This is a genomic window from Bacillus sp. LNXM12-1, assembly GCF_003004375.1.
Taxonomy (GTDB): Bacteria; Bacillota; Bacilli; order Bacillales; family Bacillaceae; genus Bacillus.
The window spans coordinates 1-54,791 of sequence record NZ_PVWX01000006.1 but is presented as its reverse complement, the minus strand read 5'-3'; the positions used below and the strand labels follow the sequence as shown (position 1 = coordinate 54,791).

Sequence of the window (54,791 nt, the reverse complement as noted above, 5' to 3'; positions counted from 1 at the left end):
TCATCGGCAAATGGTGCACAGGCTATGTGGTTAATTGGGTGAAATGGATCGAGGATTCTCTATTAAAGGCGCCTCTTCCTGATCTTATATCTGGAAGTTTCGGATTAGTATTTGGACTTATTCTAGCATATCTTATTGTAAACGTGATCCCGCTAAACAATATCCCATATCATATTTTTGGTACCATTATTCCGATTTTCCTGGCTTTCTTTTTAGGATACCTTGGATTTCAGGTAGGGTTTAAGAAGAAGGATGAAATGATGGGGCTGTTCTCCCGATCTGCAAAGGTCACCAAGAAAAAAGGAGCAGCTGATGATGAACCTGAAATAGAAGATAAAAAGCTGAAAATTTTAGACACAAGTGTTATCATTGATGGAAGAATCGCAGATATTTGTCAAACTGGATTCTTAGAAGGTGTCATGGTCATTCCTCAATTTGTGCTCGAGGAATTACAGCATATTGCAGACTCTTCTGATGTATTAAAGAGAAATAGAGGCCGAAGAGGTCTTGATATTTTAAATCGTATTCAAAAAGAATTAGATATCAAAGTTGAAATTTACGAAGGTGACTTTGAAGACATTCAAGAGGTTGATAGCAAGCTTGTGAAGCTCGCTAAATTAACTTCAGGTGTTGTTGTGACAAATGATTTTAATTTAAATAAAGTATGCGAACTTCAAAAAGTAGCAGTGTTAAACATCAATGATCTAGCCAATGCGGTGAAACCGGTTGTGCTACCTGGGGAAGAAATGAAGGTACAGGTCATTAAAGATGGGAAAGAGCATAACCAAGGTGTTGCTTACTTAGATGACGGTACGATGATTGTGGTCGAAGAAGGACGCAATTACATTGGAAAAGACATCGATGTGCTCGTCACAAGTGTGCTGCAGACTGCTGCTGGAAGAATGATTTTTGCGAAGCCAAAACTTCTGGAGAAGGCGCTCTAAAGGGAGAACGAACATGTATTATGAAGTAGTTATTCCGGCTGCGGGGCAGGGGAAACGAATGAAGGCCGGCCGCAATAAGCTTTTTATTGAGCTGAAAAGAATGCCGGTCATTATTCATACACTAAAGGTGTTTGACGCTCATTCGCAATGCAAACGCATGATCCTAGCGATCAATGAAGAGGAGCGTCAAGACTTTGAAAGGCTACTCAAGGTACACGCTTTTCAAACGCCTGTTTCACTTGTCACTGGCGGTGAAGAACGTCAGCAAAGTGTATACGAAGGATTAAAGGCTGTGAAAGATGCAGACATCGTGCTTGTTCATGATGGGGCAAGGCCTTTTATTAAGCATACACAGATTGACTTGCTCGTTAAAGCGGCGATTGAAAAAGGCTCCGCAGTTGTAGCGGTACCAGTGAAAGACACAATCAAGCGCGTTCAAGAAGGCAAAGTGGAACAAACCATTGAACGTCAGAGCTTGTGGGCAGTCCAGACCCCACAAGCTTTTCGTCATTCTATTTTAAAAGAGGCGCATGAATATGCGGAGCGGACCGGCTTTCTTGGAACAGACGACGCCAGTCTTGTGGAACAATTACATGGTGAAAACGTGTATATTGTCCAAGGAGATTACACCAATATTAAGCTGACGACACCGGATGATTTATTGGTTGCCAAGGCAATTATGGATGCGGAAAGAGGGTACTAGATCATGTTGAGAATAGGACAAGGCTTTGATGTACATCAATTAACAGAGGGAAGACCTTTGATTATCGGCGGGGTCACCATCCCATATGAAAAGGGGCTGCTTGGGCATTCAGACGCTGATGTACTGCTTCACACAGTGGCAGATGCCTGCCTAGGTGCGATTGCTGAAGGAGATATCGGCAGGCATTTCCCAGACACAGATCCTGAGTTTAAGGATGCGGATTCTTTTAAATTACTGCAGCATGTGTGGGCACTAGTAAAGGAAAAAGGCTACACACTTGTGAATATTGATTGCACCATCATGGCGCAAAAGCCCAAAATGGCACCTTACATTCAACCAATGTGTGAGAAGATTGCAGAAGCGCTTGAGGCAGATGTCACACAGGTGAATGTGAAAGCAACAACGACAGAGAAACTTGGATTTACAGGAAGAGGCGAAGGAATTGCCTCTCAGGCAACAGTGCTTCTTCAGAAAAAGTGAAATCCATTTTGATGAGAATGGGATTTGATGATAAAATACGTTTATAAAAAATTGGTGTCAGACAACATGATGCAGATGAAAGGAAGTTAAACTCATGGGAAATGAAGTGCGTGTTCGTTATGCACCGAGTCCAACTGGTCATTTACATATTGGGAATGCTAGAACGGCTCTTTTCAACTATTTGTTCGCACGCAGTCAAGGCGGCAAATTTATTATTCGAATCGAAGATACGGATCAAAAGCGTAATGTAGAAGGCGGAGAAGAAAGCCAGCTTCGCCACCTGCAATGGCTCGGTATTGATTGGGATGAGAGCATTGATAAAGATGGCGGCTATGGTCCTTACAGACAATCAGAGCGTAATGAGATTTACAAAAAATATTATGATGAGCTGCTAGAGAAAGACTTGGCGTATAAGTGCTATTGTACGGCTGAAGAGCTAGAGGAAGAGCGTGAAGCACAAATCGCCCGCAGTGAAATGCCTCGATATTCTGGTAAATGCAGCCATTTATCAAAAGAAGAAGAGGACAAGCTGATCGCTGAAGGAAGAGAGCCAAGTATCCGCTTCCGAGTGCCAAAAGGAGAAATCATCAAATTTGACGACATGGTCAAAGGCGATATTTCATTTGAGACAGACGGCATCGGTGATTTTGTCATTGTGAAGAAAGACGGCACGCCAACTTATAACTTCGCTGTAGCAGTGGATGATCATTTGATGAAAATGACTCACATTCTCCGCGGAGAGGATCACATTTCGAATACGCCTAAACAAATCATGATCTTCAACGCATTTGGCTGGGATGTTCCGCTATTCGGACATATGACGCTGATTGTGAACGAGAACCGCAAAAAATTAAGTAAGCGTGATGAATCCATTATTCAATTCATCGAGCAATATAAAAACTTGGGCTATTTACCAGAAGCCCTGTTCAACTTCATTGCACTACTTGGATGGTCTCCGGTGGGCGAAGAAGAACTGTTTACAAAAGAGCAATTCATCGACATTTTCGATGTAAACCGACTTTCTAAGTCACCAGCTCTATTCGATATGCATAAACTAAAATGGGTAAATAACCAATACGTGAAGGCACTTGATCTTGATCAGGTTGTTGCGTTAACACTTCCGCATCTTCAAAAGGCAGGCAAGGTAAGCGAGCAGCTGACAGAAGAAGAAAACACGTGGGTGCGCAAGCTTATTTCTCTGTATCACGAACAATTAAGCTATGGAGCAGAAATTGTTGAGTTAACAGAGTTGTTCTTTAAGGAGCAAATTGAGTATAATCAAGAGGCAAAGGAAGTTTTAGCAGAGGAGCAAGTACCAGAAGTCATGGCATCTTTTGCTGGTCAGCTTGAACGGCTTGAGTCTTTCACACCTGATGAAATCAAGGCTGCTATTAAAGCGGTACAAAAAGAAACAGGGCATAAAGGCAAGAAACTATTCATGCCAATTCGTGTGGCTGTCACAGGACAAACGCATGGCCCAGAACTTCCGCAAAGTATTGAACTACTAGGTAAAGAAACGGTATTAAACCGCATTAAACAAATATAAGGAAATCGTTGCGAGGGAGAAGTACAATGTTTTCGTCCATCACAGAAAGAGTCTTCACCGGCTGAAAGAGACTTATGGGCAGACGTTGGAAATGCACCCTCAAGACCCTTGAGGAACACGAGTACGTTAGTATGCAAGGGCGGTACCCTCCGTTATGGGATTAAGTTGAGAAGGCTGCAAAATGAGGGCTTTCTAAACAGAGTGGAACCGCGTTTTCAAAACGTCTCTGTCATTTGGCAGAGGCGTTTTTTATTTGTCCAAAAAAGAGAGCAAGTCCTAAGAGAGATTGATGGGGAAGAACGGGGGGAGCATGTGTTTTTCAAAATGCTGAAAGAAGATATTGATACTGTGTTTGATCAAGATCCTGCTGCTAGAAGCTATATTGAAGTAGTGCTAACCTATTCAGGGCTTCATGCGATTTGGGCTCATCGTATCGCGCACGCATTTTATAAGCGTAAGCTGTACTTTCTTGCGCGGATCATTTCTCAGGTCAGCCGGTTTTTCACAGGGGTGGAAATTCACCCTGCGGCAACCATTGGCAGGCGCTTCTTCATTGACCACGGCATGGGAGTGGTGATTGGGGAAACATGTGAAATTGGAGACAACGTCACTGTTTTCCAAGGCGTGACACTAGGGGGAACAGGGAAAGAAAAGGGAAAGCGGCACCCGACCATTTTAGACGATGCCCTCATTGCGACAGGTGCAAAGGTGCTTGGTTCCATTACAGTCGGAAAAGGGGCCAAGATTGGTGCGGGGTCAGTCGTGTTAAAGGACGTACCAGACCATTCCACCGTTGTCGGTATACCTGGGCGAGTCGTCGTTCAAAATGGAAAGAAAATCAATCGTGATCTCAATCATCAAGATTTGCCAGATCCAATTTCCGATCGTTTCAAAGAATTGGAACGAGAAATGGAAAAGCTAAAAGGTGAGCTGGCTTCATTGAGCAGAAAGGAAGAACAATCATGACAATCAATATTTATAATACATTGACACGTAAGAAAGAAGAATTTGTCCCGCTTGAACCAGGAAAGGTCAAGATGTATGTGTGCGGACCAACCGTTTATAACTACATTCATATCGGGAATGCCAGACCTGCTATTGTTTATGACACTGTACGTAAGTATTTAGAATACAGCGGCTATGATGTGAACTTTGTATCAAACTTTACAGATGTGGATGATAAACTCATCAAAGCAGCCAATGAACTCGGAGAAGATGTTCCGACGATTGCTGACCGCTTTATCCAAGCCTACTTTGAAGACGTCAGTGCACTAGGCTGCAAAAAAGCTGACCTTCACCCGCGAGTGACGGAAAATATGGATGATATCATTGCATTTATTGCGACATTGATTGAAAAAGGCTACGCCTATGAAGCGGATGGCGACGTGTATTACAGCACACGCTCATTTGAAGGCTACGGAAAGCTTTCTCACCAGTCGATTGATGAACTGAAGACAGGTGCTCGTATTCGTGTAGGTGAGAAGAAACGAGATGCACTGGACTTTGCTTTATGGAAGGCTGCAAAGGATCAAGAAATCTCATGGGATAGCCCGTGGGGCGAAGGACGCCCAGGCTGGCACATCGAATGCTCGGCCATGGTTAAAAAATATTTAGGTGATACGATCGACATTCATGCTGGCGGACAGGATTTAACCTTCCCTCACCATGAAAATGAAATCGCTCAATCCGAGGCTTTGACAGGGAAACCTTTTGCGAAGTATTGGATGCATAACGGATATATTAATATTGAGAATGAAAAAATGTCAAAATCACTTGGCAACTTTGTGCTCGTGCATGACATTGTGAAAGAACAAGATCCTGATGTGCTACGCTTCTTTATGTTGTCGGTTCACTACCGTCATCCAATTAACTACTCAATGGATTTACTAGAGAGTACAAAGAGTGCGTTTAACCGACTCAAAACGTCGTATGCTAATTTACATCATCGCCTTGAGAGCAGCACGAATATCACAGAAGACAATACTGAATGGCTGGCGAAGATTGAAGAGCAGCGTGCGACATTTATTTCTGAAATGAATGATGACTTTAATACGGCAAATGCAATTTCTGTTTTATTCGAACTTGCGAAACAGGCGAATTATTATATGGAAAATGATCATACTTCGGAGGAAGTGATCAAGGCATTTATCGGCTTATTCCAAGAAATCACGTCTGTTCTTGGCTTCTCATTAGAAGAAAAGCACACGCTTGACGAAGAAGTAGAAGCGTTAATTGAAAAACGCAATGAGGCTAGAAGAAATCGTGACTTTGCGCTATCTGATCAAATTCGTGACCAGTTAAAGAGCATGAATATTGTATTGGAGGACACTCCTCAAGGTACTCGCTGGAAAAGAGGAGAATAGGTCATGTTGAATTTTGAAAAGCTGAAAGACGGTAAACAGTTGAACGGACTTGCGCTTGCTTATATGGGTGATGCCATTTTTGAAGTCTATGTGAGGCATCACCTCCTCCAAACGGGGGCGACAAAACCAAATGAGCTGCACAAACGAGCAAGCAAGATTGTTTCAGCTAAATCTCAGGCAGCTATTTTATTTACGCTTCAGCAGCAAGGCTTTTTCACTGAAGCAGAAGAAGCGGTGCTGAAAAGAGGAAGAAATGCAAAATCAGGCACAGTGCCTAAAAACACAGACGTTCAAACGTATCGTTATAGTACGGCGCTTGAAGCGCTCATGGGTTATTTATTTATTGAAAAGCAGGACGAACGCTTAGAAGAGCTGATTAGTCAGGCGATTGAAATCGGAACGTCAGGGAGGAAGACAAATGAGTCAGCAACATGATTATGTGATTGGGAAAAATGCAGTGATTGAAACACTGAAGTCAGATCGGGAGTTATACAAGCTCTGGATGGCAGAAAACACTGTAAAAGGACAAGCCCAGCAGGTCATTGAACTCGCTAAAAAACAAAATATCACCATTCAGTATGTTCCGAGGAAAAAGCTTGATCAAATGGTAACAGGTCAGCACCAGGGAATCGTTGCACAAGTAGCAGCATATGAATATGCGGAATTGGACGACCTGTATCAAATCGCCGAAAAGCGGAATGAACAGCCGTTTTTTCTTATTTTAGATGAAATTGAAGATCCTCATAATTTAGGATCCATTATGCGTACAGCAGATGCTGTAGGTGCACACGGGATTGTCATTCCGAAAAGGAGAGCGGTCGGCTTAACGACAACCGTTGCCAAAGCATCTACTGGGGCAATTGAACATATTCCTGTTGCCAAGGTCACCAATCTTTCAAGAGCTCTTGATGAGATGAAAGAAAGAGGAATCTGGGTCGCGGGAACAGATGCGTCTGCCAAACAGGATTACAGACAATTTGATGGTACGATGCCGCTTGCTCTTGTGATTGGCAGTGAAGGAAAAGGGATTGGCCGATTGATCAAGGAAAAGTGTGATTTTCTGATTAAGTTGCCTATGGCCGGGAAGGTCACTTCGTTAAACGCATCAGTTGCCGCTAGTCTATTGATGTATGAAGTGTATCGAAAACGTTATCCGTTAGGAGAATAGAGATGGACATCCTCTTAGTCGATGGATACAACATGATAGGTGCATGGCCTCGGCTGCAGCACTTAAAGGAAAACAGCTTTGAAGAAGCCAGAGACGTGCTGATTCAAAATTTAGCAGAATATCAAGCATACACAGGGTATCGAGTCATTGTCGTATTCGATGCCCATATGGTCAAAGGAATCGAAAAAAAGCGGATCAACCACCGAGTAGAGGTCATCTTTACGAGAGAGAATGAAACAGCTGATGAGCGGATTGAAAAGCTGGCCCAGGATTTGAATAATGTTCGGACGCAAATTCATGTGGCGACCTCAGACTTCACAGAACAATGGGCAATTTTTGGACAAGGAGCTCTTCGGAAGTCGGCTCGAGAGCTTTTGAGAGAGATTGAAGTGATCGAACGAAAGATAGAGACGAGAGTCAAAAAGATTACTTCTGATAAACCAGTATCCAAGATTGAATTGTCAGAAGATGTATTGAAAACGTTTGAAAAATGGCGGCGTGGGAATCTGGAATAGCTTGACGATATTTCAACCATTAATGTATAATATTTCTATCTAGGTGCGGTCGGGGGGATCGAAGTGAATCTAAACAACAGCAAGGATAAATCCATCAGAGAGCAATTTTGCCAGTTGGAAGATGAACAAGTCATTGAAAGGGTTCATGTCGGAGATAGTGATGCGCTAGATTACTTAATAACGAAATACCGCAATTTTGTACGTGCAAAAGCAAGATCTTATTTCTTGATTGGAGCGGATCGAGAGGACATTGTCCAAGAGGGGATGATCGGACTTTATAAGTCTATCCGCGATTTCAGAGAGGACAAGCTTACTTCATTTAAGGCTTTTGCAGAATTATGTATTACCCGCCAAATTATCACCGCAATTAAAACAGCTACTCGCCAAAAACATATCCCGTTAAATTCCTATGTATCATTAGACAAGCCAATATATGATGAAGAATCAGACAGAACATTGTTGGACGTCATTTCCGGTGCTAAAGCGCTTAACCCAGAAGATTTAATCATTAGCAAAGAAGAATTTGATGATATTGAAATGAAAATGGGGGAACTACTAAGTGAGCTGGAAAGAAAGGTACTTGTGCTTTACCTTGATGGCAGATCCTATCAAGAGATTTCTGAAGATTTAAACCGTCATGTGAAATCAATTGATAACGCACTCCAAAGAGTAAAGAGAAAATTAGAGAAATATTTAGAGCTTCGCGAGATTAGTCTCTAATCAAACCTATATTGACAGCTTTTTCGACACTGTGATAAGGTACTAAGGAAATGATGTCGAGAAAATAGGTGTAAATATGAGGAAAAAGATTACTCTAGCCTGTAAAGACTGCGGAAGCCGCAATTATACGACAATGAAAAGTGATGCTTCAGCAGCTGAAAGATTAGAAGTTAAGAAATATTGCAAGACTTGTAATTCACATAAAACACATTTAGAAACGAAGTAAGATTTGCGTTCTTTAATCTGTGGAGGTCTTTTACATGCGTATTATCAGTTTCTTAAAAAGTGTCGGGAAAGAAATGAAAAAGGTCAGCTGGCCAAAGAAAAACGAAATGATTCGCTACACAATCACGGTTATTTTAACAGTCGTATTCTTTGCAATCTTTTTCTCTTTTCTTGATATAGGAATCTCACAATTAATCGAATTAATTCATTAATACTTGAATAATGGTCTGCTGAACGTGCTATAATAGATCATAATATGACTTGCCAAAAAACCCGTTTTACGGGTTTTTTCAATTGCTTGAAAATATTTACCGGTACTCGAGATTCGTCAAATAGACATTACGAAATGTGGGGAGGGAAGGACTGAATAGTCCTGAACGAAATGGAAAAGAATTGGTATGTTGTGCATACGTACTCTGGCTATGAAAACAAAGTAAAAGCGAATTTGGAAAAGCGTGTTGAATCAATGGGCATGCAGGATAAAATCTTCCGCGTTGTCGTACCAGAAGAAGAAGAAACAGATATTAAAAATGGTAAGAAAAAAGTCGTCAAAAAGAAAGTATTCCCTGGCTATGTCCTAGTGGAAATCGTGATGACTGACGACTCTTGGTATGTTGTTCGTAATACACCAGGTGTCACAGGATTCGTTGGATCAGCTGGATCAGGCTCAAAGCCGACAGCGCTGCTGCCAGGCGAAGCCGAAACCATTCTGAAGAGAATGGGTCTTGAAGAACGCAAAACAGAAATCGACTTTGAATTAAAAGAAACAGTCAAGGTAATCGACGGACCATTTGCTAACTTCACAGGCTCTATCGAAGAGATTGATTACGATAAAAGCAAAGTCAAAGTATTCGTTAATATGTTTGGTAGAGAAACACCCGTGGAACTTGAGTTCACGCAGATCGATAAATTGTAATTCAAAAGAGCTTGAAATGAGTGTATAGAAGTGGTAATATAGCAAAGGTACGTCTTGAGTTCGCTCAAGATCGCTAGCTAGTTATTTCGTCATTCATATAAAGAATGAAGTTGTTGAGTGGGAGGGGGATTCCCCTATTACCACATCACGGACTTTAAGGAGGTGTGTCTCGTGGCTAAAAAAGTAGTTAAAGTTGTTAAATTGCAAATTCCTGCTGGAAAAGCTAACCCAGCTCCACCAGTTGGACCTGCACTAGGTCAAGCCGGTGTTAATATCATGGGATTCTGTAAGGAGTTTAATGCTCGTACAGCTGACCAAGCTGGTCTTATCATTCCTGTTGAAATTTCGGTTTTTGAAGACCGTTCATTTACATTTATTACTAAAACTCCACCTGCTGCAGTTTTACTTAAAAAAGCAGCTGGTATTGAGTCTGGTTCTGGTGAACCTAACCGTAATAAAGTGGCAACTGTTAAGCGTGATAAAGTACGCGAAATCGCGGAAACAAAAATGCCTGACTTAAACGCTGCTAGCGTTGAATCAGCTATGCGCATGGTTGAAGGTACTGCACGCAGTATGGGTATTGTCATCGAAGATTAATTTATTGTCTTGTTGGGTTGCGAGTTTGGTTTTGACAAGTTCGCAACCCTTATTCGTGGGAGGTTATTCCGCTAAAACCACATAAGGAGGATTTTTATAATGGCTAAAAAAGGTAAAAAGTATGTAGAAGCTGCTAAGCTGATCGAACGTACTAAAGCGTATGATGTAGCTGAAGCTGTTTCTCTTACAAAAAAAGCAAATACAGCGAAATTTGATGCGACTGTAGAAGTTGCTTTTCGTTTGGGCGTAGACCCTCGTAAAAACGATCAACAAATCCGCGGTGCAGTTGTACTTCCTAACGGAACTGGTAAAACTCAACGCGTTCTTGTGTTCGCTAAAGGCGAAAAAGCAAAAGAAGCAGAAGCTGCTGGAGCAGACTACGTTGGAGATTCTGATTACATCACTAAAATCCAACAAGGCTGGTTCGAATTCGATGTAATCGTTGCAACACCTGACATGATGGGTGAAGTTGGTAAGATCGGTCGTGTACTTGGACCAAAAGGTCTTATGCCAAACCCTAAAACAGGAACTGTTACATTCGAAGTAGAAAAAGCAATCAATGAAATCAAAGCTGGTAAAGTAGAATACCGCGTTGATAAAGCTGGTAACATCCACGCGCCAATCGGAAAGGTTTCTTTCGAGGACGAAAAGCTTGTTGAGAACTTTGCAACAATCTATGATACAATCCTTAAAGCAAAACCTGCAGCGGCTAAAGGTGTATACGTGAAAAACGTTTCTGTTACAACTACTATGGGCCCTGGCGTGAAAGTGGATCCATCTTCTTTCTCTGCAAAATAAATCTTGACTTATCACAATCGTTTTGATAATATCAAAATGTTGTAAAATAGAATATGTCCATTTATACCGTAGACAGCAGGGGCCTTATGGCTTAATTAACCCGCCGAGGTGTATATGTCACAGTCTTACGTTAACGTATGCTTGTATATACAGCCTCCATGTCTTAATGGAGGCTTTTTATATGGAGAACCGTTCGTTAGGAACGTGATGGCCTGATCGGTATAAGTGTTACACAAAGAATGTACAGGAGGTGTAACCATGAGCAATGCAATCGATACTAAAAAAGTTGTCGTTGATGAAATTACTTCTAAATTTAAAGACAGTATGTCTACTGTAATTGTAGATTACCGTGGTCTTTCAGTTTCTGAAGTGACTGAACTTCGTAAACAGCTTCGTGATGCTGGCGTAGAATTCAAAGTTTACAAAAATACTTTGACTCGCCGTGCAGTTGAACAAGTTGAACTAACGGGTTTAAACGATTTCTTAACAGGTCCAAACGCTATCGCATTCAGTAACGAAGATGTTATCGCACCTGCGAAAATCATCAACGAATTTGCGAAAAGCCACGAAGCTTTAGAAATCAAAGCTGGTGTCATCGAAGGAAACGTAGCGACTGTAGAAGAAGTGAAGGCTCTTGCGGAACTTCCGTCTCGCGAAGGCTTACTTTCTATGTTGCTTAGCGTTCTTCAAGCTCCAGTTCGTAACCTTGCTCTTGCTACTAAAGCAGTTGCAGAACAAAAAGAAGAACAAGGCGCTTAATGCGTACTTAACGTAAAAAACTTAAAATGGAGGAATTACAAATGGCTTTAAATATCGAAGAAATCATTGCTTCAGTTAAAGAAGCAACTGTACTTGAGTTAAACGACTTAGTAAAAGCAATCGAAGAAGAATTTGGCGTAACTGCTGCTGCTCCTGTAGCTGTAGCTGCAGCTGGTGGTGCCGCTGCTGAAGAGAAAACTGATTTTGATCTAGTACTTGCTGGTGCTGGAGACCAAAAAATCAAAGTTATCAAAGTGGTTCGTGAAATCACTGGTCTTGGCTTGAAAGAAGCTAAAGAACTTGTTGACAACACTCCAAAACCACTTAAAGAAGGTATTGCTAAAGAAGAAGCTGAAGAACTTAAAGCTAAGCTTGAAGAAGTTGGCGCTTCTGTAGAAGTTAAGTAATCTTCGCCTAATCTTTTGGGAAAGCTCGCTTTTACTGGCGGGCTTTTTCTTTTCTATTCTCCTGAAACGATTGAATCCAGAGGAGGTCCATTCATCATGAGTGACCACTATTATACGGAAAAGCCATCAGTGAAAAGCAATAAACAGACATGGGACTTCACCTTGAGAAACCGTACCTTTACTTTTACAAGTGACAGTGGAGTGTTTTCTAAGAAAGAAGTCGACTTTGGTTCAAGGCTTTTAATTGAAGCTTTTGAAGAACCTGACGTGGATGGCGATGTCTTAGATGTCGGTTGCGGTTATGGACCGATTGGCTTATCGTTAGCAAACGAAATGACGAGCCGCACCATTCATATGATTGATGTGAACGAAAGAGCAGTCGAACTTTCAAAGGAAAACGCTAAACATAATCGCATTGATAATGTCCGCATCTATCAAAGTGATTTGTTCTCGAATGTTCATTCATCAGCTGCTTTTGCCTCTATACTGACCAATCCCCCAATACGGGCAGGGAAGAAAGTTGTACATGCGATCTTTGAAAAAAGTGCTGATCATTTATTGCCGGAAGGTGAGTTGTGGGTGGTTATTCAGAAAAAGCAGGGCGGACCATCTGCGATTGAAAAATTAGAACAGCTCTTTGGAGAAGTCGAGGTTGTATTGAAAAAAAAGGGCTACTATATTATCAAAGCTAAAAAAGTTTGACGCAGTTTCCTAGCTGTGTTAACATTATAAAATGCCAATGTGTATATTTTGCTTGATAGGCTTAAAAAACAACTATTTTGTATAAATTATGCATACTTGGGAAAACTAATAAAATCGGTATTTGTTTTTGGATGTGGTTTTCTTATTTTAGAAACCCTTTTTTCTTTTGTCTTGTAAAAGTATTTCTTTACTGACATTTGAAAGGCTGAAATACTTTTTACACATATAATACGCATGATTTGAGGGGTGAATCAGTTGACAGGTCAACTAGTTCAGTATGGACGACACCGCCAGCGCAGAAGCTACGCACGCATAAGCGAAGTGTTAGAATTACCAAATCTCATTGAAATTCAAACCTCTTCTTATCAGTGGTTTCTTGATGAGGGTCTTAGAGAGATGTTTCAAGATATATCCCCAATTGAGGATTTTACTGGTAACCTTTCTCTTGAATTCATTGATTACAGCCTAGGGGATCCTAAGTATCCTGTAGCAGAATCAAAAGAACGTGATGTAACTTACTCTGCTCCACTAAGAGTAAAAGTTCGTTTAATTAACAAAGAAACTGGAGAAGTAAAAGACCAAGATGTGTTCATGGGTGATTTCCCAATCATGACAGACACAGGTACTTTTATCATTAACGGTGCGGAACGTGTAATCGTTTCTCAGTTAGTGCGTTCTCCAAGTGTATATTTCAGTGGTAAAGTAGACAAAAACGGTAAAAAAGGTTTTACTGCGACTGTCATTCCAAACCGTGGCGCATGGTTAGAATACGAAACTGATGCGAAGGATGTAGTCTATGTACGCATCGATCGCACACGTAAGTTGCCGGTTACGGTTCTTTTGCGTGCTCTCGGCTTCAGCTCTGATCAAGAGATTCTTGACCTCATTGGCGAGAATGAATACTTACGCAACACGCTGGAAAAAGACAATACAGAGAATGCGGATAAAGCACTTCTCGAAATCTACGAGCGCCTCCGTCCTGGAGAGCCGCCAACTGTTGAAAATGCGAAAAGCCTGCTAGACTCTCGCTTCTTCGATCCGAAGAGATATGACCTAGCTAATGTTGGACGCTACAAGATTAATAAAAAGCTTCATATTAAAAATAGACTGTTCAATCAAAAATTGGCTGAAACGTTAGTTGACCCTGAAACAGGTGAAATTCTAGCAGAAAAAGGTCAAATTTTAGACAGAAGAGTTCTTGATAAAGTTCTTCCATACTTAGAAAACGGCATCGGATTTAGAAAGCTTTATCCAAATGGTGGCGTAGTAGAAGATGAAGTAGAACTTCAATCTATTAAGATTTATGCACCGTCTGATCAAGAAGGCGAGCAAGTGATCAACGTGATCGGGAATGCATACGTAGAGGAAGCTGTGAAAAACATCACGCCTTCTGACATCATTGCATCGATCAGTTACTTCTTCAACCTTCTTCATGGTGTAGGTGACACAGATGATATCGATCACCTTGGTAACCGTCGCCTGCGTTCTGTAGGTGAGCTTCTGCAAAACCAATTCCGTATTGGTTTAAGCAGAATGGAGCGTGTTGTTCGTGAAAGAATGTCGATCCAAGACACAAACACGATCACACCTCAGCAATTGATCAACATCCGTCCTGTGATCGCTTCTATCAAAGAGTTCTTTGGTAGCTCTCAGCTTTCTCAGTTCATGGATCAAACAAACCCGCTTGCTGAATTGACGCACAAACGTCGTCTGTCGGCGCTTGGACCGGGTGGTTTGACACGTGAGCGTGCAGGAATGGAAGTTCGTGACGTTCACTACTCTCACTATGGCCGTATGTGTCCGATTGAAACACCAGAGGGTCCAAACATCGGTTTGATCAACTCTCTATCTTCATTTGCAAAAGTGAATCGCTTCGGCTTTATTGAAACACCTTACCGCCGGGTTGACCCTGAAACAGGTAAAGTGACACCGAGAATCGATTACTTAACTGCTGATGAAGAGGATAACTACGTTGTAGCACAAGCGAATGCTATATTAGGTGAAGATGGTTCGTTTATCGATGATAATATCATTGCTCGTTTCAGAGGGGAAAACACAGTTGTTCCTCGAAACCGCGTTGACTACATGGACGTTTCGCCAAAGCAGGTTGTTTCTGCAGCGACAGCATGTATCCCATTCTTAGAAAACGATGACTCTAACCGTGCTCTAATGGGAGCGAACATGCAACGTCAGGCTGTGCCTTTGATGCAGCCGGAATCACCGATTGTTGGTACAGGTATGGAGTATGTATCAGGGAAAGACTCTGGTGCTGCTGTTATCTGCCGCTACCCTGGTGTTGTAGAACGTGTTGAAGCGAAAAATATTTGGGTTCGTCGCTATGAAGACGTTGATGGACAACAAGTCAAAGGGAATCTAGACAAATACAGCTTGCTGAAATTTGTCCGCTCTAACCAAGGGACTTGCTACAACCAGCGTCCAATCGTAAGTGTTGGAGATGAAGTCGTAAAAGGAGAAATCCTTGCAGACGGTCCTTCAATGGAAAAAGGTGAATTGGCTCTAGGACGTAACGTCATGGTCGGCTTCATGACTTGGGACGGTTATAACTACGAGGATGCGATCATCATGAGTGAGCGCCTTGTAAAAGATGACGTCTACACGTCTATTCATATTGAAGAATATGAATCAGAAGCTCGTGATACAAAGCTTGGACCGGAAGAAATCACTCGTGATATTCCAAACGTTGGGGAAGATGCTTTACGCAACCTTGACGAGCGCGGAATCATCCGTATTGGTGCAGAAGTAAAAGACGGAGACCTTCTTGTAGGGAAAGTAACGCCTAAAGGTGTAACAGAACTAACAGCTGAAGAACGTCTATTACATGCAATCTTCGGTGAAAAGGCTCGTGAAGTGCGTGATACGTCTCTACGTGTTCCACACGGCGGCGGCGGAATTATCCACGACGTCAAAGTCTTTAACCGTGAAGATGGAGATGAATTACCTCCAGGTGTAAACCAGTTAGTCCGCGTATACATCGTTCAGAAGCGTAAAATTTCTGAAGGTGACAAAATGGCCGGACGACATGGTAATAAAGGGGTTATCTCTAAAATCCTTCCAGAAGAAGATATGCCGTATCTTCCAGATGGAACACCGATTGATATCATGTTAAACCCTCTAGGGGTACCATCTCGTATGAACATCGGTCAGGTACTTGAGCTTCATATGGGTATGGCTGCACGTTACCTTGGCATCCACATTGCGTCACCAGTATTTGATGGTGCGCGCGAGGAAGATGTTTGGGAAACGCTTGAAGAAGCAGGTATGTCCCGTGATGCGAAAACAGTCCTTTATGACGGACGAACTGGTGAACCATTCGATAACCGTGTATCAGTCGGAATCATGTACATGATCAAACTGGCTCACATGGTTGACGATAAACTTCACGCTCGTTCAACTGGACCATACTCACTTGTTACGCAGCAGCCACTTGGCGGTAAAGCCCAGTTTGGTGGTCAGCGTTTCGGAGAGATGGAAGTATGGGCGCTTGAAGCTTACGGTGCAGCATACACACTTCAAGAGATCTTAACAGTTAAATCGGATGACGTTGTAGGTCGTGTGAAAACATACGAGGCCATCGTCAAAGGGGATAACGTCCCTGAACCAGGTGTCCCTGAATCATTCAAAGTGTTAATTAAAGAACTTCAAAGTTTAGGTATGGATGTCAAAATCCTATCTGGCGATGAAGAAGAGATAGAAATGAGAGATTTAGAAGACGATGAGGAAACGAAGAAAGCAGACGGATTAGCGTTATCTAATGACGAAGATGCTGCAGACCTCGCACCTGTCGATCTTGAACGTGACGCAGTCACAAAAGAATAGCAGAAACGATTAGAGCAAGTGACTAGGGTATAACCCGAAGATTAAAAGGGAGGTAGGCCCCTTGCTAGATGTGAACAATTTTGAGTATATGAACATCGGTCTCGCATCACCTGATAAAATCCGTTCTTGGTCTTTTGGTGAAGTGAAAAAGCCTGAAACGATTAACTATCGTACACTGAAACCTGAAAAAGATGGTCTCTTTTGTGAACGTATCTTCGGACCGCAAAAAGACTGGGAATGTCATTGTGGAAAGTATAAACGCGTTCGTTATAAGGGTGTTGTATGTGACCGTTGTGGTGTAGAAGTAACACGGGCAAAAGTCCGTCGTGAGAGAATGGGGCATATCGAACTGGCTGCCCCAGTTTCCCACATTTGGTATTTCAAAGGTATCCCAAGCCGTATGGGTCTTGTTCTTGATATGTCACCACGTGCGTTAGAAGAAGTGATTTACTTCGCTTCTTACGTTGTGACAGATCCGGGCAACACACCGCTTGAGAAGAAACAACTTCTTTCTGAGAAGGAATTCCGTGCTTATTTAGATAAATACGGTAATACGTTCCAAGCAGCTATGGGTGCAGAAGCAATCAATAAACTTCTTCAAGATATCGATCTTGTAAAAGAAGTAGATACACTGAAAGAAGAGCTGAAAACTGCTCAAGGACAGCGTCGTACACGTGCGATTAAACGCCTTGAAGTGCTAGAAGCCTTCCGTAACTCAGGAAACAAACCATCATGGATGATTCTTGATGTACTTCCGGTTATTCCGCCAGAATTACGTCCAATGGTCCAGCTTGATGGTGGACGTTTTGCTACTTCTGACTTAAACGACCTTTATCGTCGTGTCATCAACCGTAACAATCGTCTGAAACGTTTATTAGATCTTGGCGCGCCAAGCATCATCGTTCAGAACGAGAAGCGTATGCTTCAAGAAGCTGTCGATGCGTTGATTGATAATGGACGTAGAGGCCGACCGGTAACAGGACCAGGAAATAGACCATTGAAATCTCTTTCTCATATGCTGAAAGGGAAACAAGGACGTTTCCGTCAAAACTTGCTCGGTAAACGTGTTGACTATTCTGGACGTTCCGTTATCGTCGTAGGACCACATTTGAAAATGTATCAGTGTGGACTTCCAAAAGAAATGGCTCTTGAATTATTCAAACCATTCGTGATGAAGGAGCTTGTTGAAAAAGGTTTAGCTCACAACATCAAGAGTGCGAAGCGTAAAATTGAGCGCGTGCAGCCGGAAGTATGGGATGTTTTAGAATCAGTTATTCGTGAGCACCCAGTCTTACTAAACCGTGCACCGACTCTTCACAGACTTGGTATTCAAGCGTTTGAACCTACACTTGTGGAAGGACGCGCAATTCGTCTGCATCCACTTGTATGTACAGCCTACAACGCTGACTTTGACGGTGACCAAATGGCGGTTCACGTACCATTATCTGCTGAGGCTCAAGCTGAAGCTCGTATCTTAATGCTTGCTGCTCAAAACATTTTGAACCCGAAAGATGGAAAACCTGTTGTTACGCCATCTCAGGATATGGTGCTTGGTAACTACTACCTTACACTTGAGCGTAAAGGTGCTATCGGAGAAGGTATGGTCTTCAAAGATACTGACGAAGCCCTTCTAGCTTATCAAAATGGGTATGTGCATCTTCATACACGTGTAGCTGTTGCAGCTAGCTCGTTGAAGAATGTGACATTCACTGATGAACAGCGTTCTAAATTGTTGATTACAACAGTTGGAAAACTGATCTTTAACGAAATCTTACCGGAATCATTCCCTTACATGAATGAGCCGACAAAGAGCAATATTGAAGAAAAAACGCCTGACCGCTTCTTCCTTGAAAAAGGTGAGGATGTCAAAGCTGCGATCGAGAAACAAGAAATCAATGCGCCGTTCAAAAAAGGTATTTTAGGTAAAATCATTGCGGAAATCTTTAAGAGATTCCATATCACTGAGACATCTAAAATGCTTGACCGCATGAAAAATCTTGGTTTCAAATACTCTACTAAAGCGGGTATTACGGTTGGTGTGTCTGACATCGTCGTATTAGATGATAAGCAGAAGATCCTCGAAGAAGCACAAGCAAAAGTAGATAACGTCTTGAAGCAATTCAGACGTGGTTTGATTACTGAAGAAGAGCGTTACGAGAGAGTCATTTCGATCTGGAGTTCTTCTAAAGATGTCATCCAAGGTAAACTGATGAAGTCCCTTGATGAAGTCAACCCAATCTACATGATGAGTGACTCTGGAGCGCGTGGTAACGCATCTAACTTCACTCAGCTGGCTGGTATGCGTGGTCTGATGGCCAACCCGGCTGGACGTATCATTGAACTTCCGATTAAATCTAGTTTCCGTGAAGGTTTAACCGTATTGGAATACTTTATTTCCACTCACGGAGCGCGTAAAGGTCTTGCCGATACAGCCCTTAAAACAGCTGACTCAGGTTACCTTACGCGTCGTCTCGTCGATGTTGCACAGGATGTTATCATCCGTGAAACAGATTGCGGTACAGACCGTGGTATCTTGGCGAAGTCCATTAGAGAAGGAAATGAAATTATTGAGAAGCTTGAAGAACGTCTGATCGGACGTTTTGCAAGAAAACCAATTGTTCATCCTGAAACGGGCGAAGTCATTGTGGACGAAAACGAACTAATTGATGAAGATAAAGCACTTGAAGTAGTTGAAGCAGGAATTGAGGAAGTATGGATCCGTTCTGCATTTACATGTAACACGCCTCATGGTGTATGTAAACGATGCTACGGCCGTAACCTTGCAACTGGTACTGACGTTGAAGTCGGTGAAGCAGTTGGAATCATTGCTGCTCAATCAATCGGTGAGCCAGGAACACAGCTTACAATGCGTACGTTCCACACCGGCGGGGTAGCAGGAGACGATATCACACAAGGTTTACCTCGTATCCAAGAGCTATTTGAAGCGCGTAATCCGAAAGGGCAAGCGACCATTTCTGAAATTGATGGTGTCGTTGCTGAAATTAACGATGTTCGTGACAAGCAGCAGGAAATTGTGGTTCAAGGCGACGTTGAAACTCGTTCTTACACAGCTCCTTACAATGCGCGTCTGAAAGTTGTTGAAGGTGACAAAGTCACTCGTGGTCAAGTACTGACAGAAGGTTCGATCGATCCGAAAGAACTTCTTAAAGTGACTGACATGACAGCTGTTCAAGAATATCTGCTTCATGAAGTACAAAAAGTATACCGTATGCAAGGGGTAGAAATCGGAGATAAGCACGTTGAGGTAATGGTTCGCCAAATGCTTCGTAAAGTGCGTGTCGCTGATGCAGGGGATACAGATGTATTACCAGGCACACTTCTTGATGTACATCAATTCACTGAAGCGAACAAAAAAGTACTATTCGAAGGCAAACGTCCTGCAACAGGCCGTCCAGTTCTTCTTGGTATTACAAAAGCATCGCTTGAAACAGACTCATTCTTGTCTGCGGCATCCTTCCAAGAAACGACTCGTGTCCTAACAGATGCGGCGATCAAAGGAAAACGTGATGAACTGCTTGGCTTGAAAGAGAATGTTATCATCGGTAAACTTGTTCCAGCTGGAACAGGAATGCCAAACTACCGTAAGGTTAAGCCGGTTTCACAAGTGCAGCCGTCTGACGATATGGTTCCTGTAGAGTAATCTTTCTCGTGAGATTCCTATAAAATCATCAAAAAATGGTGAAGGATGTCAAGATAATCTGTCATATGATATTGACATCCTTCTGCCATGATGATAATATAACCAAGGTGCTCAAAATAAAACCTGTTACTTTGGAGGATATTCGATGTCTTATGATAAAGTATCACAGGCTCAATCCATTATTATTGGTACGAAGCAAACAGTAAAAGCTCTGAAACGAGATTCAGTAAAGGAAATCGTCGTAGCGAAAGATGCTGATCCTGCTTTAACAGCTAGTGTAATAAAACTAGCGCAAGAGAAGGGTGTAGACATTTTAGTGGTAGATTCCATGAAAAAGCTCGGCAAAGCCTGCGGAATTGAAGTTGGGGCAGCAGCTGTTGCCATTATGTTATAGCGTACTTGTTTTGTTTTTGCATGTGTAAATGCAAAAGCATTGTTTTTTGCCTTTTGATGAACCACCTGGGTATGTGGGTTATAAAAAAAGCAACGAAGGGAGGAATAACAACATGCCTACAATTAATCAGCTAATACGCAAAGGACGCGTGAGTAAAGTTGAAAACTCAAAGTCTCCTGCACTTAACAAAGGATACAACAGTTTCAAAAAAGAGCACACTAACGTAACATCTCCACAGAAGCGCGGGGTTTGTACTCGTGTCGGTACAATGACACCGAAAAAACCAAACTCAGCACTACGTAAATATGCTCGTGTACGTTTGTCTAACCTGATTGAGGTAACAGCTTACATTCCTGGTATCGGACATAATCTACAAGAGCACAGTGTAGTACTTATCCGTGGCGGACGTGTAAAAGACTTACCGGGTGTACGTTACCACATCGTTCGTGGTGCGCTTGATACTGCCGGAGTTGACGGTCGTATGCAAGGACGTTCTAAATACGGAACAAAACGCCCTAAACAAAGCAAATAATACAAACAAACATAAGGGTTTTTAGAAGTTGATATCAGATCAGTGGAGTCAGGCAACTGACAATGATATTGAGATGAGAGACAGATAGAAATCCTTTTAAATGAGAAGGGAGGCTATCAGATGCCACGTAAAGGTCCTGTAGCAAAAAGAGACGTATTGCCAGATCCAATTTACAATTCTAAACTTGTATCTCGTTTGATCAACAAAATGATGATCGACGGTAAAAGAGGAAAGTCACAAACAATTCTCTACAAGTCATTTGATATCATCAAAGAACGTACTGGTAATGAAGCGATGGAGGTTTTCGAACAAGCCTTGAAAAACATCATGCCAGTTCTTGAAGTTAAAGCACGTCGTGTAGGTGGAGCCAACTACCAAGTTCCTGTAGAAGTTCGCCCAGACCGTCGTACTACTTTAGGTCTTCGCTGGTTAGTAAACTACGCTCGTCTTCGTGGAGAAAAAACGATGGAAGAGCGTCTTGCTAACGAAATCCTTGACGCAGCTAACAACACTGGTGCTGCTGTTAAGAAACGTGAAGATACACACAAAATGGCAGAAGCGAACAAAGCATTCGCTCACTACCGCTGGTAGGATTTATACCAAACTAAAAAAACTATTCCCTAATAAGGAAGGAGAAATTACCCAATGGCAAGAGAGTTCTCCTTAGACAAAACTCGTAATATTGGTATCATGGCTCACATCGATGCCGGTAAAACGACAACGACTGAGCGTATCTTATACTACACTGGTCGTATCCATAAAATTGGCGAAACTCACGAAGGAGCTTCCCAAATGGACTGGATGGAGCAGGAGCAAGAACGTGGTATTACAATCACTTCTGCTGCTACTACAGCACAATGGAAAGGTTACCGTGTAAACATCATCGATACACCAGGACACGTAGACTTCACAGTTGAAGTTGAACGTTCTTTACGTGTACTTGATGGTGCGGTTACTGTTCTAGATGCACAATCAGGTGTAGAGCCACAAACTGAAACAGTTTGGCGCCAAGCAACAACTTACGGAGTACCTCGTATCGTATTCATTAACAAAATGGATAAAACAGGTGCGGACTTCCTTTACTCTGTAGGCACATTAAGAGATCGTCTTCAAGCGAACGCTCATGCAATTCAATTGCCGATCGGCGCTGAAGATCAATTCGAAGGAATCATCGACCTTGTAGAAAACGTAGCATACTTCTACGAAGATGACCTTGGAACTCGCTCTGATGCACAAGAAATCCCTGCTGAGTATAAAGACAAAGCTGAAGAGCTTCGCAACAGCCTAATTGAAGCTGTCGCTGAGCTTGACGAAGAGCTTATGGAAAAATACCTTGAGGGTGAAGAAATTACAATTCCTGAATTGAAAGCTGCAATCCGTAAAGGAACGTTGAATGTTGAATTCTATCCAGTTCTTGTTGGATCTGCTTTCAAAAACAAAGGTGTTCAGCTTGTACTTGACGCTGTGCTTGATTACCTTCCTGCACCAACTGATGTTGCTGCAATCAAAGGTACCTTGCCAGATTCAAATGAAGAGGTTGTGCGTGAGTCTACTGATGACGCACCATTCGCAGCCCTTGCTTTTAAAGTAATGACTGACCCTTATGTTGGGAAACTAACTTTCTTCCGTGTATACTCTGGAACACTTGATTCTGGTTCTTACGTGAAGAACTCTTCTAAGAACAAGCGTGAACGTGTTGGACGTATCCTTCAAATGCACGCAAACAGCCGTGAAGAAATCTCTACTGTATATGCAGGGGATATCGCAGCAGCTGTAGGTCTTAAAGATACATCAACTGGTGACACTCTTTGTGACGAGAAAAGTCTTGTTATCCTTGAGTCTATGGAATTCCCAGAGCCAGTTATCGATGTAGCAATCGAGCCTAAGTCTAAGGCTGACCAAGATAAAATGGGTATCGCTTTAGCTAAACTAGCTGAAGAGGATCCAACATTCCGTACACAAACAAACACTGAAACTGGTCAAACGATCATCTCTGGTATGGGTGAGCTTCACCTTGATATCATTGTTGACCGTATGAAGCGTGAGTTCAAGGTTGAAGCTAACGTAGGAGCTCCTCAAGTTGCGTACCGTGAAACATTCCGTTCTGGTGCAAAAGTTGAAGGTAAATTCGTACGTCAGTCTGGTGGACGTGGTCAGTTCGGACACGTTTGGATCGAATTCGAACCAAACGAAGAAGGCGCAGGCTTCGAATTCCAAAATGCAATCGTCGGTGGGGTTGTTCCTCGTGAATACATTCCAGCTATTCAAGCAGGTCTTGAAGATTCACTTGAAAATGGTGTATTAGCTGGATTCCCATTAATCGACATCAAAGCAAAATTATTTGATGGATCTTACCACGATGTTGACTCTAACGAAATGGCGTTTAAAATTGCTGCATCTATGGCATTGAAAAATGCTGTCAGCAAATGTAACCCAGTTCTACTTGAGCCAATGATGAAAGTGGAAGTCGTTATCCCTGAAGAATACATGGGAGACATCATGGGTGATATCACATCTCGTCGTGGACGTGTAGAAGGTATGGAAGCTCGCGGTAACGCTCAAGTTGTTCGCGCAATGGTTCCACTTTCTGAAATGTTCGGATATGCAACTGCACTCCGTTCTAATACACAAGGACGCGGTACTTTCACTATGCACATGGATCACTACGAAGAAGTGCCTAAGAGCATCAGTGAAGAAATCATCAAAAAAAATAAAGGTGAATAATTGATTTTGCCTTTAAACTAAAGTATAACTACTATTGAAGATCAGAAAGTGAGAGGTAACTCTTCACTTTCTATCACTCTATACCAAATACAATGAACCTTTAAGGAGGATTTTTAGAATGGCTAAAGAAAAATTCGACCGTTCCAAATCGCATGCTAACATTGGTACAATTGGACACGTTGACCATGGTAAAACAACTCTAACTGCTGCTATCTCAACAGTTCTTCATAAGAAATCTGGTAAAGGTACGGCTATGGCTTATGACCAAATCGATGGTGCTCCAGAAGAGCGCGAGCGTGGAATCACAATCTCAACAGCACACGTTGAGTATGAAACTGAAACTCGTCACTATGCACACGTAGACTGCCCAGGACACGCTGACTATGTTAAAAACATGATCACTGGTGCTGCTCAAATGGACGGCGCGATCTTAGTAGTATCTGCTGCTGATGGTCCAATGCCACAAACACGTGAGCACATCCTACTTTCTCGTAACGTAGGTGTACCATACATCGTAGTATTCCTTAACAAATGTGACATGGTTGACGATGAAGAGTTACTTGAACTTGTTGAAATGGAAGTTCGTGACCTTCTTTCTGACTATGACTTCCCTGGTGACGATGTACCTGTTATCAAAGGTTCTGCTCTTAAAGCTCTTGAAGGTGATGCTGATTACGAAGCAAAAATCTTCGAACTTATGGATGCGGTTGATGAGTACATCCCAACTCCAGAGCGTGACACTGAGAAGCCATTCATGATGCCAGTTGAGGACGTATTCTCAATCACTGGTCGTGGAACAGTTGCTACTGGTCGTGTTGAGCGTGGACAAGTTAAAGTCGGTGACGAAGTTGAAATCATCGGTCTTCAAGAAGAAAACGGTAAAACAACTGTTACAGGTGTTGAAATGTTCCGTAAGCTTCTTGACTATGCTGAAGCTGGTGACAACATCGGTGCACTACTTCGTGGTGTATCTCGTGAAGATATCCAACGTGGTCAAGTACTTGCTAAACCAGGTACAATCACTCCACATAGCCGTTTCAAAGCTGAAGTTTATGTACTTTCTAAAGAAGAGGGTGGACGTCATACTCCATTCTTCGCTAACTACCGTCCGCAGTTCTACTTCCGTACAACTGACGTAACTGGTATCGTACATCTTCCAGAAGGTACTGAAATGGTAATGCCTGGCGATAACACTGAGATGGAAGTTGAACTTATCTCTACTATCGCTATCGAAGAAGGAACTCGTTTCTCTATCCGTGAGGGTGGACGTACTGTAGGTTCTGGCGTCGTTTCAACTATCATTAAGTAATAAAACATATAAAAGAGACTCCTTGCAAAAGGGTCTCTTTTTTTGCTTTTCCAGATCAGAACGGCTACTATAAGCTATAGAATCTAATTGGAACCGAGAGGATCACTGGAATGGCGAAGATATATTTGAAGAAATGGTTAATCGGCGGGGTTGACCAATGGATTATGATCAAAGAAGATCACACAAATGAAGCGAAACCTGTTCTTTTATTTTTACACGGTGGGCCCGGCTCCGCTCAAATCAGCTATATCGACTCGTTTCATGAGGAACTTAATCAAGATTTTACAGTAGTTCATTGGGATCAGCGAGGCGCGGGACTTTCCTATCAAAAGAATCTCCCCGATACTTCCATGACCATTCAGCAATTTATTGAAGATACGATTGAACTGACAGAGAAAGTCCTTTCATATCTAGGTCAATCAAAATTGTACATCGCAGGATATTCATGGGGATCACTAATCGCCATACAAGCAGTACATAAGCGTCCAGATCTATATCATGCTTATTATGGAATTAGTCAGGTAGTAGATGTATTAAAAGAAGATATTATGTCGTACGAGCTCCTTTTGGAGAAATACCATCGGAATCGGTTGTTTACTTGGTGCCTGCGATTACTGACGCCTCCTCCGTGGAAACGAATATCAGCTCATGCTCTGTTCTCTCTCTATAAAGAGCTCGGCAGCGTAGGTCTCACACATAGGTGGAGGCCGCTTATTCAAATGCTGCGCGGATTTCTTTTTAGTAAGGAATATCAGCTGAAAGATAAGTGGAAGTTCCTTAAAGGACAGAAGTTTAGTCAGGACATGCTATGGGATGAATTGATGAATGAGAGCATTGAATACCGAGTTTCTACTATATTAATACCTTGCTACTTTATCATTGGCGCATATGACATGATTACACCAGCTGCTGTATCAAAACCATATGTTGACCAATTAACAGCACCAATCAAAGAATGGTTCACCTTTAAAGAATCTGCACATTCCCCGCATCTAGAAGAACCAGAAGAATTTATCCGTACCATAAAAAAGACTGCTGTACATCATCTTCAGGGAAAGCTTGATTTATAGGCTGAACCCCTGTATAATATGAAAAGTGTGCAAATCATAAATTTATCCGATTTATTATTGCAACACGCAGGCCAATTTGGTACAATAGTGCATGTTGGTCTTTGACTGCGATGAAGTGAGAGGTTGCTGACACACCCGGCCGCTTTGCCATGGCAAGGTGATCAGGTTTTTCTCACGGAGAACTGTCTAACGTAAGTAGGCGAAAAGGAGGGAAAATAATGGCAAAACAAAAAATTCGTATTCGTTTAAAAGCATATGATCATAGAATTCTTGATCAATCTGCTGAGAAGATTGTTGAAACGGCTAAGCGTTCTGGTGCTAGTGTATCTGGTCCAATCCCGCTTCCAACTGAAAAATCAGTTTACACAATCCTTCGTGCGGTGCATAAGTACAAAGATTCTCGTGAGCAATTTGAGATGCGTACTCACAAACGTCTAATCGACATCGTGAATCCAACTCCACAAACAGTTGATGCACTTATGCGTTTAGATTTACCATCTGGTGTAGATATCGAAATCAAACTTTAATTCAAATAGAAAACACATATTATAGGAGGTGTGACTAATGACCAAAGGAATCTTAGGTAGAAAAATTGGTATGACGCAAGTATTCGCAGAAAACGGTGATCTTATCCCTGTAACTGTTGTTGAGGCTGCTGCTAACGTTGTTCTTCAAAAGAAGACTACTGACACGGATGGCTATGAAGCAATCCAAATCGGTTTTGACGACAAACGTGAAAAGCTTTCTAACAAACCAGAGAAGGGCCACGTTGCTAAAGCGGAAACTGCTCCTAAGCGCTTCGTAAAAGAATTACGCGGTGCGGAGTTAGATGCGTATGAAGTTGGTCAGGAAGTCAAAGTTGATATTTTCGCAAATGGAGATATCGTAGATGTAACAGGAACATCAAAAGGTAAAGGATTCCAAGGGGCTATCAAGCGCCACGGACAATCACGCGGACCAATGACTCACGGTTCACGTTACCACCGTCGTCCTGGTTCAATGGGACCTGTTGATCCAAACCGAGTATTCAAAGGTAAACTTCTTCCAGGTCGTATGGGCGGAGAGCAAATCACTGTCCAAAACCTTGAGATCGTTAAAGTTGATGCAGAACGCAATCTACTATTGATCAAAGGAAATGTACCAGGAGCTAAAAAATCTCTAGTAACTGTAAAGAGTGCAGTTAAATCTAAATAACTCTCTTAGGAAAGGAGGAAACAAGTCATGCCAAAAGTAGCATTATTTAACCAAAACGGTTCTACTAACGGTGAAATCGAATTAAACGCTTCTGTGTTTGGAATCGAGCCAAACGAAAGCGTAGTATTCGATGCTATTCTTATGCAAAGAGCTTCCTTACGTCAAGGAACTCATAAAGTAAAAACTCGTTCTGAAGTACGTGGCGGAGGTCGTAAGCCTTGGAGACAGAAGGGTACAGGTCGTGCTCGTCAAGGTTCTATTCGTTCACCACAATGGCGCGGAGGCGGTATCGTATTCGGTCCAACACCACGCAGTTATTCATATAAATTACCTAAAAAAGTTCGCCGCTTGGCTATCAAGTCAGTATTGTCTTCTAAAGTAATCGACAACAACATCATCGTTCTTGAAGATTTGACTCTTGATGCAGTGAAAACGAAAGAATTCGCAGGCATCCTTAAAGGATTATCTGTTGAGAAGAAAGCGTTGATCGTCACTGCGGATGCAAACGAAACAGTTGCTTTATCTGCTCGTAACATCCCTGGAGTAACAGTTGTTGAAGCTAACGGTATCAACGTTCTTGACGTTGTCAACCACGACAAACTTCTGATCACTAAAGCAGCGGTTGAAAAAGTAGAGGAGGGACTTGCATAATGAAAGATCCTCGTGATGTTCTAAAGCGCCCTATCATTACTGAACGTTCTGCTGATCTAATGACAGAGAAGAAGTACACGTTCGAAGTTGATGTCAGAGCTAACAAAACAGAAGTGAAAGACGCTGTTGAAGAAATCTTTGGAGTGAAAGTTGAGAAAGTCAACGTTCAAAACTACAAAGGAAAATCTAAACGCGTTGGACGCTACACTGGTATGACTAGCCGTCGCAGAAAAGCGATCGTGAAATTAACTGCTGACAGCAAAGAAATCGAAATTTTTGAAGCGTAAATCTTAAAAAGAAGGAGGGAAATTCAAAATGGCGATTAAAAAGTATAAACCAACCAGTAATGGTCGTCGTGGCATGACTACTTCAGATTTTGCTGAAATCACGACTGACAAACCAGAAAAATCGTTGCTTGCACCGCTTCACAGAAAAGGCGGACGTAACAACCAAGGTAGATTGACTGTTCGTCATCAAGGTGGCGGTCATAAACGTCAATACCGTATCATCGACTTTAAGCGTGATAAAGACGGTATACCTGGACGCGTTGCTACAATCGAGTATGATCCAAACCGTTCAGCGAACATCGCTCTTGTAAACTATGCAGATGGTGAGAAACGTTACATTCTTGCTCCGAAAGGAATCCAAGTTGGTACTGAAGTTACTTCTGGACCAGAAGCTGACATCAAACCAGGTAATGCTCTTCCACTTATCAACATCCCAGTTGGTACAGTTGTGCATAACATTGAATTAAAACCAGGTAAAGGTGGACAATTAGTTCGTTCTGCTGGTACTTCTGCTCAAGTTCTTGGTAAAGAAGGTAAATACGTTCTTGTACGTTTGAACTCAGGAGAAGTTCGCATGATTCTTTCTGCTTGCCGTGCGACTATCGGTCAAGTTGGAAACGAGCAACACGAATTAATTAACATCGGTAAAGCTGGACGTTCTCGCTGGAAAGGCGTACGCCCAACAGTTCGTGGTTCTGTAATGAACCCTAACGATCACCCACACGGTGGTGGTGAAGGACGCGCTCCAATCGGACGTAAATCACCAATGTCTCCATGGGGTAAACCGACTCTTGGATTCAAGACTCGTAAGAAAACCAACAAGTCTGATAAATTCATTGTACGTCGTCGTAAAAACAAGTAACGGGGTTGTCTACGGTTCATTTAGGACCGTAGTTCAATCACGAAGGGAGGTTCCACAATGGCTCGCAGCTTAAAAAAAGGACCATTTGTTGATGATCATTTGATGGCTAAAGTCGAGAAATTGAATGAAACTGACAAAAAGCAAGTCGTAAAAACTTGGTCTCGTCGTTCTACAATTTTCCCACAATTCATCGGTCACACAATCGCTGTCTATGACGGACGCAAACATGTACCTGTTTTCATTTCTGAAGATATGGTAGGTCACAAATTGGGCGAATTCGCACCAAGCCGTACTTACAAAGGTCATGCTAGTGACGATAAAAAAACAAGACGCTAATGAGAGGAGGCTTTTAAATGCAAGCTAAAGCTGTCGCAAGAACAGTCCGTATTGCTCCTCGTAAAGCACGTCTAGTAATGGACCTGATCCGAGGTAAGCAAGTAGGAGAAGCAGTTTCTATCTTAAACCTTACACCTAAGGCTGCTTCACCAATTATTGAAAAAGTATTAAAATCTGCTATCGCAAACGCTGAGCACAACTACGAGTTGGACGCTAACAGCCTAGTGATTACTCAAGCATTCGTTGACGAAGGTCCAACACTTAAGAGATTCCGTCCACGTGCTATGGGTCGTGCGAGCGCAATTAACAAACGTACTAGCCACATTACAATCGTTGTATCAGAAAAGAAGGAGGGATAATCCGTGGGTCAAAAGGTAAATCCAGTAGGTCTTCGTATTGGCGTCATTCGTGATTGGGAATCTAAATGGTTCGCAGGAAAAGATTACGCTGACTTCTTACATGAAGACTTGAAAATCCGTGAATTCATCAGCAAGCGTTTGTCTGACGCGTCTGTTTCTAAAGTAGAAATCGAACGTGCTGCAAACCGCGTAAATATCACAATCCACACGGCTAAACCAGGTATGGTAATTGGTAAAGGCGGATCTGAAGTTGAAGCACTTCGTAAAGCTCTTAACAGCCTAACTGGCAAACGTGTACACATCAACATTCTTGAAATCAAGAGAGCAGATCTTGATGCTCAGCTAGTTGCTGAAAACATCGCTCGTCAACTTGAAAATCGTATTTCATTCCGTCGTGCACAAAAACAAACAATCCAACGCACAATGCGTGCTGGAGCACAAGGAATCAAAACAATGGTTTCTGGTCGTCTTGGCGGTGCAGATATTGCTCGTTCTGAATATTACAGTGAAGGTACTGTTCCGTTGCACACACTTCGTGCTGACATCGACTATGCTACTGCTGAAGCTGACACTACTTATGGTAAGCTTGGCGTAAAAGTATGGATCTATCGTGGAGAAGTCCTTCCAACTAAGAAGAATACTGCGGAAGGAGGAAAATAATATGTTATTGCCAAAACGCGTGAAGTATCGCAGAGAACATCGTGGGAAAATGCGTGGTCGTGCAAAAGGTGGCACTGAAGTACATTTCGGTGAGTACGGTATCCAAGCTCTTGAAGCTTCTTGGATCACGAACCGTCAAATCGAAGCTGCTCGTATTGCTATGACTCGTTACATGAAACGTGGCGGTAAAGTTTGGATTAAAATTTTCCCTTCTAAGCCATACACAGCTAAACCTCTAGAAGTCCGCATGGGTTCCGGTAAAGGTGCTCCAGAAGGATGGGTAGCTGTAGTAAAACCGGGCAAAGTTTTATTTGAAATTTCTGGTGTGTCTGAAGAAGTTGCTCGTGAAGCTCTTCGTCTTGCATCTCACAAATTGCCAATTAAAACGAAGTTCGTAAAACGTGAAGAAATTGGTGGTGAATCAAATGAAAGCTAATGAAATTCGTGACCTTACCACTGCTGAAATTGAACAAAAAGTAAAGTCTCTTAAAGAAGAACTTTTCAATCTTCGTTTCCAATTAGCGACTGGGCAGCTTGAAAACACTGCTCGCATTCGTGAAGTGCGTAAATCAATCGCACGCATGAAAACTGTGATTCGTCAAAGAGAAATCGCTGCTAATAAATAATAATTAGAGGGGAGGCCCCGCAAACATGAGCGAACGTAACCAACGTAAAGTGTATCAAGGTCGTGTTGTTTCTGACAAAATGGATAAAACCATCACTGTTGTAGTTGAAACATACAAAAAGCATTCACTTTATGGCAAACGTGTAAGATACTCTAAGAAGTTCAAAGCACATGATGAAAACAACCAAGCAAAAATCGGAGACATCGTAAAGGTCATGGAAACTCGTCCTTTATCTGCGACTAAACGCTTTCGTCTAGTTGAAGTTGTCGAAGAAGCCGTTATTATCTAATAAAGTTCGGATTTCTTTTTCCGAAAGGAGGTAACATTAATGATTCAACAGGAGACTCGTTTAAAAGTAGCTGACAACTCTGGCGCACGCGAAGTACTAACGATTAAAGTTCTTGGTGGCTCTGGACGTAAGACGGCTAACATCGGTGATGTCATTGTTTGTACGGTTAAACAAGCAACACCAGGAGGCGTTGTCAAAAAAGGTGAAGTTGTGAAAGCAGTTATCGTTCGTACAAAGAGCGGAGCTCGCAGAAACGATGGATCTTACATCAGTTTCGATGAAAATGCATGTGTCATTATCCGTGACGACAAGAGCCCGCGTGGAACTCGTATCTTCGGACCAGTAGCACGTGAACTTCGTGAAAACAACTATATGAAAATTGTTTCTCTAGCACCAGAAGTACTTTAATGAATACAATCCGCGACTCAAGGAGGTGCGATTAAATGCATGTTAAAAAGGGCGATAAAGTAGTGGTTATCTCTGGTAAAGATAAAGGTAAACAAGGAGTCATCCTTGCTGCTTTCCCTAAGAATGACCGTGTTTTAGTAGAAGGTATTAACCTTGTGAAAAAACACTCTAAACCAACCCAAGCTAACCCTCAGGGCGGAATTTCTGAACAAGAAGCGCCGATCCACGTATCAAACGTAATGCCGCTTGATCCTAAAACGGGTGAAGTGACACGTGTTGGGTATAAAGTTGAGGACGGAAAGAAAGTCCGTGTAGCGAAAAAATCTGGGCAAGTTCTAGATAAATAGTAAATAAGGAAGGGAGGTCTTTCTCATGAACCGCCTTAAAGAAAAGTATGTAAAAGAAATTACACCTGCATTAGTTTCTAAGTTTGAATACAAATCAGTAATGCAAGTGCCAAAAATCGAAAAAATCGTGATCAACATGGGTGTTGGTGACGCTGTTCAAAACGCTAAAGCAATCGATACTGCTGTTGAAGAATTAACGTTTATCGCTGGTCAAAAACCTGTCGTTACTCGTGCGAAGAAGTCTATTGCTGGATTCCGTCTACGTGAAGGAATGCCAATCGGTGCGAAAGTAACACTTCGCGGAGAGCGCATGTACGATTTCCTTGATAAACTTATTTCTGTATCTTTACCACGTGTACGTGACTTCCGCGGGATTTCTAAGAAATCTTTCGACGGTCGTGGAAACTACACGCTTGGTATTAAAGAACAGTTAATCTTCCCAGAAATTGATTACGATAAAGTAACAAAAGTCCGCGGTATGGATATCGTTATCGTTACGACTGCCAATACGGACGAAGAAGCACGTGAGTTATTAACTCAAGTAGGTATGCCGTTCCAGAAATAATCAATGAAAGGGAGGCGAAATCGTGGCTAAAAAGTCTATGATTGCGAAACAACAACGCAAACAAAAGTTTAAAGTTCAAGAGTATACGCGCTGCGAACGTTGTGGACGTCCACATTCAGTAATTCGCAAGTTTAAACTTTGCCGTATTTGTTTCCGCGAACTTGCATATAAAGGACAAATTCCTGGCGTTAAAAAAGCCAGCTGGTAATCCCCATAAATGGGAAGGAGGTTATTAAATAATGGTTATGACAGATCCGATTGCAGATTTGCTGACTCGTATTCGCAATGCGAACATGGTACGTCATGAGAAGCTAGAAGTACCGGCTTCAAAAATCAAAAGAGAAATTGCTGAAATCTTAAAGCGTGAAGGTTTTATCCGTGACGTTGAATATGTTGAAGACAGCAAACAAGGAATTATCCGTATGTTCCTTAAATATGGCCAAAACAACGAGCGTGTTATCACTGGTCTAAAAAGAATCAGTAAACCTGGTTTACGTGTATATGCGAAATCAAATGAAGTACCACGTGTACTTAACGGACTTGGAATCGCAATTATTTCTACATCACAAGGTGTTTTATCGGACAAAGAAGCCCGTGCTAAACAAGCTGGTGGAGAAGTACTTGCTTACGTATGGTAAAAAAAGTTTAAGATGAATGGAGGTGCTTGGTATGTCTCGTATAGGTAAAAAATTAATCGAGATCCCTTCAGGAGTTACTGTGACAAACAACGATAACACAGTGACAGTAAAGGGACCAAAAGGTGAACTAACTCGTACATTTCACCCTGATATGGAAATTAAAATTGAGGACAGCGTCTTAACTGTAAGCCGTCCGTCTGATCATAAAGAACACCGTGCTTTACATGGTACAACACGTAGCTTAATTGCAAACATGGTTGAAGGTGTATCTAAAGGTTTCGAAAGAGGTTTAGAACTTATCGGTGTCGGTTACCGTGCAGCTAAATCTGGAAACAAACTTGTTCTTAACGTTGGATACTCTCATCCAGTTGAAATCGTTCCTGAGGCTGGAGTTGAAGTCGAAGTTCCATCTCAAACGAAAGTAGTCATTAAAGGTATCGATAAAGAGCGTGTGGGAGCTCTAGCTTCTAACATCCGCGCTGTCCGTTCTCCAGAGCCTTACAAAGGTAAAGGAATTCGTTACGAAGGTGAATTCGTTCGCCGTAAAGAAGGAAAAACTGGTAAGTAAGATCGCTTAATGTGAAGAAAGGAGTGACTCGGATGATTACGAAAACTAGCAAAAACGCTACTCGTCTTAAAAGACACGCTCGTGTTCGTGCGAAACTTTCAGGTACTGCTGAAAGACCTCGCCTTAACGTTTTCCGTTCTAACAAGAACATCTACGCTCAAGTAATTGATGATGTTAACGGTGTAACACTTGTAAGTGCTTCTACTCTTGATAAAGAGTTAAAGATCGAGAATAGTTCTGACGCTGCAGCTGCTACTAAAGTTGGCGAACTTGTTGCAAAACGTGCTGTTGAAAAAGGAATCTCTAACGTGGTATTTGACCGCGGAGGATACTTATATCATGGACGTGTAAAAGCTCTAGCTGAAGCTGCTCGTGAGGCTGGACTTAAATTTTAATAAAAGAAGGAGGGACACATCCGAATGAGTCGTATTGACCAAAGCAAATTAGAGTTAGAAGAACGCTTAGTTACGGTTAACCGCGTAGCGAAAGTTGTTAAAGGTGGACGTCGTTTCCGTTTTGCAGCTTTAGTTGTTGTCGGTGACAAAAACGGTCATGTAGGTTTCGGTACTGGTAAAGCACAAGAAGTACCAGAAGCGATCCGCAAAGCTGTTGAAGATGCGAAAAAGAATTTAATTGAAGTACCAATGGTTGGAACTACAATTCCACATGAAATCATCGGTCGATTCGGTGCAGGAAACGTTCTATTGAAGCCTGCTTCAGAAGGTACAGGAGTTATCGCTGGAGGCCCAGTGCGTGCGGTTCTTGAGCTTGCTGGTCTAGCTGATATCCTTTCTAAATCTCTAGGTTCTAATACACCGATCAACATGATCCGCGCAACACTTCAGGGTTTAAGTGAACTTAAACGTGCTGAAGACGTTGCGAAGCTTCGTGGAAAATCTGTAGAAGACCTGTTAGGATAAGGAGGGAACATTAATGGCAAATAAATTAGAAATTACCCTCAAACGCAGTGTAATCGGTCGCCCAGAAGATCAGCGTGTCACTGTTCGTACTCTTGGTCTTAAGAAAACAAACCAAACAGTCGTACATGAAGACAATGCAGCGATCCGCGGCATGATTAACAAGGTGTCTCATTTAGTTTCTGTTAAAGAACAATAAAACATTTTTAATCGATAAGGAGGTGCCCAAATGAAACTTCATGAATTGAAGCCTTCAGAAGGTTCACGTAAAGTACGCAACCGTGTTGGTCGTGGTATTGGATCAGGTAACGGTAAAACTTCTGGTAAAGGTCATAAAGGTCAAAACGCTCGTTCTGGCGGCGGTGTACGCCCTGGTTTCGAAGGTGGTCAAATGCCTTTATTCCAACGTCTTCCAAAACGTGGTTTTACAAACATCAACCGTAAAGATTACGCGGTTATCAACTTAGACAGATTAAACAGTTTTGACGAAGGAACGGAAGTAACTCCTGAACTTCTTCTAGAGACTGGTGCAATAAGCAAGTTAAAAGCAGGAGTAAAAATTCTTGGCAACGGTAAATTAGAAAAAAAATTAACTGTAAAAGCCAATAAATTCTCTGCTTCTGCGAAAGAAGCTATTGAAGCTGCTGGCGGTACAGCCGAGGTGATCTAACTTGTTTAAGACAATCTCCAATTTTATGCGCGTGAAAGATATACGGAATAAGATTATATTCACTCTTTTAATGTTAATCGTCTTTCGTATAGGTGCTTTCATCCCTGTGCCTAATGTGAACGCCGAAGTTCTCCAGGCACAGGATCAAATGAGTGTTTTCGGGATCCTCAACACGTTTGGGGGCGGTGCACTTTTCCAATTCTCCATTCTTGCAATGGGGATTATGCCGTATATCACTGCTTCGATCATCATTCAGCTCTTGCAGATGGATGTTGTTCCGAAGTTCACTGAGTGGTCAAAGCAAGGAGAGGTTGGCCGCCGAAAATTAGCACAATTCACAAGGTATTTTACAATTGTTCTAGGTTTTATCCAGGCGTTAGGAATGTCATATGGATTCAACAATATGGCAGGAGGCATGCTGATTGAAAACCCAGGTGTTTCAACGTACCTCTTAATTGCGGTCGTACTCACTGCGGGAACAGCATTTTTAATGTGGCTAGGAGAGCAGATTACTGCTCACGGTGTTGGTAACGGTATTTCGATTATTATCTTTGCTGGTATCATCGCAGGTATCCCTCAAACATTAAAACAAGTGTACGCTCAACAATTTGTAGGTGGAGATGGACAGTTGTTCATGCAAATCCTGAAAATTGCCCTTATTGTTATTGCTATTCTTGTCATTGTTATTGGTGTTATTTACATTCAAATGGCAGTGAGAAAGATTGCGATTCAATATTCAAAAGGAACTGGCCGTGCACAAATGTCTGCTAGTCAAGCAACGCACCTTCCATTGAAAGTGAATCCAGCAGGGGTGATTCCAGTCATCTTTGCCGTTTCTTTCATTATTACTCCGCAGACGGTCGCATCGTTCTTCGGAACCAATAATGTGACAACTTGGATAACCAACAACTTTGACTATACTAAGCCAATCGGTATGACGATTTATGTAGCACTGATTGTTGCTTTCACATATTTTTATGCCTTTGTCCAAGTGAATCCTGAACAAATGGCTGAAAATCTGCAAAAGCAGGGTGGCTATATCCCGGGAGTTCGTCCAGGGAAAATGACTCAAGATAGAATTACGAGCATTTTGTACCGACTCACGTTTGTGGGCGCCATTTTCTTAGCCGTGATTTCAATACTTCCTATCTTTTTCATTCAATTCGCTGGATTACCTTCCGCTGCACAAATTGGCGGCACAAGTCTTCTCATTGTTGTAGGTGTTGCACTTGAAACAATGAAACAACTTGAAAGCCAATTAGTGAAACGAAACTACCGTGGATTTATGAAATAAAATAGAGGGCTGGGCTCCTGCCCAACCTCTCTAAGTAAGGAAGGGGAAATCCGAAATGAACTTAGTCTTAATGGGGCTTCCGGGTGCCGGTAAAGGCACTCAGGCAGAACGAATTGTTGATGATTATGGGATACCTCATATATCAACAGGAGATATGTTCCGCGCTGCTATGAAAGAGGAGACACAACTTGGGCTCGAAGCAAAATCCTTTATCGATAAAGGAGAGCTTGTTCCTGATGAGGTCACAATCGGTATTGTTAGAGAAAGACTTGGCAAAAATGATTGTGAACAAGGTTTTCTTCTGGACGGATTTCCGCGAACAGTCGCTCAGGCTGAAGCTTTAGAAGACATTCTAAAGGATCTTGGCAGAACGATTGATTATGTCATTAATATTAAAGTCGATAAAGATGCTTTGATGGAGCGTCTGACTGGCCGAAGAATTTGCAAAAATTGCGGAGCAACATATCATTTAGTATTCAATCCACCTGCGAAAGAAAATGTTTGCGATAAGTGTGGAGGCGAGCTTTATCAACGTGCAGATGATAATGCAGAAACCGTTTCGACTAGACTTGAAGTAAACTTAAAGCAGACTGAACCTTTACTGAACTTCTATTCAGAAAAAGGATATCTTGCAAATATTGATGGTGCAAAACACATTAACGATGTATATGCAGATATCAAGGACCTGCTTGGGGGATTAAATAAATGATTATCTGTAAAACTCCTCGCGAGCTTGAGATTATGAGAGAAGCTGGACGCATTGTCGCACTGACTCATGAAGAGCTGAAGAAACATATAAAACCAGGTATTTCGACAAAAGAATTGGATCAAATTGCCGAACGTTTTATTACAAAGCAGGGTGCAATCCCATCTTTTAAAGGGTATAATGGTTTTCGCGGGAGCATTTGCGTTTCGGTGAATGAAGAACTCGTTCACGGTATTCCTGGTAAACGGGTTTTACGTGATGGTGACATCATTAGTATCGATATTGGCGCAAAGTTAAATGGCTATCATGGTGACTCTGCTTGGACTTATCCAGTTGGGGTAATCAGTGATGAAGACCGCAAACTACTGGAAGTCACAGAGGAATCTCTATATAAAGGCTTACAGGAAGCAAAGCCAGGCGAACGTCTGTCGAACATTTCCCATGCTATACAAACGTATGTAGAAAACGAGAATTTCTCAGTTGTTAGAGAATATGTTGGACATGGGGTCGGACAGGATCTTCATGAGGACCCTCAAATTCCTCATTATGGTCCGCCCAACAAAGGCCCGCGGCTAAAACCTGGAATGGTGTTGGCCATCGAACCGATGGTGAACGCAGGCAGCCGATATGTGAAAACATTGGCTGATAACTGGACGGTTGTAACGGTTGATGGGAAAAAGTGTGCTCACTTTGAGCATACGATTGCGATTACAGATACAGGTTTTGATATACTGACTAAGATTTAGGTCTTCACTGAAGCCTTTCAGGCCCAAATCGGGCAGGTTGTCTGTATAGTCCAAAGGAAAGAACAAGATCAGTATACAGGTGTCATCGGCATGTTCGGTGGCTGCCATCTACTAATCGCAGACGGAGAAAAGCGTAAATTTCATTCTCCTAAGAAAAAATATCAATCATATAACCTTTTATGGTTGCGTATCTCCGGAAGTTCAGAACAGTATATTCAAAACAGGTCGGGTGATGGATGGACAATTGAGATGAACTCATTTGGACATTTGTCAGAGAGCAAGTTACTGATTTGAAGAAGGGAGAACACTTGAATGGCGAAAGACGATGTAATTGAAGTGGAAGGTACTGTAGCAGAAACTTTGCCAAATGCAATGTTCAAAGTTGAACTAGAGAATGGTCATACAGTTTTGGCTCATGTATCAGGAAAAATCCGTATGCACTTCATTCGCATTTTACCTGGAGACAAAGTTACGGTAGAATTATCTCCATATGACTTAACTCGTGGTAGAATTACGTACCGTTACAAATAAAGCAACTCCGGAAGAAGGAGGTTGGAAACACATGAAAGTGAGACCATCTGTTAAACCTATCTGTGAAAAATGTAAAGTTATTCGCAGAAAAGGAAAAGTAATGGTGATCTGTGAAAACCCAAAACATAAACAAAAACAAGGCTAATAACAAGGAGGTGCCCAAATCATGGCTCGTATTGCTGGTGTAGATATTCCACGTGATAAACGTGTTGTCATTTCTTTAACATATGTTTTTGGAATTGGTCGTACGACTGCGCAACAAGTCCTTAAAGAAGCAGGTGTTTCTGAAGACACTCGCGTTCGCGATCTAACTGAAGACGAACTTGGTAAAATCCGTGATATCATTGACAAACTTAAAGTAGAAGGTGACCTTCGTCGTGAAGTTTCACTTAACATTAAGCGTCTAATTGAAATCGGAAGCTACCGCGGAATCCGTCATCGTAGAGGACTTCCTGTTCGTGGACAAAACACAAAAAACAACGCGCGTACTCGTAAAGGTCCGCGTCGTACTGTAGCTAACAAGAAAAAATAAGTAAAGGAGGTAGTTAAAGAATGGCTGCTGCTCGTAAACAAAATACGCGTAAACGTCGCGTGAAAAAGAATATTGAAGCTGGAATCGCTCATATCCGTTCCACTTTCAACAACACGATTGTAACGATTACTGATGTTCATGGAAACGCAATTTCTTGGTCAAGTGCTGGTGCATTAGGATTCAGAGGTTCTCGTAAATCTACTCCTTTCGCTGCACAAATGGCTGCTGAAACTGCTGCTAAAGGTTCTATCGAACATGGTCTTAAAACACTTGAAGTAACTGTTAAAGGTCCTGGTTCTGGTCGTGAAGCTGCAATTCGTGCACTTCAAGCTGCAGGTCTTGAAGTTACTGCAATCAGAGACGTAACTCCAGTTCCTCATAACGGATGCCGTCCACCAAAACGTCGCCGCGTGTAATTTGTTTGTATAGATTTTGTGTCCCTGTCAATAATGGGTTATGATACAGTTATTTATGAGACGAATACACGACTCGTTGCCTGAGCACATACGGGACTAAACAATGAGGAATTTCGGATGGAATCTCATATGATTCTATTCGAGGTTTCGACGTTTTGAAGGAGGGTTTTATTAGATGATCGAAATTGAAAAACCAAAAATCGAAACGGTTGAAATCAGCGACGATGCCAAGTATGGCAAGTTTGTCGTAGAGCCACTTGAGCGTGGATATGGTACCACTTTAGGGAACTCCCTTCGTCGTATCCTTTTATCCTCACTTCCTGGTGCAGCTGTAACATCGATCCAGATAGATGGTGTCTTACACGAATTCTCAACGATCGAAGGCGTGGTTGAAGATGTTACAACGATTATCTTAAACATTAAAAAGCTTGCACTCAAAATCTACTCTGAAGAAGAGAAGACGCTTGAAATTGATGTACAAGATGAAGGTACTGTAACAGCTGCTGATATTACACACGACAGCGATATTGAAATCTTAAATCCAGATCTTCACATCGCAACTCTTGGCAAGAATGCGAGCTTCCGTGTTCGCTTAACTGCACAAAGAGGTCGCGGGTATAATCCTGCTGATGCAAACAAAAGAGACGATCAGCCAATCGGTGTGATTCCGATCGACTCAATCTATACACCTGTATCTCGTGTGACTTATCAAGTGGAGAACACCCGTGTCGGGCAAATCACAAACTATGATAAATTAACACTAGATGTATGGACTGATGGAAGCACAGGACCGAAAGAAGCGATCGCTCTAGGTTCTAAGATTTTAACTGAACACCTGAATATTTTCGTTGGGTTAACTGACGAAGCTCAGCATGCTGAAATCATGGTTGAGAAAGAAGAAGACCAAAAAGAAAAAGTGCTTGAAATGACAATTGAAGAGCTTGATCTTTCTGTTCGTTCTTACAACTGTTTGAAGCGTGCGGGTATTAACACTGTTCAAGAGCTTGCTAACAAGACAGAAGAGGATATGATGAAAGTTCGTAACCTTGGACGTAAATCTCTTGAAGAAGTGAAAGCGAAACTAGAAGAACTTGGACTGGGTCTTCGTAAAGACGATTGACTAGTTTCATTGTGAACTAGGATTTTCGTGTGTTTTTTATTCATACAGCATTCTCTAACTAAGGAGGGGACATCACATGGCATACAGAAAGCTAGGACGCACTAGTGCACAACGTAAAGCAATGCTTCGTGACCTAACGACTGATTTGATCATCAACGAACGCATCGAAACAACTGAAACACGTGCGAAAGAACTTCGCTCTGTAGTTGAAAAAATGATCACTCTTGGCAAACGCGGAGATCTTCATGCTCGCCGTCAAGCTGCAGCTTACATTCGTAATGAAGTAGCTAACGCTGAAACAAACCAAGATGCACTTCAAAAATTATTCGCTGACGTTGCAACTCGCTACGAAGATCGCCAAGGTGGATACACTCGTATCATGAAGCTTGGACCTCGTCGCGGCGATGGCGCACCAATGGCTGTCATTGAATTAGTTTAATCACATAGCGTGTATCTAAGAAAGGGCGGGACAGTTCATAACTGGATCTATGCCCTTTTTTAGATACTACGGCTTTTTAACAATAAGCAAAAGAAGAGGTTGAGCTGAGAGGAGGTCCGGTAGAGATGGGGAAGACATTAGTTGACGTAAAGGACATTGTATTTCGTTATCACAAGGATGCGGACAAGCCCGCTTTAGATCAAGTGTCATTGCATGTGAATCAAAATGAATGGCTCGCCATTGTTGGTCATAACGGTTCAGGTAAATCCACACTTGCCCGTGTACTGAATGGGCTCATTTTACCGGATGCTGGAACGGTCAAGGTTGGAGAGATTGAGCTGAAAGAAGAGAGTGTCTGGGATATTCGCAAAAAGGTCGGAATGGTCTTTCAAAACCCAGATAACCAATTCGTTGGCTCAACGGTTCGTGATGATGTGGCTTTTGGTTTAGAAAATAACGGGGTTGAGCGGGAATTGATGATAGAACGTGTAGATTGGGCTGTCAAACAGGTCAATATGCAGGAGTTTCTTGATCAAGAGCCGCACCATCTATCAGGCGGGCAAAAGCAGAGAGTTGCCATTGCAGGTGTTCTTGCCGCAAGCCCTGACATCATGATACTGGATGAAGCAACATCGATGCTTGATCCGATTGGCCGTGAAGAAGTGTTAGAGACTGTTAGACTATTGAAGGAACAAGGAACGGTCACAGTCATTTCCATCACACATGATTTAGACGAGGCCGCCAAGGCAGACCGGGTCATTGTCATGAATGGCGGGAAAAAATTTGCCGAGGGAACCCCAGAGGAAGTATTTGAACTAGACGAACAGCTAGTTCAAATTGGACTTGATCTGCCATTCTCCTATCGGTTGAGCAAACAATTGAAGCAGCAAGGTGTACCGCTTGCAAATGCCCATTTGACACAAGAAGGATTGGTGAAAGAGCTATGGACATTACGATCAAAGAACTAGAGCATCGTTATCAAATGAAAACGCCGTTTGAGCGTCTCGCTTTGTATGATGTCAATGCTTCCATCCAAGAGGGCAGTTATGTCGCTGTCATTGGTCATACAGGCTCTGGCAAGTCCACATTGCTGCAGCACTTAAATGGATTGCTCAAACCAACGAAGGGGAGCATTGCGCTTGGAGATACCGTCTTACAAGCCAATAAAAAGCAGAAGGATTTAAAGTCCCTCCGGAAAAAAGTAGGCATCGTGTTTCAGTTTCCTGAGCATCAGCTCTTTGAAGAAACGATCCTAAAGGATATCTGCTTTGGTCCGATGAATTTCGGTGTTCCTCAGGAAAAGGCAGAAGCAAAGGCGAAGGAAATGCTGAAGCTAGTCGGTCTTCCTGAATCCCTATTATCTCGATCTCCCTTTGAACTAAGCGGCGGTCAAATGAGACGTGTGGCGATTGCAGGTGTTCTAGCGATGGAGCCAGAAGTGCTTGTGCTGGATGAGCCGACTGCAGGGTTAGATCCACGCGGACGGAAGGAAATCATGGACATGTTCTATGAGCTTCATCAAAAGGCAAACCTTACCACGATTCTGGTTACACACAGTATGGAGGACGCCGCTCATTATGCGGATCAAATGATTGTGATGCATAAAGGAACGGTAAAGGCGACAGGTACGCCGAGAGAATTGTTTGCCAATCGTACAGACATGTCTTCGTTTGGTCTCGACCTCCCAGAAACGATTAAATTCCAGCAGACTGTAGAAGAAAAGCTGGGTATTACGTTTCCAAGGCCGCTTCTGACCATGGATGAAATGGCAGAAGCCTTAACAGCTCTTTATCAGGAGGACACGACATCATGATGGATAGTATGATTATCGGCAAATATGTGCCAGGTTCATCCTTTGTCCATCGTCTTGATCCAAGGACAAAGCTGTTATCAATTTTCTTTTTTGTCTTTATTGTCTTTTTTGCTAATAATTACATCACTTACGGGCTTTTAGGTGTCTTTACCCTCCTTGTGGTGATGGTTTCTCAGGTGCCGCTATACTTTATTCTCAAGGGAATGAAGCCGATCCTATGGATTGTCCTGTTTACCTTCATTCTGCATATATTCATGACAAAGGATGGCGCCTTGCTATTTCACTTTGGTTTTTTAAATATTTATGAAGAAGGTCTAAAGCAGGGGATTTTCATTTCACTCCGTTTTGTCTATCTCATCATGATGACGACACTTCTGACGTTAACCACAACGCCTATAGAAGTGACAGACGGTATGGAAAAGCTGCTTCATCCATTCCGTAAAATCAAACTGCCTGTTCACGAGCTTGCTCTCATGATGTCCATCTCTCTTCGGTTTATTCCAACTTTACTAGAAGAGACGGACAAAATCATGAAGGCACAAATGGCAAGAGGTGTTGATTTTACAAGCGGACCTCTAAAGGACCGCATGAAAGCAATTGTTCCTTTGCTTGTTCCGCTTTTCGTCAGTGCGTTTAAGCGTGCAGAGGAACTGGCGACCGCTATGGAAGCGAGAGGCTACCGCGGGGGAGAAGGGCGGACGAAATACCGTCAGCTTGTCTGGGGCATGAAAGACACGTTCACGCTGCTCCTATTCATCCTGTTAACAGCACTCCTTGTGCTTCTGAGAAATTAGGTGATTCCTAGATGAAGGTCAAATGTACCGTCTCCTACGATGGGACACATTTTAAAGGCTATCAGGTGCAGCCTGGGCAGCGGACTGTTCAGACGGAGATCGAGTCGGCTCTTGCAAGAATGCATAAACAGGATGAACTGATTCCGATTGTGGCTTCTGGCCGGACGGACAGCGGCGTCCATGCGAAGGGGCAGATCATCCATTTCGACACGCCGCTCTCGATTCCGATGGAAAGATGGCCTTTTGCCCTCAATAGTCTCCTGCCGGATGACATCAGGGTTCTAAAGGCTGAGGAAGTGGATGAGTCGTTTCATGCACGTTTTAGTGTCGTTTCGAAGGAGTACCGTTATAAGGTCTCAACGGAAACGCACCAAAATGTGTTCACGAGACAGTATGCCTGCCACTTTCCTTACCGGCTGGATGCAGACAAAATGAGAGAAGCTGCTGGACACCTCATTGGCACACACGACTTCACAAGCTTTTGTGCGGCCAATACAGAGGTTCAGGACAAGGTAAGGGAGATTTACACCCTCGAGTGGAAAAACGTCTCAGACGGGCTTGAAATGCGTGTGAGAGGAAATGGCTTTTTATACAACATGGTGCGAATTATCGCTGGAACGTTACTTGAAATCGGATCTGGTAAATTTCACCCTGATGAGATAAAAGCCATGCTTGCCGCCCGAAATCGCGAAGCGGCAGGCAAGACTGCGCCCAGTCACGGACTGTATTTATGGGAAGTTTTCTATGACAACTAAACCAGGTGTAACATGTTCTTGACACAGGAAGCAGAAAGTTATAAGATATCATATGGTATGTATTTCAACCCCACAAATAAGCCCCGGAAGACTTATCTTGTGTTTTGAAATAGAACGTAGCATTTGATTCAAGGAAAAATCATTGATTTATTTAGGAGGGAAACTCATGCGTACAACACCAATGGCGAACGCAAGCACAATTGAGCGCAAATGGCTAGTTGTTGATGCGGCAGGCAAGACTCTAGGTCGTCTTTCTACTGAAGTAGCATCACTTTTGCGCGGTAAGCACAAACCAACTTATACACCACACGTTGATACAGGTGATCACGTCATCATCATCAATGCTGAGAAAATCGAATTAACAGGTAAGAAATTGACGGACAAAATTTACTACCGTCACACAATGCACCCAGGTGGTTTGAAACAAAGAACTGCTCTTGAGATGCGTACAAACTACCCTGAAAAAATGTTGGAGCTTGCTATCAAAGGTATGCTTCCAAAGGGTCCATTAGGCCGTCAAATGTTCAAAAAATTAAATGTGTACCGTGGTTCTGAGCATCCACATCAAGCACAACAACCTGAAGTTTACGAACTTCGCGGTTAATTATAAGGGAGGTTAACAATTTGGCACAGGTTCAATATTACGGTACAGGTCGTCGTAAAAGTTCTGTAGCGCGCGTTCGCTTAGTTCCAGGTGAAGGCCGTATCGTCGTTAATAATCGTGAAATTACTGAATACATTCCATTCGCTGCTTTAATCGAAGACGTGAAACAGCCTTTGAACATCACAGAAACAGCTAACAGCTACGATGTTCTTGTAACGGTTCACGGTGGTGGATTCTCTGGTCAAGCTGGAGCAATTCGTCACGGTATCTCTCGTGCTCTTCTAGAAGTAGATCCTGAGTACCGTACATCACTTAAACGTGCTGGACTTCTTACTCGTGACCCTCGTATGAAAGAGCGTAAGAAATACGGTCTTAAAGGCGCACGTAGAGCTCCTCAGTTCTCAAAACGTTAATCAATTTTATATTGTATGGACGTTTTACAAAGGTTTGTTACAGACAAACCATATATGAAAAGCATCAGCATCCTGCTGGTGCTTTTTTTGTGTTTTTTATTTAATAAATAATGACTGGTCACTTCCTTTTGGATACGTATAAAATATGAGTATAGAAAGTTTTCTGTTTAAAAGAAGATTATTTATGGAGGTTGTCCTATGAATCTAACGACAGAAAGGTGTCTCATTCGACCATTTACTGATGATGATTGGCAGGATGTTTATGCATATACATCTGATCCGGCAGTGATGAAGTATATTCCGGAAGATGTATTTTCTAAAGAAGATGCGAAGGAATTTATCAAAAATAATCGTCATGAAAATGCTAAGTATGTCGCTGTCCTATTAAAAGAAGATCATACATGCATTGGGCATATCGCGTTTCATCCGTACTTTGGTGAGCACACATATGAAATTGGGTGGGTCTTCAATCCTGCATATCAAAACAAAGGCTATGCATCAGAAGCGGCTTATGCTGTACTACATTATGGCTTTCACACAATGAATTTACATCGAATCATTGCCACTTGTCAGCCTGGAAATGTGCCATCGTGGAGAGTGATGGAGAAAATGGGGATGAGAAGAGAAGGGTATTTTAAAAAGTGTATACCACAAGGAAATGAGTGGTGGGATGAATTTTACTATGCCATTTTACGAGAGGAATGGAAAACTTGATAAGTTTTCATGATATGAAGTGATTCGTCATTTCAAATATCTCTTGGCTTTCGCTATTGATATAATCAGATCAAATAAGCAGAAGAGGGGCGCGCGCATGAGGATCTTTGATGCACATTTTCATATCATTGATTTTGATTTTCCCATTCAAGAAAACCAAGGATATACACCGCCTAGTTATGTGGTGAATGATTATAGGAGAGAGACGGCTGATTTTGGGATTTTAGGTGGAGCAATCGTCTCAGGGTCATTTCAAGGCTTTGATCAAGGCTATTTGTTGAAAGCGCTAGATGAACTGGGCTCAGCTTTTTGCGGTGTGACTCAATTACCTTTTACAGCAACTGATGATGAAATTGTTCATTTGGGTCAACATGGGGTAAAGGCATTACGTTTTAATGTGAAGCGGGGCGGTTCGGAGGATATTTCGAAGCTCGATTATTTTGCGAGAAGGGTGTATGAGCTGGCGGGATGGCATAGTGAGCTCTACATAGACGCTAAGCATCTCCCTGACATCTCATCTACGCTTGAACAGCTGCCGGCCGTTTCGATTGATCATTTAGGCTTATCGGAAGAAGGCTTGCCGCATTTGCTCAAGCTGGTTGATAAAGGAGTTCGGGTAAAAGCAACTGGTTTTGGACGAGTCGATTTAAACGTTGAACATGCATTGACATCAATTTATCAAACGAATCCTGATGCACTGATGTTTGGTACAGACCTTCCATCGACAAGGGCAAAGCGCCCATTTGAATACGGTGATGTTGAGTTGATTCAACAGCTATTTGAGGAAAAAGCAGCTGACCACATCTTATATAAGAACGCGCATCAATGGTATTTTGGTCAATAAGTTCCACTTCATTTCATAGGAGGTGTGTTCAATGGGGTTCAGTCAACTGACGTTCAGAGAAGCCAAGCTGGATGATCTCGATAAAATCGTCTTCATGCTCGCGGATGATATGTTAGGTCAAAAAAGAGAGCGTTACACGCAACCATTGTTAGAAAGCTATATCGAAGCCTTTCATTCAATAGATGCTGATCCAAATATTGAACTCATTGTTGCGTGTGATCAGGAAGAAGCTGTAGGTGTTCTCCAATTAACCATGACGCCATTTCTTACACATCAAGGAGGATGGAGAGCTTCAATAGAAGGAGTTCGTACGGCCTCGACTCATAGAGGAAAAGGAATTGGCACGATGTTGATAAAAAAGGCTATTCAACATGCAAGCGACCGCGGCTGTCATATGATTCAGCTAACAACAGACAAACAGAGACCAGATGCACGCCGTTTTTACGAAAAGTTGGGCTTTGAAGCTACGCATGATGGGATGAAGCTGCAACTGCCTCATGAATAAAATCATCAAACGGAGGGGGATTCACAAACCCCTTCTTTTTTGTGTCTTTATTTCAAATATTTGTTATATTGAAGATGAGAATCTATATTGGTTGGGAAAGGAGATACATTTGAATAAAACAAAAGAAGATCTTTTGACATTTGTCATGAAAAACAAAAAGGACATATCAGCGACAATGATTGAAAATGAAGATGTGGTATTAGATTGGAAAGGTGATCAAAAAACACCACTTGCAAGTACGGTGAAATTAATGGTTTTGTTTCATTTTGTTAAAACCGTCTCTAGCGGTGACACCAAGCTAGATGAAAAAGTGGCATTGTCTGATATAGAGCGGTTTTATATTGATAGAACAGACGGTGGTGCTCATACATACTGGCTGGAGGTCAACGATTTTTCTGAGCATGCAACTTTATTAGATGTTGCCAAAGGGATGATGCAATTCAGTTCGAATGCTTGTACTGATTATTTGATAGACTTGCTCGACTTAGATAAGATCAATGATCAGATGAAACAAGAAGGTCTTACAGAACATGATGAAGTCATGCCACTGACACCCAAGCTGTTGTGGCCAGCCTATATATCTGATCATGAGCGGGATGCATTCAAGCAAATGAGCGATGTGACTGATGAACAATACAAATCTCTGATGATTGAGATTTTCAATATCATGAAAAATGACCCAGAGCATAAAAAGGCGTTAGAAGAAAAATTGATGAAAAAAGACTTGTTAAGCTTGCGGATTCAATCATTACTGACGCAAAAAATGACAAAGTCTACAACTAATCAATATGCACATTTTATGAAACGTCTACAGGATGAGCTGTTAACAACAGAAGAAAAGCGTCTTTTTAGCCAAATTGTGCTGGGAGAAACATTCAAGACGGAAACAGATCAATACCTTTGGTATAAAGGCGGAGCAACATTGTTTGTTTTCACAGGTTCTTTATATCGAAAAACACATACATCATCTATATCCCTCTCTCTATTTATCAATGATCCGAAAGCGGACAATTCTCACTGGATTGAGGAAGTATTCAATGAATTTATACTCACTGCAGCAGTGGATCAAAACTTTCGACAACAATTAATTCAAGCTTTTACTAAATAATCATCAAAAAAACAGAGGGAGACACCCCTCTGTTTTATTATTTCTGCATGGGAAACACTCTATATACATCTTGCCGTTTCTCTTTTGACTTCACAACTCCATCAACCAGTTCCTTCTGCCAAAGCGCTACATTGTCTTGGTACTCTTTAAATGAGTGAGGGAGCTTTTTTTCTAGTTGCTGTCTATTAAACGTGACAGCTGGTTCATTGTTTGAGCTCATCTTGAGGGTTACCTGCTCAACATTATCGACGAGGATAAAAAATGCGAATGCGTTGTATAAATACGTTTTCTCAATCGTGTCCTTTTGATCAAACCAGTATGCGTCAAATTGTTCTTCTGTGTCATCGGCATTTTCTTTTACTCCGTATGTCACTTTCAGCTCTTTTTCATCTACGATTTCATACTCACGAATCACGTTACCTGGAAGACCTGATAAAATAGCGCCGACTGCTCCGTTGTCTCCAATATAAGAATTTTTGTGTTTGGAGAGCTGTTTTAATGATATGTCTTCTATTCCTTTTATGTCGCTCTTCTGCTCGGTCGCTTGACTGCCGCATCCAGATAAGACGACTGTTAGTAGCAACAGGATATACATCCACTTCTTCATGAATTTTGCCCCTTTTCTATTCTTTCTATATATAAATGTTCATTTTATCACAATTTTCCAATCCGTTAGCTCATTGATTTCCATTTACTGAACTGCATGTTTTGTTCAAACCAACGAACAATACAAAGAAAAAAGGAGTTCAGTCCATGGCAGAGGTTCTTTCATTTTATCAATTGAAAACAAAACGAGATGTCACGCTTGAAAAGAAGCTGTTGCGTACATTGTCTCTTCAACAGGTCACGGTTGCTTCCGAGAAATTCACGAAGAAGCTGTTCCCATTTGCAGATGATCCAGCTGGGATTATGAGTGATGGCTGTATCGATTTCGCCATTGAAGCTTTTTTAGCTGGCGGGAGATACGGTGAGTCGAGTAAATACGGCGAATCGTTCGACCATATCAAGAAGCGGTCCTCCCAGGAGGAAGATGAGCTGGTTGAGGAGCTAGCAGGATGTTTGCAATCGTGGGGGAATATGTTCCGAATGGAGAGGAAGATGTCGTGTCTGTATCCATTTGCGAAGGATTTTTTAAGCATGTGGTGGCAGGAAGGCTTTCGAGAATCAGAAAAAAGGCATAAGCTTCGGCTGCACTAAGCATATTTCCAGCCCTTGTCCCATATCTATAAAATAATGGTGTATGGGAGGGACAGGGATGAAAAGAAAGCTGAAATGGACAGGGTTTTTAATCGGGTTTATTGTCCTCTTATTCTTATTCAGGTTTCAGTTTCTAAATGATGATTCGTGGAAATCGTGGAACTTGCCTTTGAGCGGCAAGATCATCTATTTAGATCCGGGTCATGGCGGTCCAGATGGCGGGGCTGTAGGAGGAGAGCTGCTTGAAAAAGAGATTGCACTGGATGTATCCATGAAGATACGTGACTATTTACAGGAGCAGGGTGCCCTTGTTCTTATGACCCGCGAGGATGATTCTGATTTATCATCAAAGAATACAAAGGGATATGCCCGAAAGAAAGCGGAGGATCTAAGAAACCGTGTAAAAGCCATCAATGAGTCTGAAGCCGATCTCTATTTAAGTATTCATTTAAATGCGATCCCATCGAACAAATGGAGCGGCGCACAGACGTTTTTTTACGGGAAATATGAAGAGAATGAAAAGGCAGCGAAGTTCATACAAGATGAATTACGCAATAATCTTGAAAACACAGATCGAAAGGCGAAGCGGATCAATGGCATTTATTTAATGCAAAACGTGACGAAGCCAGGAGCTCTTGTGGAAATTGGATTTCTCTCCAATCCGAAAGAGGCCAGTCAGCTGGCAACACCTAAATATCAAGATCAAATTGCTGCCTCCATTTATAAAGGCATTTTAAGATATTTGACAGAGCAAAAAGAGCCGCCTGAATAAGGGGCTTTTTCCTTTTGTACGCAGGCAAACAGGACAGACATTGTAAGGATATGTATGATATACTTGGATTGTAAACGAATTCAATAAAGGGTGAGGTTCTGCTATGATCGGACAAGATGATGTGAGAAAACTAGTTGGGAAGATGGACGAACCTTTCCTTCATATACCGCTTGGTGAGCTGGATGCCATCAAGGAAATCAGCCTAAAGCCTGAGAAAGAACATGTGAGCTTAAAGGTGGCTATTGCCAAAACGGGCACTGCTGAGCAGATGAAGCTTCAGCAAGACATCGTACAAGCCTTGAAAGCAGAGGGTGCTAACACAGTAGGACTTCGTTTTGAAGAGCTCCCTCAGGAAACACTTGAAAGGTTTATGCCTTCGCAAGATGAGGAAGAAAACCTGCTCAACTCTAAAAATCCGCCTGAGTTCCTTGCGATTGCGAGTGGAAAGGGCGGCGTTGGGAAATCCACCGTGTCTGTTAACCTTGCTGTAGCACTGGCTCGTCTAGGAAAAAAAGTCGGACTGATTGATGCAGATATTTATGGCTTTAGTGTACCGGATATGATGGGCATCACCGTCAGACCAACGGTTAAAGGGGAAAAAATTATTCCTGTGGAACGCTTTGGTGTCAAAGTGATTTCAATGGGCTTTTTTGTTGAAGAAAATGCACCGGTCATTTGGAGAGGACCGATGCTTGGTAAAATGCTAAATAACTTCTTCCACGAAGTCGAGTGGGGAGAATTAGATTACTTACTATTAGACCTTCCGCCTGGTACGGGGGATGTGGCGCTTGATATTCATACAATGCTTCCAAGCTGTAAAGAAATCATTGTCACAACACCGCATCCTACAGCTGCCTTCGTTGCTGCTAGAGCAGGCGCAATGGCACTGCAAACAGATCACGAAGTGCTAGGGGTCGTTGAGAATATGAGCTATTATGAAAGCAAAAAAACAGGTGAGAAAGAATATGTCTTTGGAAAAGGGGGCGGGGACAAGCTGGCGGAAGAGCTGCGAGTATCGGTCCTTGGTCAAATTCCTTTAAGGCAGCCTGATTGGAATGAAGATGATTTTGCTCCATCCGTCTATGATGCGAGTCATCCGACGGGAGAAGTGTATCAACACATTGCGAATAAAGTTATTGAACAATTAGCAGTAAAAGCATAATGAAAGCCCGAGTGGATGTATGTCCACTCGGGTGATGTTTAACTGCCGCTTTCTTCGCTGCCTTTTGATCCGGAATCACTGCTTTCAGATGCTGCTTTTTTAAGCTCATCTTCGAATTTCTTCTTATAAATGGGACTGCTTAATGTTTCAGTGATAACTTTTTCTAAGTGCTTTCTGAACTCTTTGCTTTTCACCAGTTCACCGTATTTCTTTTCCATTTCAGGATCCTTGAGAATATCCATCATCAATTGCTGATAGTCAGGGTCCTTCATTAACTGTTTTAACATCTTTTCATGCTGTTGCTGCATGGATTTAGCGAAAGTCTCGGCAAATTTAGAATCCTCAAAGACCTTCTTCCAGAACTCTTTGCCTTTATCAGAAGTCAGTGTTTTCTCTATCGTTTTTTTCACAGTTTGTTCATCCATTACCAAAGCTTCATTCATTGCCTCGTCATTTAATAACTGTTGAATGGCCTTTTTACCGTCATCTGTCTTCAATATATCGACGACCATTTTCTTTGTTTCGTCATAGTCCATATTAGATGAGGATTGGGTTTTGGGAGCACAAGCTGTTAGAGATAAAAGGAGAAAACAGCTCATTATACGCAAGATGCCTTTTGACATACTGTGGCTCCTTTCGTTACATGTCTTACTTTTAATATGAATGTTTCACGTAAATTTATACATAACAAAAATAGGGGTTGGATCAATTCAATGAAAAGTCGGGATTTAGTTCGTTTTTTCTTCTCTGTGCTAGCTGTTGGAGCGGTCATTACAAGCGTGGTTGGCTTTGCGCTGGAGTGGGGGAAATATCAGAAGCTTTTTATATCGTTTGAAATACTAGAAATCGCATCTGTGTTGTTTTGGTTCATTGGTGTGGGGATGATTTTTAGTGTCATTAGTCAGATGGGGTTTGTTGTCTTTTTAACGGTGCATCGGTTTGCGTTAGAGATATTCCGATCACATTCTCTATGGAATACCATTCAGCTGTTTCTGGTGATCTTTGTGCTGTTTGATTTAGCTTACTTGCGATTTTTGTTTTTTGGAGAGAATGAATCATTTCTTCCATACCTATGGCTGCCTGTCTTTATCGGTGTGTTCGCATTGATCGTGGCTTACTTTAAACAGCAGCAGTCCTCTAAGAAAACTTTTGTTTCCGCAATGTTTCTCATGGTTGTCATCACGTCGCTAGAATGGTTCCCGGCGCTCAGAGTCAACGAAGAGGACTGGCTGTATTTAATGCTATTTCCGCTATTAGGCTGTAATGCGTTTCAGTTGTTAGCTATGCCGCGGTTTTCAAAGGCGAAAGCTACTTAACTTCCGATGACCTTGTTTTGGTATTAGAGATCAGTTCGCCAACCGTCACATTTTTTAAATTCTTTTCTTTGATTTGTTTCAAAATAGCTGGTAAGGCTTGAGCGGTTTGGGTTGCTGAATCTGAGGCATGTAGGAGAACAATATCTCCGCTTTTCATTCGATCATTTACATTCTGAACAATCTGATCGACGCCCGGATTCAGCCAATCTTGTGAGTTGACGCTGTAATGGACAACGGTATAACCGTACTGTGTGGCAATTTTCAATGCTTTTTCGTTAAATTGCCCAGTTGGCGGTCTTAATAGTTGAATGTCATCTAGTCCAAGCTTTTGAAATGAATTTTGTGCCCGGACAAGATCTTGCTTGATTTCACTATCTTCAAGCTGGCTATAATTTTTATAAGCATAGCCAAGGCTGCCGATTTGGTGACCGTCCTCTCTAATTTGTTTGACGATATCAGGATGACGCTCAGCCCAAGAAGCAGACAGAAAGAAAGTAGCGTTCTTTATATCGTACTCTCGAAGGACATTTAAAATAGGAACAGCCTTCTCATCTCCCCAGCCGATATTAAAAGTAAGGGAGACATGTTTTGAGGAAGTCTCGCCTTTATAAATGGCTCGGGGTCCGTGTTCTGTTTTAAATACCGACAGCGGCGGTGCCTTTTGTACATAAAAAAAGGTTGCAGCTGCAAGGGCTGCTACAAGAATAATGACGGCTTGCTTCAGCCGTTTAATAGGAAACACATATAATCGACTCAATTCAAACACTCCTGCCTTGTCCGAGATTGTTACTTGATTGTATGCAGGACAAGGATTTGAGATGCACAATAAAACTATTTCAAAAAAAGTTTTGAAAAGGCGTTGACCGATAGAATATTTTCGTGATATATTATTAATCGTCGCTGACACACAGTGACAAACACAAAACGCTTCGGGAAATAAACTTAAAAAAAGTTGTTGACATAAGATGAAGCGAAATGTTATATTATTAAAGCCGCTAAGAACGGCGAAGATGATCTTTGAAAACTAAACAAGACAAAACGTACCTGTTAATTCGAGTTTTTATAAAAAAATCCTATGAAACATCATAGGTAGTCAGTCAAACTGGCGAAAAACAAAACTTCGGTTTTGTACTTTTTCGGAGAGTTTGATCCTGGCTCAGGACGAACGCTGGCGGCGTGCCTAATACATGCAAGTCGAGCGGACAGAAGGGAGCTTGCTCCCGGATGTTAGCGGCGGACGGGTGAGTAACACGTGGGTAACCT

Annotated in this window: 73 protein-coding genes, 1 rRNA gene, 1 pseudogene and 2 other annotated features (1 of these 77 running past the window's edge); of the genes and pseudogenes, 72 read left to right on the top strand and 3 right to left on the bottom strand. The window is 42.1% G+C overall.

The window, feature by feature from the left end:
• The 67 genes and pseudogenes from C6Y07_RS18275 to C6Y07_RS17945 form a co-directional block, all read left to right on the top strand.
• Positions 1-944, top strand: partial view of a PIN/TRAM domain-containing protein gene (locus C6Y07_RS18275; RefSeq protein ID WP_003217214.1) — the 3' portion only. 157 nt of this gene lie to the left of the window's left edge; 944 of the gene's 1,101 nt are visible here — the last part of the coding sequence; the start codon falls outside the window, past its left edge; the stop codon is at positions 942-944.
• Positions 945-957: 13 nt separating this feature from the next.
• Positions 958-1,647, top strand: coding sequence for a 2-C-methyl-D-erythritol 4-phosphate cytidylyltransferase (gene ispD, locus C6Y07_RS18270; RefSeq protein ID WP_034665643.1), 690 nt, complete (start codon positions 958-960; stop codon positions 1,645-1,647).
• A gap of 3 nt (positions 1,648-1,650) precedes the next feature.
• Positions 1,651-2,127, top strand: coding sequence for a 2-C-methyl-D-erythritol 2,4-cyclodiphosphate synthase (gene ispF / locus C6Y07_RS18265; protein ID WP_003216928.1), 477 nt, complete (start codon positions 1,651-1,653; stop codon positions 2,125-2,127).
• 94 nt (positions 2,128-2,221) lie between these two features.
• On the top strand, positions 2,222-3,673 hold the full coding sequence (gene gltX / locus C6Y07_RS18260) for a glutamate--tRNA ligase (protein ID WP_060595375.1): 1,452 nt from the start codon (positions 2,222-2,224) through the stop codon (positions 3,671-3,673).
• Positions 3,673-3,904, top strand: a binding site (T-box leader). Its footprint overlaps the gene before it by 1 nt.
• Before the next feature lie 81 nt (positions 3,905-3,985).
• Positions 3,986-4,639 (top strand): serine O-acetyltransferase, encoded by a 654-nt coding sequence (gene cysE, locus C6Y07_RS18255; RefSeq protein WP_012008691.1) that lies wholly within the window; start codon positions 3,986-3,988, stop codon positions 4,637-4,639.
• On the top strand, positions 4,636-6,036 hold the full coding sequence (gene cysS, locus C6Y07_RS18250) for a cysteine--tRNA ligase (protein ID WP_106031909.1): 1,401 nt from the start codon (positions 4,636-4,638) through the stop codon (positions 6,034-6,036). The genes cysE and cysS overlap by 4 nt, the downstream gene beginning before the upstream one ends.
• Before the next feature lie 3 nt (positions 6,037-6,039).
• The gene (locus C6Y07_RS18245) at positions 6,040-6,471 is read left to right on the top strand and encodes a Mini-ribonuclease 3 (RefSeq protein ID WP_034665636.1); all 432 of its coding nucleotides are present in this window, start codon (positions 6,040-6,042) and stop codon (positions 6,469-6,471) included.
• Positions 6,455-7,204 carry a 23S rRNA (guanosine(2251)-2'-O)-methyltransferase RlmB gene (rlmB, locus tag C6Y07_RS18240; protein ID WP_034665632.1) on the top strand — a complete coding sequence of 250 codons (750 nt, stop codon included), beginning with the start codon at positions 6,455-6,457 and terminating at the stop codon, positions 7,202-7,204. Before C6Y07_RS18245 ends, rlmB begins: the two co-directional genes overlap by 17 nt.
• Before the next feature lie 2 nt (positions 7,205-7,206).
• Complete coding sequence (rae1, locus tag C6Y07_RS18235) at positions 7,207-7,719, top strand: ribosome-dependent mRNA decay endonuclease Rae1/YacP (RefSeq protein ID WP_034665628.1); 513 nt, start codon at positions 7,207-7,209, stop codon at positions 7,717-7,719.
• A gap of 63 nt (positions 7,720-7,782) precedes the next feature.
• Positions 7,783-8,439 carry an RNA polymerase sporulation sigma factor SigH gene (gene sigH / locus C6Y07_RS18230; RefSeq protein WP_003217132.1) on the top strand — a complete coding sequence of 219 codons (657 nt, stop codon included), beginning with the start codon at positions 7,783-7,785 and terminating at the stop codon, positions 8,437-8,439.
• Between the two features lie 76 nt (positions 8,440-8,515).
• Positions 8,516-8,665 (top strand): 50S ribosomal protein L33, encoded by a 150-nt coding sequence (gene rpmG, locus C6Y07_RS18225; protein ID WP_012008694.1) that lies wholly within the window; start codon positions 8,516-8,518, stop codon positions 8,663-8,665.
• Between the two features lie 34 nt (positions 8,666-8,699).
• Positions 8,700-8,876 (top strand): preprotein translocase subunit SecE, encoded by a 177-nt coding sequence (gene secE, locus C6Y07_RS18220; protein WP_003216942.1) that lies wholly within the window; start codon positions 8,700-8,702, stop codon positions 8,874-8,876.
• Between the two features lie 170 nt (positions 8,877-9,046).
• Complete coding sequence (gene nusG / locus C6Y07_RS18215) at positions 9,047-9,580, top strand: transcription termination/antitermination protein NusG (RefSeq protein WP_003217197.1); 534 nt, start codon at positions 9,047-9,049, stop codon at positions 9,578-9,580.
• Between the two features lie 171 nt (positions 9,581-9,751).
• The gene (gene rplK / locus C6Y07_RS18210; RefSeq protein WP_003216956.1) at positions 9,752-10,177 is read left to right on the top strand and encodes a 50S ribosomal protein L11; all 426 of its coding nucleotides are present in this window, start codon (positions 9,752-9,754) and stop codon (positions 10,175-10,177) included.
• A 99-nt stretch (positions 10,178-10,276) separates the two neighbouring features.
• Positions 10,277-10,975 (top strand): 50S ribosomal protein L1, encoded by a 699-nt coding sequence (gene rplA / locus C6Y07_RS18205; protein ID WP_034665623.1) that lies wholly within the window; start codon positions 10,277-10,279, stop codon positions 10,973-10,975.
• A gap of 48 nt (positions 10,976-11,023) precedes the next feature.
• Positions 11,024-11,164 (top strand) — a sequence feature (ribosomal protein L10 leader region).
• A 69-nt stretch (positions 11,165-11,233) separates the two neighbouring features.
• A complete protein-coding gene (gene rplJ, locus C6Y07_RS18200) occupies positions 11,234-11,734 on the top strand; it encodes a 50S ribosomal protein L10 (protein WP_034665618.1) in 501 nt (166 codons plus the stop codon).
• Positions 11,735-11,775: 41 nt separating this feature from the next.
• The gene (rplL, locus tag C6Y07_RS18195) at positions 11,776-12,141 is read left to right on the top strand and encodes a 50S ribosomal protein L7/L12 (protein ID WP_003216952.1); all 366 of its coding nucleotides are present in this window, start codon (positions 11,776-11,778) and stop codon (positions 12,139-12,141) included.
• Between the two features lie 96 nt (positions 12,142-12,237).
• Complete coding sequence (locus C6Y07_RS18190) at positions 12,238-12,843, top strand: class I SAM-dependent methyltransferase (RefSeq protein WP_044139657.1); 606 nt, start codon at positions 12,238-12,240, stop codon at positions 12,841-12,843.
• A gap of 255 nt (positions 12,844-13,098) precedes the next feature.
• Positions 13,099-16,680, top strand: a complete 3,582-nt coding sequence (gene rpoB, locus C6Y07_RS18185) for a DNA-directed RNA polymerase subunit beta (RefSeq protein ID WP_003217223.1) — start codon at positions 13,099-13,101, stop codon at positions 16,678-16,680.
• Positions 16,681-16,741: 61 nt separating this feature from the next.
• The gene (gene rpoC, locus C6Y07_RS18180) at positions 16,742-20,341 is read left to right on the top strand and encodes a DNA-directed RNA polymerase subunit beta' (protein WP_034665614.1); all 3,600 of its coding nucleotides are present in this window, start codon (positions 16,742-16,744) and stop codon (positions 20,339-20,341) included.
• A gap of 145 nt (positions 20,342-20,486) precedes the next feature.
• A complete protein-coding gene (locus C6Y07_RS18175; RefSeq protein WP_034665612.1) occupies positions 20,487-20,735 on the top strand; it encodes a 50S ribosomal protein L7ae-like protein in 249 nt (82 codons plus the stop codon).
• Positions 20,736-20,847: 112 nt separating this feature from the next.
• The gene (gene rpsL, locus C6Y07_RS18170; protein WP_003216962.1) at positions 20,848-21,267 is read left to right on the top strand and encodes a 30S ribosomal protein S12; all 420 of its coding nucleotides are present in this window, start codon (positions 20,848-20,850) and stop codon (positions 21,265-21,267) included.
• 120 nt (positions 21,268-21,387) lie between these two features.
• The gene (gene rpsG / locus C6Y07_RS18165; RefSeq protein WP_003216884.1) at positions 21,388-21,858 is read left to right on the top strand and encodes a 30S ribosomal protein S7; all 471 of its coding nucleotides are present in this window, start codon (positions 21,388-21,390) and stop codon (positions 21,856-21,858) included.
• 54 nt (positions 21,859-21,912) lie between these two features.
• Positions 21,913-23,991: an elongation factor G gene (gene fusA / locus C6Y07_RS18160; RefSeq protein WP_034665610.1), complete on the top strand. Its 2,079-nt coding sequence runs from the start codon at positions 21,913-21,915 to the stop codon at positions 23,989-23,991.
• Between the two features lie 118 nt (positions 23,992-24,109).
• Positions 24,110-25,300 carry an elongation factor Tu gene (tuf, locus tag C6Y07_RS18155; RefSeq protein ID WP_034283892.1) on the top strand — a complete coding sequence of 397 codons (1,191 nt, stop codon included), beginning with the start codon at positions 24,110-24,112 and terminating at the stop codon, positions 25,298-25,300.
• Positions 25,301-25,410: 110 nt separating this feature from the next.
• Positions 25,411-26,370, top strand: a complete 960-nt coding sequence (locus C6Y07_RS18150; protein WP_106039695.1) for an alpha/beta fold hydrolase — start codon at positions 25,411-25,413, stop codon at positions 26,368-26,370.
• A gap of 218 nt (positions 26,371-26,588) precedes the next feature.
• Positions 26,589-26,897 carry a 30S ribosomal protein S10 gene (gene rpsJ / locus C6Y07_RS18145; protein ID WP_003156464.1) on the top strand — a complete coding sequence of 103 codons (309 nt, stop codon included), beginning with the start codon at positions 26,589-26,591 and terminating at the stop codon, positions 26,895-26,897.
• A 37-nt stretch (positions 26,898-26,934) separates the two neighbouring features.
• On the top strand, positions 26,935-27,564 hold the full coding sequence (gene rplC / locus C6Y07_RS18140) for a 50S ribosomal protein L3 (RefSeq protein ID WP_012008703.1): 630 nt from the start codon (positions 26,935-26,937) through the stop codon (positions 27,562-27,564).
• A 27-nt stretch (positions 27,565-27,591) separates the two neighbouring features.
• Positions 27,592-28,215 (top strand): 50S ribosomal protein L4, encoded by a 624-nt coding sequence (rplD, locus tag C6Y07_RS18135; protein WP_007496312.1) that lies wholly within the window; start codon positions 27,592-27,594, stop codon positions 28,213-28,215.
• Complete coding sequence (gene rplW / locus C6Y07_RS18130) at positions 28,215-28,502, top strand: 50S ribosomal protein L23 (protein ID WP_003217016.1); 288 nt, start codon at positions 28,215-28,217, stop codon at positions 28,500-28,502. The genes rplD and rplW overlap by 1 nt, the downstream gene beginning before the upstream one ends.
• Positions 28,503-28,530: 28 nt before the next feature.
• The gene (rplB, locus tag C6Y07_RS18125) at positions 28,531-29,364 is read left to right on the top strand and encodes a 50S ribosomal protein L2 (RefSeq protein ID WP_007496314.1); all 834 of its coding nucleotides are present in this window, start codon (positions 28,531-28,533) and stop codon (positions 29,362-29,364) included.
• A gap of 57 nt (positions 29,365-29,421) precedes the next feature.
• Entirely contained in the window at positions 29,422-29,700 is a 279-nt protein-coding gene (rpsS, locus tag C6Y07_RS18120) for a 30S ribosomal protein S19 (protein ID WP_003216920.1), read from the top strand.
• 17 nt (positions 29,701-29,717) lie between these two features.
• Positions 29,718-30,059, top strand: coding sequence for a 50S ribosomal protein L22 (gene rplV, locus C6Y07_RS18115; protein WP_007496316.1), 342 nt, complete (start codon positions 29,718-29,720; stop codon positions 30,057-30,059).
• Between the two features lie 3 nt (positions 30,060-30,062).
• Positions 30,063-30,719, top strand: a complete 657-nt coding sequence (rpsC, locus tag C6Y07_RS18110) for a 30S ribosomal protein S3 (RefSeq protein WP_003217241.1) — start codon at positions 30,063-30,065, stop codon at positions 30,717-30,719.
• Position 30,720: 1 nt separating this feature from the next.
• Positions 30,721-31,155 carry a 50S ribosomal protein L16 gene (rplP, locus tag C6Y07_RS18105; protein WP_003156478.1) on the top strand — a complete coding sequence of 145 codons (435 nt, stop codon included), beginning with the start codon at positions 30,721-30,723 and terminating at the stop codon, positions 31,153-31,155.
• On the top strand, positions 31,145-31,345 hold the full coding sequence (gene rpmC, locus C6Y07_RS18100) for a 50S ribosomal protein L29 (RefSeq protein WP_003217155.1): 201 nt from the start codon (positions 31,145-31,147) through the stop codon (positions 31,343-31,345). The genes rplP and rpmC overlap by 11 nt, the downstream gene beginning before the upstream one ends.
• Positions 31,346-31,370: 25 nt before the next feature.
• Positions 31,371-31,634: a 30S ribosomal protein S17 gene (rpsQ, locus tag C6Y07_RS18095; protein WP_003216906.1), complete on the top strand. Its 264-nt coding sequence runs from the start codon at positions 31,371-31,373 to the stop codon at positions 31,632-31,634.
• A 39-nt stretch (positions 31,635-31,673) separates the two neighbouring features.
• The gene (gene rplN / locus C6Y07_RS18090; protein WP_003216882.1) at positions 31,674-32,042 is read left to right on the top strand and encodes a 50S ribosomal protein L14; all 369 of its coding nucleotides are present in this window, start codon (positions 31,674-31,676) and stop codon (positions 32,040-32,042) included.
• A 35-nt stretch (positions 32,043-32,077) separates the two neighbouring features.
• Positions 32,078-32,389 carry a 50S ribosomal protein L24 gene (gene rplX / locus C6Y07_RS18085; protein ID WP_003217151.1) on the top strand — a complete coding sequence of 104 codons (312 nt, stop codon included), beginning with the start codon at positions 32,078-32,080 and terminating at the stop codon, positions 32,387-32,389.
• Positions 32,390-32,414: 25 nt separating this feature from the next.
• On the top strand, positions 32,415-32,954 hold the full coding sequence (gene rplE, locus C6Y07_RS18080; RefSeq protein WP_003217159.1) for a 50S ribosomal protein L5: 540 nt from the start codon (positions 32,415-32,417) through the stop codon (positions 32,952-32,954).
• Positions 32,955-32,976: 22 nt separating this feature from the next.
• Positions 32,977-33,162 carry a 30S ribosomal protein S14 gene (gene rpsN / locus C6Y07_RS18075; RefSeq protein WP_008356542.1) on the top strand — a complete coding sequence of 62 codons (186 nt, stop codon included), beginning with the start codon at positions 32,977-32,979 and terminating at the stop codon, positions 33,160-33,162.
• A gap of 31 nt (positions 33,163-33,193) precedes the next feature.
• A complete protein-coding gene (gene rpsH / locus C6Y07_RS18070; RefSeq protein ID WP_003217040.1) occupies positions 33,194-33,592 on the top strand; it encodes a 30S ribosomal protein S8 in 399 nt (132 codons plus the stop codon).
• Positions 33,593-33,623: 31 nt separating this feature from the next.
• Positions 33,624-34,160: a 50S ribosomal protein L6 gene (gene rplF, locus C6Y07_RS18065; protein ID WP_003217186.1), complete on the top strand. Its 537-nt coding sequence runs from the start codon at positions 33,624-33,626 to the stop codon at positions 34,158-34,160.
• Between the two features lie 32 nt (positions 34,161-34,192).
• Positions 34,193-34,555, top strand: coding sequence for a 50S ribosomal protein L18 (gene rplR, locus C6Y07_RS18060; protein WP_003216951.1), 363 nt, complete (start codon positions 34,193-34,195; stop codon positions 34,553-34,555).
• A 24-nt stretch (positions 34,556-34,579) separates the two neighbouring features.
• Positions 34,580-35,080 carry a 30S ribosomal protein S5 gene (gene rpsE / locus C6Y07_RS18055; protein WP_003217179.1) on the top strand — a complete coding sequence of 167 codons (501 nt, stop codon included), beginning with the start codon at positions 34,580-34,582 and terminating at the stop codon, positions 35,078-35,080.
• A gap of 13 nt (positions 35,081-35,093) precedes the next feature.
• Complete coding sequence (gene rpmD / locus C6Y07_RS18050) at positions 35,094-35,276, top strand: 50S ribosomal protein L30 (RefSeq protein WP_003217067.1); 183 nt, start codon at positions 35,094-35,096, stop codon at positions 35,274-35,276.
• Positions 35,277-35,306: 30 nt separating this feature from the next.
• Entirely contained in the window at positions 35,307-35,747 is a 441-nt protein-coding gene (gene rplO / locus C6Y07_RS18045) for a 50S ribosomal protein L15 (protein ID WP_003216888.1), read from the top strand.
• 1 nt (position 35,748) lies between these two features.
• A complete protein-coding gene (gene secY, locus C6Y07_RS18040; protein ID WP_012008710.1) occupies positions 35,749-37,041 on the top strand; it encodes a preprotein translocase subunit SecY in 1,293 nt (430 codons plus the stop codon).
• A gap of 55 nt (positions 37,042-37,096) precedes the next feature.
• Positions 37,097-37,750 (top strand): adenylate kinase, encoded by a 654-nt coding sequence (locus C6Y07_RS18035; protein WP_012008711.1) that lies wholly within the window; start codon positions 37,097-37,099, stop codon positions 37,748-37,750.
• Positions 37,747-38,493 carry a type I methionyl aminopeptidase gene (gene map / locus C6Y07_RS18030; protein WP_003217210.1) on the top strand — a complete coding sequence of 249 codons (747 nt, stop codon included), beginning with the start codon at positions 37,747-37,749 and terminating at the stop codon, positions 38,491-38,493. The genes C6Y07_RS18035 and map overlap by 4 nt, the downstream gene beginning before the upstream one ends.
• 27 nt (positions 38,494-38,520) lie before the next feature.
• Positions 38,521-38,828 (top strand): annotated as a pseudogene (locus tag C6Y07_RS19165) (KOW domain-containing RNA-binding protein).
• On the top strand, positions 38,806-39,024 hold the full coding sequence (infA, locus tag C6Y07_RS18020; protein ID WP_003217190.1) for a translation initiation factor IF-1: 219 nt from the start codon (positions 38,806-38,808) through the stop codon (positions 39,022-39,024). The pseudogene C6Y07_RS19165 and the gene infA overlap by 23 nt, the downstream one beginning before the upstream one ends.
• A gap of 31 nt (positions 39,025-39,055) precedes the next feature.
• Positions 39,056-39,169, top strand: coding sequence for a 50S ribosomal protein L36 (gene rpmJ, locus C6Y07_RS18015; RefSeq protein ID WP_003156543.1), 114 nt, complete (start codon positions 39,056-39,058; stop codon positions 39,167-39,169).
• 21 nt (positions 39,170-39,190) lie between these two features.
• Positions 39,191-39,556 carry a 30S ribosomal protein S13 gene (rpsM, locus tag C6Y07_RS18010; protein ID WP_003217023.1) on the top strand — a complete coding sequence of 122 codons (366 nt, stop codon included), beginning with the start codon at positions 39,191-39,193 and terminating at the stop codon, positions 39,554-39,556.
• 20 nt (positions 39,557-39,576) lie between these two features.
• A complete protein-coding gene (gene rpsK / locus C6Y07_RS18005) occupies positions 39,577-39,972 on the top strand; it encodes a 30S ribosomal protein S11 (RefSeq protein WP_003217231.1) in 396 nt (131 codons plus the stop codon).
• Positions 39,973-40,147: 175 nt separating this feature from the next.
• Positions 40,148-41,092 carry a DNA-directed RNA polymerase subunit alpha gene (locus tag C6Y07_RS18000; RefSeq protein ID WP_003217009.1) on the top strand — a complete coding sequence of 315 codons (945 nt, stop codon included), beginning with the start codon at positions 40,148-40,150 and terminating at the stop codon, positions 41,090-41,092.
• 76 nt (positions 41,093-41,168) lie between these two features.
• Entirely contained in the window at positions 41,169-41,531 is a 363-nt protein-coding gene (rplQ, locus tag C6Y07_RS17995) for a 50S ribosomal protein L17 (RefSeq protein ID WP_003216944.1), read from the top strand.
• A gap of 125 nt (positions 41,532-41,656) precedes the next feature.
• On the top strand, positions 41,657-42,499 hold the full coding sequence (locus C6Y07_RS17990; protein WP_106061950.1) for an energy-coupling factor ABC transporter ATP-binding protein: 843 nt from the start codon (positions 41,657-41,659) through the stop codon (positions 42,497-42,499).
• Positions 42,475-43,344 carry an energy-coupling factor ABC transporter ATP-binding protein gene (locus tag C6Y07_RS17985; RefSeq protein ID WP_044139648.1) on the top strand — a complete coding sequence of 290 codons (870 nt, stop codon included), beginning with the start codon at positions 42,475-42,477 and terminating at the stop codon, positions 43,342-43,344. The genes C6Y07_RS17990 and C6Y07_RS17985 overlap by 25 nt, the downstream gene beginning before the upstream one ends.
• Entirely contained in the window at positions 43,341-44,138 is a 798-nt protein-coding gene (locus C6Y07_RS17980; RefSeq protein ID WP_044139647.1) for an energy-coupling factor transporter transmembrane component T family protein, read from the top strand. Before C6Y07_RS17985 ends, C6Y07_RS17980 begins: the two co-directional genes overlap by 4 nt.
• Positions 44,139-44,149: 11 nt before the next feature.
• Positions 44,150-44,893 carry a tRNA pseudouridine(38-40) synthase TruA gene (truA, locus tag C6Y07_RS17975; RefSeq protein ID WP_106071953.1) on the top strand — a complete coding sequence of 248 codons (744 nt, stop codon included), beginning with the start codon at positions 44,150-44,152 and terminating at the stop codon, positions 44,891-44,893.
• Positions 44,894-45,059: 166 nt separating this feature from the next.
• Positions 45,060-45,497, top strand: a complete 438-nt coding sequence (gene rplM, locus C6Y07_RS17970) for a 50S ribosomal protein L13 (RefSeq protein WP_003217042.1) — start codon at positions 45,060-45,062, stop codon at positions 45,495-45,497.
• A gap of 20 nt (positions 45,498-45,517) precedes the next feature.
• Positions 45,518-45,910: a 30S ribosomal protein S9 gene (rpsI, locus tag C6Y07_RS17965; RefSeq protein WP_003217273.1), complete on the top strand. Its 393-nt coding sequence runs from the start codon at positions 45,518-45,520 to the stop codon at positions 45,908-45,910.
• Between the two features lie 198 nt (positions 45,911-46,108).
• On the top strand, positions 46,109-46,624 hold the full coding sequence (locus C6Y07_RS17960; RefSeq protein WP_066031436.1) for a GNAT family N-acetyltransferase: 516 nt from the start codon (positions 46,109-46,111) through the stop codon (positions 46,622-46,624).
• Between the two features lie 97 nt (positions 46,625-46,721).
• Positions 46,722-47,468, top strand: a complete 747-nt coding sequence (locus C6Y07_RS17955) for an amidohydrolase family protein (protein WP_106039699.1) — start codon at positions 46,722-46,724, stop codon at positions 47,466-47,468.
• A gap of 31 nt (positions 47,469-47,499) precedes the next feature.
• Positions 47,500-47,973, top strand: coding sequence for a GNAT family N-acetyltransferase (locus C6Y07_RS17950; protein ID WP_106157162.1), 474 nt, complete (start codon positions 47,500-47,502; stop codon positions 47,971-47,973).
• 109 nt (positions 47,974-48,082) lie between these two features.
• A complete protein-coding gene (locus C6Y07_RS17945; RefSeq protein ID WP_106157161.1) occupies positions 48,083-49,081 on the top strand; it encodes a serine hydrolase in 999 nt (332 codons plus the stop codon).
• A 37-nt stretch (positions 49,082-49,118) separates the two neighbouring features.
• Here C6Y07_RS17945 and C6Y07_RS17940 read toward each other — a convergent pair whose 3' ends face one another.
• On the bottom strand, positions 49,119-49,688 hold the full coding sequence (locus C6Y07_RS17940) for a DUF4825 domain-containing protein (protein ID WP_066031433.1): 570 nt from the start codon (positions 49,686-49,688) through the stop codon (positions 49,119-49,121).
• Positions 49,689-49,834: 146 nt separating this feature from the next.
• On the opposite strand from C6Y07_RS17940, the gene C6Y07_RS17935 reads away from it, so the two are divergent.
• The 3 genes from C6Y07_RS17935 (at position 49,835) to C6Y07_RS17925 (ending at position 52,212) form a co-directional block, all read left to right on the top strand.
• A complete protein-coding gene (locus tag C6Y07_RS17935) occupies positions 49,835-50,278 on the top strand; it encodes a YbaK family protein (protein WP_066031432.1) in 444 nt (147 codons plus the stop codon).
• 58 nt (positions 50,279-50,336) lie between these two features.
• The gene (gene cwlD, locus C6Y07_RS17930) at positions 50,337-51,050 is read left to right on the top strand and encodes an N-acetylmuramoyl-L-alanine amidase CwlD (RefSeq protein ID WP_066031431.1); all 714 of its coding nucleotides are present in this window, start codon (positions 50,337-50,339) and stop codon (positions 51,048-51,050) included.
• A 103-nt stretch (positions 51,051-51,153) separates the two neighbouring features.
• A complete protein-coding gene (locus tag C6Y07_RS17925) occupies positions 51,154-52,212 on the top strand; it encodes an Mrp/NBP35 family ATP-binding protein (RefSeq protein ID WP_058015818.1) in 1,059 nt (352 codons plus the stop codon).
• 38 nt (positions 52,213-52,250) lie between these two features.
• On the opposite strand, the gene gerD is transcribed toward C6Y07_RS17925, so the two are convergent.
• A complete protein-coding gene (gene gerD / locus C6Y07_RS17920) occupies positions 52,251-52,835 on the bottom strand; it encodes a spore germination lipoprotein GerD (protein ID WP_106157159.1) in 585 nt (194 codons plus the stop codon).
• Between the two features lie 90 nt (positions 52,836-52,925).
• On the opposite strand from gerD, the gene kbaA reads away from it, so the two are divergent.
• Entirely contained in the window at positions 52,926-53,528 is a 603-nt protein-coding gene (gene kbaA, locus C6Y07_RS17915) for a KinB-signaling pathway activation protein (RefSeq protein ID WP_003217204.1), read from the top strand.
• Here kbaA and pdaB read toward each other — a convergent pair.
• Positions 53,521-54,285, bottom strand: coding sequence for a polysaccharide deacetylase family sporulation protein PdaB (gene pdaB / locus C6Y07_RS17910; protein ID WP_106031893.1), 765 nt, complete (start codon positions 54,283-54,285; stop codon positions 53,521-53,523). The two genes, kbaA and pdaB, sit on opposite strands and share 8 nt — an antisense overlap.
• 376 nt (positions 54,286-54,661) lie before the next feature.
• Between pdaB and C6Y07_RS17905 the strand changes: the two genes are divergently transcribed.
• A 16S ribosomal RNA gene (locus C6Y07_RS17905) occupies positions 54,662-54,791 on the top strand; the annotation flags it as partial.

Coding starts and splice junctions, on each gene's coding strand:
- C6Y07_RS17950 (WP_106157162.1), top strand. CDS start 47,500: ATGGGGTTCAGTCAACTGACGTTCAGAGAAGCCAAGCTGGATGATCTC.
- C6Y07_RS18190 (WP_044139657.1), top strand. CDS start 12,238: ATGAGTGACCACTATTATACGGAAAAGCCATCAGTGAAAAGCAATAAA.
- rplQ (WP_003216944.1), top strand. CDS start 41,169: ATGGCATACAGAAAGCTAGGACGCACTAGTGCACAACGTAAAGCAATG.
- rplE (WP_003217159.1), top strand. CDS start 32,415: ATGAACCGCCTTAAAGAAAAGTATGTAAAAGAAATTACACCTGCATTA.
- nusG (WP_003217197.1), top strand. CDS start 9,047: ATGGAAAAGAATTGGTATGTTGTGCATACGTACTCTGGCTATGAAAAC.
- C6Y07_RS17985 (WP_044139648.1), top strand. CDS start 42,475: ATGGACATTACGATCAAAGAACTAGAGCATCGTTATCAAATGAAAACG.
- ispD (WP_034665643.1), top strand. CDS start 958: ATGTATTATGAAGTAGTTATTCCGGCTGCGGGGCAGGGGAAACGAATG.
- rplP (WP_003156478.1), top strand. CDS start 30,721: ATGTTATTGCCAAAACGCGTGAAGTATCGCAGAGAACATCGTGGGAAA.
- C6Y07_RS17990 (WP_106061950.1), top strand. CDS start 41,657: ATGGGGAAGACATTAGTTGACGTAAAGGACATTGTATTTCGTTATCAC.
- C6Y07_RS17980 (WP_044139647.1), top strand. CDS start 43,341: ATGATGGATAGTATGATTATCGGCAAATATGTGCCAGGTTCATCCTTT.
- rpsS (WP_003216920.1), top strand. CDS start 29,422: ATGGCTCGCAGCTTAAAAAAAGGACCATTTGTTGATGATCATTTGATG.
- rpsE (WP_003217179.1), top strand. CDS start 34,580: ATGAGTCGTATTGACCAAAGCAAATTAGAGTTAGAAGAACGCTTAGTT.
- truA (WP_106071953.1), top strand. CDS start 44,150: ATGAAGGTCAAATGTACCGTCTCCTACGATGGGACACATTTTAAAGGC.
- C6Y07_RS17925 (WP_058015818.1), top strand. CDS start 51,154: ATGATCGGACAAGATGATGTGAGAAAACTAGTTGGGAAGATGGACGAA.
- C6Y07_RS18150 (WP_106039695.1), top strand. CDS start 25,411: ATGGCGAAGATATATTTGAAGAAATGGTTAATCGGCGGGGTTGACCAA.
- rpmD (WP_003217067.1), top strand. CDS start 35,094: ATGGCAAATAAATTAGAAATTACCCTCAAACGCAGTGTAATCGGTCGC.
- rplR (WP_003216951.1), top strand. CDS start 34,193: ATGATTACGAAAACTAGCAAAAACGCTACTCGTCTTAAAAGACACGCT.
- rpsJ (WP_003156464.1), top strand. CDS start 26,589: ATGGCAAAACAAAAAATTCGTATTCGTTTAAAAGCATATGATCATAGA.
- gerD (WP_106157159.1), bottom strand. CDS start 52,835: ATGTCAAAAGGCATCTTGCGTATAATGAGCTGTTTTCTCCTTTTATCT.
- rpmJ (WP_003156543.1), top strand. CDS start 39,056: ATGAAAGTGAGACCATCTGTTAAACCTATCTGTGAAAAATGTAAAGTT.
- rpmC (WP_003217155.1), top strand. CDS start 31,145: ATGAAAGCTAATGAAATTCGTGACCTTACCACTGCTGAAATTGAACAA.
- rae1 (WP_034665628.1), top strand. CDS start 7,207: ATGGACATCCTCTTAGTCGATGGATACAACATGATAGGTGCATGGCCT.
- C6Y07_RS17960 (WP_066031436.1), top strand. CDS start 46,109: ATGAATCTAACGACAGAAAGGTGTCTCATTCGACCATTTACTGATGAT.
- rpsG (WP_003216884.1), top strand. CDS start 21,388: ATGCCACGTAAAGGTCCTGTAGCAAAAAGAGACGTATTGCCAGATCCA.
- rplM (WP_003217042.1), top strand. CDS start 45,060: ATGCGTACAACACCAATGGCGAACGCAAGCACAATTGAGCGCAAATGG.
- C6Y07_RS18000 (WP_003217009.1), top strand. CDS start 40,148: ATGATCGAAATTGAAAAACCAAAAATCGAAACGGTTGAAATCAGCGAC.
- secE (WP_003216942.1), top strand. CDS start 8,700: ATGCGTATTATCAGTTTCTTAAAAAGTGTCGGGAAAGAAATGAAAAAG.
- rpsQ (WP_003216906.1), top strand. CDS start 31,371: ATGAGCGAACGTAACCAACGTAAAGTGTATCAAGGTCGTGTTGTTTCT.
- rpmG (WP_012008694.1), top strand. CDS start 8,516: ATGAGGAAAAAGATTACTCTAGCCTGTAAAGACTGCGGAAGCCGCAAT.
- fusA (WP_034665610.1), top strand. CDS start 21,913: ATGGCAAGAGAGTTCTCCTTAGACAAAACTCGTAATATTGGTATCATG.
- rplX (WP_003217151.1), top strand. CDS start 32,078: ATGCATGTTAAAAAGGGCGATAAAGTAGTGGTTATCTCTGGTAAAGAT.
- rpsH (WP_003217040.1), top strand. CDS start 33,194: ATGGTTATGACAGATCCGATTGCAGATTTGCTGACTCGTATTCGCAAT.
- rplN (WP_003216882.1), top strand. CDS start 31,674: ATGATTCAACAGGAGACTCGTTTAAAAGTAGCTGACAACTCTGGCGCA.
- rplO (WP_003216888.1), top strand. CDS start 35,307: ATGAAACTTCATGAATTGAAGCCTTCAGAAGGTTCACGTAAAGTACGC.
- rplF (WP_003217186.1), top strand. CDS start 33,624: ATGTCTCGTATAGGTAAAAAATTAATCGAGATCCCTTCAGGAGTTACT.
- cwlD (WP_066031431.1), top strand. CDS start 50,337: ATGAAAAGAAAGCTGAAATGGACAGGGTTTTTAATCGGGTTTATTGTC.
- rlmB (WP_034665632.1), top strand. CDS start 6,455: ATGAGTCAGCAACATGATTATGTGATTGGGAAAAATGCAGTGATTGAA.
- rpsM (WP_003217023.1), top strand. CDS start 39,191: ATGGCTCGTATTGCTGGTGTAGATATTCCACGTGATAAACGTGTTGTC.
- rplB (WP_007496314.1), top strand. CDS start 28,531: ATGGCGATTAAAAAGTATAAACCAACCAGTAATGGTCGTCGTGGCATG.
- rpsL (WP_003216962.1), top strand. CDS start 20,848: ATGCCTACAATTAATCAGCTAATACGCAAAGGACGCGTGAGTAAAGTT.
- rplA (WP_034665623.1), top strand. CDS start 10,277: ATGGCTAAAAAAGGTAAAAAGTATGTAGAAGCTGCTAAGCTGATCGAA.
- rplD (WP_007496312.1), top strand. CDS start 27,592: ATGCCAAAAGTAGCATTATTTAACCAAAACGGTTCTACTAACGGTGAA.
- infA (WP_003217190.1), top strand. CDS start 38,806: ATGGCGAAAGACGATGTAATTGAAGTGGAAGGTACTGTAGCAGAAACT.
- tuf (WP_034283892.1), top strand. CDS start 24,110: ATGGCTAAAGAAAAATTCGACCGTTCCAAATCGCATGCTAACATTGGT.
- map (WP_003217210.1), top strand. CDS start 37,747: ATGATTATCTGTAAAACTCCTCGCGAGCTTGAGATTATGAGAGAAGCT.
- C6Y07_RS18245 (WP_034665636.1), top strand. CDS start 6,040: ATGTTGAATTTTGAAAAGCTGAAAGACGGTAAACAGTTGAACGGACTT.
- cysS (WP_106031909.1), top strand. CDS start 4,636: ATGACAATCAATATTTATAATACATTGACACGTAAGAAAGAAGAATTT.
- rplJ (WP_034665618.1), top strand. CDS start 11,234: ATGAGCAATGCAATCGATACTAAAAAAGTTGTCGTTGATGAAATTACT.
- C6Y07_RS17940 (WP_066031433.1), bottom strand. CDS start 49,688: ATGAAGAAGTGGATGTATATCCTGTTGCTACTAACAGTCGTCTTATCT.
- rplV (WP_007496316.1), top strand. CDS start 29,718: ATGCAAGCTAAAGCTGTCGCAAGAACAGTCCGTATTGCTCCTCGTAAA.
- rplW (WP_003217016.1), top strand. CDS start 28,215: ATGAAAGATCCTCGTGATGTTCTAAAGCGCCCTATCATTACTGAACGT.
- gltX (WP_060595375.1), top strand. CDS start 2,222: ATGGGAAATGAAGTGCGTGTTCGTTATGCACCGAGTCCAACTGGTCAT.
- kbaA (WP_003217204.1), top strand. CDS start 52,926: ATGAAAAGTCGGGATTTAGTTCGTTTTTTCTTCTCTGTGCTAGCTGTT.
- rplC (WP_012008703.1), top strand. CDS start 26,935: ATGACCAAAGGAATCTTAGGTAGAAAAATTGGTATGACGCAAGTATTC.
- C6Y07_RS17935 (WP_066031432.1), top strand. CDS start 49,835: ATGGCAGAGGTTCTTTCATTTTATCAATTGAAAACAAAACGAGATGTC.
- rpsK (WP_003217231.1), top strand. CDS start 39,577: ATGGCTGCTGCTCGTAAACAAAATACGCGTAAACGTCGCGTGAAAAAG.
- C6Y07_RS18035 (WP_012008711.1), top strand. CDS start 37,097: ATGAACTTAGTCTTAATGGGGCTTCCGGGTGCCGGTAAAGGCACTCAG.
- ispF (WP_003216928.1), top strand. CDS start 1,651: ATGTTGAGAATAGGACAAGGCTTTGATGTACATCAATTAACAGAGGGA.
- rplL (WP_003216952.1), top strand. CDS start 11,776: ATGGCTTTAAATATCGAAGAAATCATTGCTTCAGTTAAAGAAGCAACT.
- C6Y07_RS18175 (WP_034665612.1), top strand. CDS start 20,487: ATGTCTTATGATAAAGTATCACAGGCTCAATCCATTATTATTGGTACG.
- C6Y07_RS17955 (WP_106039699.1), top strand. CDS start 46,722: ATGAGGATCTTTGATGCACATTTTCATATCATTGATTTTGATTTTCCC.